General features: G+C 59.0%; 55 protein-coding genes (2 of these 55 cut by a window edge). 33 read left to right on the forward strand and 22 right to left on the reverse strand.

Annotation, left to right across the window (positions count from 1 at the left end; translation table 11 throughout):
- From J7400_RS01015 to J7400_RS01030, 4 genes are all read right to left on the reverse strand, one after another.
- Nucleotides 1-370, reverse strand: the beginning of a protein-coding gene (locus J7400_RS01015) for an ABC transporter ATP-binding protein (protein ID WP_209058020.1). Its footprint begins 1472 nt before the window's first position; 370 of the gene's 1842 nt are visible here — the first part of the coding sequence; it begins with the start codon at nucleotides 368-370; its stop codon lies off the left edge, out of view.
- Nucleotides 371-656: 286 nt separating this feature from the next.
- Complete coding sequence (locus J7400_RS01020) at nucleotides 657-1814, reverse strand: CCA tRNA nucleotidyltransferase (protein WP_209058022.1); 1158 nt, start codon at nucleotides 1812-1814, stop codon at nucleotides 657-659.
- Nucleotides 1811-2419: a CoA pyrophosphatase gene (locus J7400_RS01025; protein ID WP_209058024.1), complete on the reverse strand. Its 609-nt coding sequence runs from the start codon at nucleotides 2417-2419 to the stop codon at nucleotides 1811-1813. Before J7400_RS01025 ends, J7400_RS01020 begins: the two co-directional genes overlap by 4 nt.
- A complete protein-coding gene (locus J7400_RS01030) occupies nucleotides 2403-3419 on the reverse strand; it encodes an Hsp33 family molecular chaperone HslO (protein WP_209058026.1) in 1017 nt (338 codons plus the stop codon). The genes J7400_RS01025 and J7400_RS01030 overlap by 17 nt, the downstream gene beginning before the upstream one ends.
- 78 nt (nucleotides 3420-3497) lie before the next feature.
- On the opposite strand from J7400_RS01030, the gene J7400_RS01035 reads away from it, so the two are divergent.
- Nucleotides 3498-3935 carry an NUDIX hydrolase gene (locus tag J7400_RS01035; RefSeq protein WP_209058028.1) on the forward strand — a complete coding sequence of 146 codons (438 nt, stop codon included), beginning with the start codon at nucleotides 3498-3500 and terminating at the stop codon, nucleotides 3933-3935.
- Nucleotides 3936-3998: 63 nt separating this feature from the next.
- On the opposite strand, the gene J7400_RS01040 is transcribed toward J7400_RS01035, so the two are convergent.
- The gene (locus J7400_RS01040; protein WP_247738561.1) at nucleotides 3999-5267 is read right to left on the reverse strand and encodes a SpoIIE family protein phosphatase; all 1269 of its coding nucleotides are present in this window, start codon (nucleotides 5265-5267) and stop codon (nucleotides 3999-4001) included.
- 167 nt (nucleotides 5268-5434) lie between these two features.
- On the opposite strand from J7400_RS01040, the gene J7400_RS01045 reads away from it, so the two are divergent.
- Nucleotides 5435-5758: an Hpt domain-containing protein gene (locus J7400_RS01045; protein WP_209058030.1), complete on the forward strand. Its 324-nt coding sequence runs from the start codon at nucleotides 5435-5437 to the stop codon at nucleotides 5756-5758.
- A gap of 163 nt (nucleotides 5759-5921) precedes the next feature.
- Here the strand turns inward: J7400_RS01045 and ilvA are convergent, their stop codons facing one another.
- The 5 genes from ilvA to J7400_RS01070 form a co-directional block, all read right to left on the reverse strand.
- The gene (ilvA, locus tag J7400_RS01050; protein ID WP_209058032.1) at nucleotides 5922-7160 is read right to left on the reverse strand and encodes a threonine ammonia-lyase IlvA; all 1239 of its coding nucleotides are present in this window, start codon (nucleotides 7158-7160) and stop codon (nucleotides 5922-5924) included.
- Nucleotides 7161-7198: 38 nt separating this feature from the next.
- Nucleotides 7199-7948: a hypothetical protein gene (locus tag J7400_RS01055; protein WP_209058034.1), complete on the reverse strand. Its 750-nt coding sequence runs from the start codon at nucleotides 7946-7948 to the stop codon at nucleotides 7199-7201.
- Nucleotides 7949-8108: 160 nt separating this feature from the next.
- Entirely contained in the window at nucleotides 8109-8735 is a 627-nt protein-coding gene (locus J7400_RS01060) for a hypothetical protein (protein WP_209058036.1), read from the reverse strand.
- Nucleotides 8736-8853: 118 nt separating this feature from the next.
- A complete protein-coding gene (locus J7400_RS01065; RefSeq protein WP_209058038.1) occupies nucleotides 8854-10650 on the reverse strand; it encodes a beta-N-acetylhexosaminidase in 1797 nt (598 codons plus the stop codon).
- A gap of 1 nt (nucleotide 10651) precedes the next feature.
- Nucleotides 10652-11407: a GntR family transcriptional regulator gene (locus tag J7400_RS01070; RefSeq protein ID WP_209058040.1), complete on the reverse strand. Its 756-nt coding sequence runs from the start codon at nucleotides 11405-11407 to the stop codon at nucleotides 10652-10654.
- Nucleotides 11408-11624: 217 nt separating this feature from the next.
- Here J7400_RS01070 and J7400_RS01075 point away from each other — a divergent pair, with 217 nt between their 5' ends.
- The 11 genes from J7400_RS01075 to J7400_RS01125 all read left to right on the forward strand — a co-directional run bounded on the left by J7400_RS01075 (nucleotide 11625) and on the right by J7400_RS01125 (nucleotide 22995).
- On the forward strand, nucleotides 11625-12557 hold the full coding sequence (locus J7400_RS01075; RefSeq protein WP_209058048.1) for a sugar ABC transporter permease: 933 nt from the start codon (nucleotides 11625-11627) through the stop codon (nucleotides 12555-12557).
- A gap of 1 nt (nucleotide 12558) precedes the next feature.
- The gene (locus J7400_RS01080; protein ID WP_209058050.1) at nucleotides 12559-13401 is read left to right on the forward strand and encodes a carbohydrate ABC transporter permease; all 843 of its coding nucleotides are present in this window, start codon (nucleotides 12559-12561) and stop codon (nucleotides 13399-13401) included.
- Between the two features lie 20 nt (nucleotides 13402-13421).
- A complete protein-coding gene (locus J7400_RS01085) occupies nucleotides 13422-14627 on the forward strand; it encodes a sugar ABC transporter substrate-binding protein (RefSeq protein WP_209058052.1) in 1206 nt (401 codons plus the stop codon).
- Nucleotides 14628-14720: 93 nt separating this feature from the next.
- Entirely contained in the window at nucleotides 14721-15818 is a 1098-nt protein-coding gene (gene ugpC, locus J7400_RS01090; RefSeq protein WP_209058054.1) for a sn-glycerol-3-phosphate ABC transporter ATP-binding protein UgpC, read from the forward strand.
- 9 nt (nucleotides 15819-15827) lie between these two features.
- Nucleotides 15828-16964, forward strand: coding sequence for a Gfo/Idh/MocA family oxidoreductase (locus J7400_RS01095; RefSeq protein WP_209058061.1), 1137 nt, complete (start codon nucleotides 15828-15830; stop codon nucleotides 16962-16964).
- Nucleotides 16961-17959, forward strand: coding sequence for an SIS domain-containing protein (locus J7400_RS01100; RefSeq protein WP_247738562.1), 999 nt, complete (start codon nucleotides 16961-16963; stop codon nucleotides 17957-17959). Before J7400_RS01095 ends, J7400_RS01100 begins: the two co-directional genes overlap by 4 nt.
- Nucleotides 17956-19017, forward strand: coding sequence for an SIS domain-containing protein (locus J7400_RS01105; protein WP_209058063.1), 1062 nt, complete (start codon nucleotides 17956-17958; stop codon nucleotides 19015-19017). The genes J7400_RS01100 and J7400_RS01105 overlap by 4 nt, the downstream gene beginning before the upstream one ends.
- A complete protein-coding gene (locus J7400_RS01110; protein ID WP_209058065.1) occupies nucleotides 19014-19919 on the forward strand; it encodes an ROK family protein in 906 nt (301 codons plus the stop codon). The genes J7400_RS01105 and J7400_RS01110 overlap by 4 nt, the downstream gene beginning before the upstream one ends.
- The gene (locus J7400_RS01115) at nucleotides 19912-21141 is read left to right on the forward strand and encodes a class II D-tagatose-bisphosphate aldolase, non-catalytic subunit (protein WP_209058067.1); all 1230 of its coding nucleotides are present in this window, start codon (nucleotides 19912-19914) and stop codon (nucleotides 21139-21141) included. The genes J7400_RS01110 and J7400_RS01115 overlap by 8 nt, the downstream gene beginning before the upstream one ends.
- Nucleotides 21138-22277 carry an N-acetylglucosamine-6-phosphate deacetylase gene (locus tag J7400_RS01120; protein WP_209058069.1) on the forward strand — a complete coding sequence of 380 codons (1140 nt, stop codon included), beginning with the start codon at nucleotides 21138-21140 and terminating at the stop codon, nucleotides 22275-22277. The genes J7400_RS01115 and J7400_RS01120 overlap by 4 nt, the downstream gene beginning before the upstream one ends.
- Nucleotides 22264-22995, forward strand: coding sequence for a copper homeostasis protein CutC (locus tag J7400_RS01125; protein ID WP_209058071.1), 732 nt, complete (start codon nucleotides 22264-22266; stop codon nucleotides 22993-22995). The genes J7400_RS01120 and J7400_RS01125 overlap by 14 nt, the downstream gene beginning before the upstream one ends.
- Here J7400_RS01125 and J7400_RS01130 read toward each other — a convergent pair.
- Entirely contained in the window at nucleotides 22992-24320 is a 1329-nt protein-coding gene (locus J7400_RS01130; protein ID WP_209058073.1) for a GH1 family beta-glucosidase, read from the reverse strand. The two genes, J7400_RS01125 and J7400_RS01130, sit on opposite strands and share 4 nt — an antisense overlap.
- A gap of 1 nt (nucleotide 24321) precedes the next feature.
- Nucleotides 24322-25374: a substrate-binding domain-containing protein gene (locus tag J7400_RS01135; RefSeq protein ID WP_209058075.1), complete on the reverse strand. Its 1053-nt coding sequence runs from the start codon at nucleotides 25372-25374 to the stop codon at nucleotides 24322-24324.
- A gap of 204 nt (nucleotides 25375-25578) precedes the next feature.
- On the opposite strand from J7400_RS01135, the gene J7400_RS01140 reads away from it, so the two are divergent.
- From J7400_RS01140 to J7400_RS01175, 8 genes are all read left to right on the forward strand, one after another.
- Nucleotides 25579-26943: an ABC transporter substrate-binding protein gene (locus J7400_RS01140; RefSeq protein WP_209058077.1), complete on the forward strand. Its 1365-nt coding sequence runs from the start codon at nucleotides 25579-25581 to the stop codon at nucleotides 26941-26943.
- Between the two features lie 68 nt (nucleotides 26944-27011).
- Nucleotides 27012-28238: a sugar ABC transporter permease gene (locus tag J7400_RS01145; protein WP_209058079.1), complete on the forward strand. Its 1227-nt coding sequence runs from the start codon at nucleotides 27012-27014 to the stop codon at nucleotides 28236-28238.
- Nucleotides 28239-28249: 11 nt separating this feature from the next.
- Nucleotides 28250-29413 (forward strand): carbohydrate ABC transporter permease, encoded by a 1164-nt coding sequence (locus J7400_RS01150; RefSeq protein ID WP_209058081.1) that lies wholly within the window; start codon nucleotides 28250-28252, stop codon nucleotides 29411-29413.
- A gap of 70 nt (nucleotides 29414-29483) precedes the next feature.
- The gene (locus J7400_RS01155) at nucleotides 29484-31160 is read left to right on the forward strand and encodes an alpha-glucosidase family protein (RefSeq protein ID WP_209058083.1); all 1677 of its coding nucleotides are present in this window, start codon (nucleotides 29484-29486) and stop codon (nucleotides 31158-31160) included.
- Entirely contained in the window at nucleotides 31153-32274 is a 1122-nt protein-coding gene (gene ugpC, locus J7400_RS01160; protein ID WP_209058085.1) for a sn-glycerol-3-phosphate ABC transporter ATP-binding protein UgpC, read from the forward strand. The genes J7400_RS01155 and ugpC (J7400_RS01160) overlap by 8 nt, the downstream gene beginning before the upstream one ends.
- Before the next feature lie 302 nt (nucleotides 32275-32576).
- Nucleotides 32577-33482: a phosphate/phosphite/phosphonate ABC transporter substrate-binding protein gene (locus J7400_RS01165; RefSeq protein ID WP_209058087.1), complete on the forward strand. Its 906-nt coding sequence runs from the start codon at nucleotides 32577-32579 to the stop codon at nucleotides 33480-33482.
- Nucleotides 33483-33507: 25 nt separating this feature from the next.
- A complete protein-coding gene (locus J7400_RS01170; RefSeq protein WP_209058096.1) occupies nucleotides 33508-35922 on the forward strand; it encodes a response regulator in 2415 nt (804 codons plus the stop codon).
- Nucleotides 35923-36006: 84 nt separating this feature from the next.
- Nucleotides 36007-37254 (forward strand): FAD-binding oxidoreductase, encoded by a 1248-nt coding sequence (locus tag J7400_RS01175; RefSeq protein WP_209058098.1) that lies wholly within the window; start codon nucleotides 36007-36009, stop codon nucleotides 37252-37254.
- A 47-nt stretch (nucleotides 37255-37301) separates the two neighbouring features.
- On the opposite strand, the gene J7400_RS01180 is transcribed toward J7400_RS01175, so the two are convergent.
- The 3 genes from J7400_RS01180 to J7400_RS01190 all read right to left on the reverse strand — a co-directional run bounded on the left by J7400_RS01180 (nucleotide 37302) and on the right by J7400_RS01190 (nucleotide 40960).
- A complete protein-coding gene (locus J7400_RS01180) occupies nucleotides 37302-38807 on the reverse strand; it encodes a heme biosynthesis HemY N-terminal domain-containing protein (protein ID WP_209058100.1) in 1506 nt (501 codons plus the stop codon).
- 10 nt (nucleotides 38808-38817) lie between these two features.
- Entirely contained in the window at nucleotides 38818-40179 is a 1362-nt protein-coding gene (locus tag J7400_RS21380; protein WP_209058102.1) for a mitofilin family membrane protein, read from the reverse strand.
- Between the two features lie 73 nt (nucleotides 40180-40252).
- Nucleotides 40253-40960: a uroporphyrinogen-III synthase gene (locus tag J7400_RS01190; protein WP_209058104.1), complete on the reverse strand. Its 708-nt coding sequence runs from the start codon at nucleotides 40958-40960 to the stop codon at nucleotides 40253-40255.
- A gap of 82 nt (nucleotides 40961-41042) precedes the next feature.
- Between J7400_RS01190 and tsaD the strand changes: the two genes are divergently transcribed.
- The 5 genes from tsaD to J7400_RS01215 are packed head-to-tail and all read left to right on the forward strand — an operon-like array spanning nucleotide 41043 to nucleotide 44231.
- Nucleotides 41043-42140: a tRNA (adenosine(37)-N6)-threonylcarbamoyltransferase complex transferase subunit TsaD gene (tsaD, locus tag J7400_RS01195; RefSeq protein WP_209058106.1), complete on the forward strand. Its 1098-nt coding sequence runs from the start codon at nucleotides 41043-41045 to the stop codon at nucleotides 42138-42140.
- Nucleotides 42137-43090: an NAD(P)H-dependent glycerol-3-phosphate dehydrogenase gene (locus tag J7400_RS01200; protein WP_209058108.1), complete on the forward strand. Its 954-nt coding sequence runs from the start codon at nucleotides 42137-42139 to the stop codon at nucleotides 43088-43090. The genes tsaD and J7400_RS01200 overlap by 4 nt, the downstream gene beginning before the upstream one ends.
- 2 nt (nucleotides 43091-43092) lie before the next feature.
- Nucleotides 43093-43368, forward strand: coding sequence for a YciI family protein (locus J7400_RS01205; protein ID WP_209058110.1), 276 nt, complete (start codon nucleotides 43093-43095; stop codon nucleotides 43366-43368).
- Nucleotides 43368-43787, forward strand: a complete 420-nt coding sequence (locus J7400_RS01210; protein ID WP_209058112.1) for an EVE domain-containing protein — start codon at nucleotides 43368-43370, stop codon at nucleotides 43785-43787. Before J7400_RS01205 ends, J7400_RS01210 begins: the two co-directional genes overlap by 1 nt.
- Before the next feature lie 48 nt (nucleotides 43788-43835).
- Nucleotides 43836-44231 carry a DUF1761 domain-containing protein gene (locus J7400_RS01215; RefSeq protein ID WP_209058114.1) on the forward strand — a complete coding sequence of 132 codons (396 nt, stop codon included), beginning with the start codon at nucleotides 43836-43838 and terminating at the stop codon, nucleotides 44229-44231.
- Nucleotides 44232-44562: 331 nt separating this feature from the next.
- On the opposite strand, the gene J7400_RS01220 is transcribed toward J7400_RS01215, so the two are convergent.
- Nucleotides 44563-44904: a DUF2853 family protein gene (locus J7400_RS01220; protein ID WP_209058117.1), complete on the reverse strand. Its 342-nt coding sequence runs from the start codon at nucleotides 44902-44904 to the stop codon at nucleotides 44563-44565.
- Nucleotides 44905-45116: 212 nt separating this feature from the next.
- On the opposite strand from J7400_RS01220, the gene J7400_RS01225 reads away from it, so the two are divergent.
- Nucleotides 45117-46100 (forward strand): Gfo/Idh/MocA family oxidoreductase, encoded by a 984-nt coding sequence (locus J7400_RS01225; RefSeq protein WP_209058119.1) that lies wholly within the window; start codon nucleotides 45117-45119, stop codon nucleotides 46098-46100.
- Nucleotides 46101-46107: 7 nt separating this feature from the next.
- Here J7400_RS01225 and rfbA read toward each other — a convergent pair whose 3' ends face one another.
- The 6 genes from rfbA to J7400_RS01255 all read right to left on the reverse strand — a co-directional run bounded on the left by rfbA (nucleotide 46108) and on the right by J7400_RS01255 (nucleotide 51856).
- Nucleotides 46108-46986, reverse strand: coding sequence for a glucose-1-phosphate thymidylyltransferase RfbA (gene rfbA, locus J7400_RS01230; RefSeq protein ID WP_209058121.1), 879 nt, complete (start codon nucleotides 46984-46986; stop codon nucleotides 46108-46110).
- A 2-nt stretch (nucleotides 46987-46988) separates the two neighbouring features.
- Nucleotides 46989-47852, reverse strand: coding sequence for a dTDP-4-dehydrorhamnose reductase (rfbD, locus tag J7400_RS01235; RefSeq protein WP_209058122.1), 864 nt, complete (start codon nucleotides 47850-47852; stop codon nucleotides 46989-46991).
- Complete coding sequence (gene rfbB, locus J7400_RS01240; protein ID WP_209058124.1) at nucleotides 47849-48931, reverse strand: dTDP-glucose 4,6-dehydratase; 1083 nt, start codon at nucleotides 48929-48931, stop codon at nucleotides 47849-47851. Before rfbB ends, rfbD begins: the two co-directional genes overlap by 4 nt.
- Before the next feature lie 4 nt (nucleotides 48932-48935).
- On the reverse strand, nucleotides 48936-49490 hold the full coding sequence (gene rfbC / locus J7400_RS01245) for a dTDP-4-dehydrorhamnose 3,5-epimerase (RefSeq protein WP_209058126.1): 555 nt from the start codon (nucleotides 49488-49490) through the stop codon (nucleotides 48936-48938).
- 127 nt (nucleotides 49491-49617) lie between these two features.
- Nucleotides 49618-50784 (reverse strand): nucleotide sugar dehydrogenase, encoded by a 1167-nt coding sequence (locus J7400_RS01250; RefSeq protein WP_209058128.1) that lies wholly within the window; start codon nucleotides 50782-50784, stop codon nucleotides 49618-49620.
- 238 nt (nucleotides 50785-51022) lie between these two features.
- Nucleotides 51023-51856 carry a hypothetical protein gene (locus tag J7400_RS01255; RefSeq protein WP_209058129.1) on the reverse strand — a complete coding sequence of 278 codons (834 nt, stop codon included), beginning with the start codon at nucleotides 51854-51856 and terminating at the stop codon, nucleotides 51023-51025.
- A gap of 117 nt (nucleotides 51857-51973) precedes the next feature.
- Between J7400_RS01255 and J7400_RS01260 the strand changes: the two genes are divergently transcribed.
- The 6 genes in view from J7400_RS01260 to J7400_RS01285 are tightly spaced (at most 59 nt apart) and all read left to right on the forward strand, a layout consistent with a single transcriptional unit that may run on beyond the window.
- The gene (locus tag J7400_RS01260) at nucleotides 51974-53014 is read left to right on the forward strand and encodes a Gfo/Idh/MocA family oxidoreductase (protein WP_209058130.1); all 1041 of its coding nucleotides are present in this window, start codon (nucleotides 51974-51976) and stop codon (nucleotides 53012-53014) included.
- Nucleotides 53015-53018: 4 nt separating this feature from the next.
- The gene (locus tag J7400_RS01265; protein WP_209058131.1) at nucleotides 53019-53987 is read left to right on the forward strand and encodes a hypothetical protein; all 969 of its coding nucleotides are present in this window, start codon (nucleotides 53019-53021) and stop codon (nucleotides 53985-53987) included.
- Nucleotides 53988-54014: 27 nt separating this feature from the next.
- The gene (locus J7400_RS01270) at nucleotides 54015-54641 is read left to right on the forward strand and encodes an SIS domain-containing protein (RefSeq protein WP_209058132.1); all 627 of its coding nucleotides are present in this window, start codon (nucleotides 54015-54017) and stop codon (nucleotides 54639-54641) included.
- Nucleotides 54642-54700: 59 nt separating this feature from the next.
- Nucleotides 54701-55462, forward strand: coding sequence for an inositol monophosphatase family protein (locus J7400_RS01275; RefSeq protein ID WP_209058134.1), 762 nt, complete (start codon nucleotides 54701-54703; stop codon nucleotides 55460-55462).
- Complete coding sequence (locus J7400_RS01280; protein ID WP_209058136.1) at nucleotides 55459-56136, forward strand: NTP transferase domain-containing protein; 678 nt, start codon at nucleotides 55459-55461, stop codon at nucleotides 56134-56136. Before J7400_RS01275 ends, J7400_RS01280 begins: the two co-directional genes overlap by 4 nt.
- Nucleotides 56137-56146: 10 nt before the next feature.
- A protein-coding gene (locus J7400_RS01285; protein ID WP_209058139.1) for a phosphoglycerate dehydrogenase crosses the window boundary here: on the forward strand, nucleotides 56147-56500 show its 5' portion. 567 nt of this gene lie beyond the right edge of the window; the window shows 354 of its 921 coding nt (coding positions 1-354); the start codon lies at nucleotides 56147-56149; its stop codon lies off the right edge, out of view.

The raw sequence follows: 56500 nt of genomic DNA on the forward strand, positions 1-56500 counted from the left end.
GTTTATGGGCTCGCCACCGGATCAAAGCCCCGAAGTTTGGCAGCACGGTATTGTTCAGCAGGAGCACATCGAGCGCCTGCAGCGCGGGGCGCAGGAAGAGCACAAACAGCACCACCAAGATGAACTCGGTGCCGTGGTCTGCCCAAACCGTCGACGGATCACCGGTAAGCAGGTCCACCACGCGGCCCATATAGGCGATCAGGCCGACCTCCACCGCCGCCACGATGATGGACATTATCGTAGCAAAAACAAAGACTTTGCGGAACGGCAGCGCATAGTCGCGCATGAAGGGCCACAGCTTGGTGGGCGGCGTATCTACTTCGTCGTAGTCGCAATAGGGGTCAACAAGGGTCTCGAAAAACTTGAACATGAGAAAGCCTGAAAGAACAGAAAGTTAAGTGCATAAATGAAGTGACACGCCACAATCGGCCGCCACTGCGGTCCGATGTGGTTATGAAAACCAAATCCCGCGATACATTTTGCACTCCTTCTCATGGTTGAGTGAGGGGATGCTGCGCTACCGTTGCGTCAAAGTCAACGGGCATTAACCAGCTTTTTGGCATGTCGGTATCGCGTCGGTAAGGCGGCTGTATCGCGGAGGTGCGAAATTTGTGGTCGGGCAAAGTGTAAGCACAAGGTGCGTTGGCCGTTGCCGATCACTCCGGTGTGTCAAGCAATGCCGCTGCGGTGAGCGTGAACTGTGACTCGATCCAGCGGGCCTCAAGTTGTTTCAGCCGTTGGCCAAGCGCGGCCCCTTGAAAGCGATCCATCAAATCGGCGGGGCGGATCGGGAAGGTCGCGGCCGCACCGCGCGCCACCTCAGAGAGCGCATCCGGCATCAAGGGCATCTCCAGCAGAGCCGCGCGCAGCAGCACGATGGGCTGCCCAAGATCGACGCCATGGTAATAGCCAAGCGCGCCGGGGCTATCGGGGCTTTCCACGCCGTTGCGCAGGGTTTCCAGCTGACGGGCGCGTTTCTTGGAGAGGCGCAACGCTTCGGCCACCTGTTGCCCGCCCAAGGCCGCAAGGCGGCGCATGGGTTCAGGGGCTAGACCGGCAAGCCCTTCCAGATGCACCAGCGGCGCAAGGGCACGGTCGTCCGTACCTTGGATTACGGCGGTGAGCGCGCCAGTGCTGCGCATGGCGGCCACGGCAGGCGCCGGGTCCGGCGCGCCCATGAGTTTGACCATCTCCGCGCCTATGCGCTCTTTGGAGAGGCTGGCAATGCCCTCGATATTGGCAGCAATGGCGGCCAAGGCCTCCGGGTCCATGCCCTCAGCCGGATCGCCGTAAAAGGCGTGAAAGCGGAAGTAGCGCAGGATGCGCAGGTAATCTTCGCGAATGCGGTCTTCGGCCACATCAATGAAGCGCAGGCGACGCGCCTTTAGATCGGCGAGGCCGCCAAGCGGGTCGACCACGGTGCCGTCAGAGCGGGCATAAAGCGCGTTCATGGTGAAGTCACGGCGGTGGGCGTCATCCTCAACATGATCGGAAAAAGCCACCACGGCGCGGCGGCCGTCGGTTTCCACATCGCGCCGGAAGGTGGTGATCTCATGGGGGATGCCACCGGAGACCACGGTGATGGTGCCGTGCTCAATCCCGGTGGGGATCGCGTTCAGCCCCGCCGCTTTGGCCAGAGCCATAACCTTTTCAGGGCGGGCATCGGTGGAGATGTCGATGTCATTGACCGGCGCGCCCAAAAGCGCGTTGCGCACGCAGCCGCCCACAAAGAGTGCCTGATGTTTATCAGTCTCTAACATGGCGCAAACCGCCTGAGTGGCGGGTGCGGTCAGCCAGTCTCCGGTGACTTTCATAGGCGCTCTACCCGTTCGGCCAGACCGCGCAGAATGCGCGCGGTGGCGCCCCAGATATAATAGGGGCCAAAGGGCACAGTGAAGTAGTGGCGGCGCTTGCCCTGCCAGCGGCGGTATTGCACGGAAAACCGCGCCGGATCGGTGACATGAGAGAGCGGAACAGAGAAGACCTCATCCACTTCGCCAGGCTCGGGGATCACGTCAAAAGCGTCTCTAACATGGCCCAAAACCGGAGTGACCGTGAAGCTTGTCACGGTCTCATGGGTGGGAAGCGTACCCAGCACCTCGACATTTTCAGAGGGCAGGCCGATCTCTTCGCGCGCCTCTCGAAGGGCGGCAGCGATCACATCCGCATCGGCCTCGTCCTGTTTACCCCCGGGAAAGGCAATCTGCCCGGGATGGTGCTTCAGATGACTGGCGCGTTTGGTGAGGATGACATGGGGAATGCCGGATTTGATCTCGATCGGGACCAGCACGCCGGCGGGGCGCAGCTTGCGGCCGGGCGGCAGGATCACATCAGGGTTGAGATCAAAATCAGAAGAGGCCGCACTGTCCAGCGACAGCGCGGCCTTGATGTGGTGGAGCGGATCAGACGCCTGCGGCATCGGCACCGCTGTCTTTGCTGCGGTCCTTGGGGGGCATGCCCACGGAGGCCGGATCCATGTCGTAATGCGCGCCGCAGAACTGGCAATCCGCAGTCACGCGGCCTTCCGGTGTGGTCATCTTTTCGATGTCACGGGCGGAGTAGATCGACAACGACTGGCGCACGCGCTCCTCGGAACATGTGCAGCCAAATTTCACCGACTGCGCAGCATAGACGCGCGGCTCTTCCTCATGAAACAGGCGCACCAGCAGGTCGGATGGCGGCACGGAAGGGCCGATCATTTCCAGGTCTTCGACCGAATCCAGCAGGATATTGGCGCGGCTCCAGTTCTCGGCGTCGTCTTCGTTGACCACATCTTTGGCCAGAAGATAGCCGCTTTCGCCGCTGCCGCCTTCGCCGGAGACTTCGGGGCTGGCCTTTGGCATGTGCTGCAACATGATGCCGCCTGCGCGCCAATGTTCGCCCACGCCCGGCTCGATGGATTTGCCGAATTTCAGCGAAAAGCGCGTGGCAAGCTGTTCAGACTGCGCGAAATAGGCTTCTGCGGAGGCCTGCAGAGAGCCGCCAACCAGACCGGAGATGCCCTGATAGGGCTTCATGCCTTCGCCCTGATCGATCAGAACCGCGAAATAGCCATTGCCGAGCTGCTCAAACGGAGTGCCTTCGGTCAGGCGCTCTTCATCAAAGCTGGCGTAAGCGCGGATGCGGGCGATCTCGCCCTCGTTTTGCGGCGCGTAGTAATCGGTGGCGATCATGCGCACGGGGCCGTTGGTCTGCACCTGCAGCGACAGCTTCCAGCGCAAGCTGATGGTCTGGCCGATCAGCGCGGTCAGCAGGGCCATTTCGGCCACCAGCGCCTCGACCGTTTCCGGATAGGCATGTTGTTTCAGCACGCCCGAGAGCACGCCATCCAGACGCGCCACACGTCCGCGAATATCAGATTTGTCCAGCTGGAACGGCAACACTGTGTCGTCCCAGGCAATTTTACTTGCAGCTTTCATGGGGTTTCCTTATCGGCCTTCCCTTGCCATACCGCGACTATATAGGGCCAGCAAGGGCCGGAAAAAGGGGTTTCACGGATGATTCCACGATTTGGCACACCACCGCGCGCGGACAAACGGTATCGGATGCGTCCCGGGGCCTATGCGGTTCTGCTCAAGGGAGAGCAGATGCTGGTGACCTATCAGAGCGCACCACATGATGAATTTCAGCTGCCCGGCGGCGGGATTGATCCCGGTGAAAGCCCTACGGTCGCGCTCTATCGTGAGGTTTTTGAAGAGACCGGCTACCGGATTGCCAAGCCACGCCGGCTGGGCGCGTTTCGCCGTTTCACCTTTATGCCGGAATATGACCTCTGGGCGGAAAAGCTCTGCACGATCTATGTGGCAACACCAACGCTGCGGATCGGCCCGCCAAGCGAGCCGGGGCATACGGCGGTGTGGATGGATATTGAGGATGCGGTGGCGCAGCTGGCCAATGACGGCGACCGCCATTTCACGGCGCAATTTCTGCGCTAAGCGGTCCGGCGGCGGGCCAATGTGCGCTCTATCGCAGGGAGCACATCAGGCGTGCTGACGCGGTCAGCCGCCTTGATATTCCAGAAGAATACCGGACACATCGTCCGGGAAGCCTTTGCCACCGGAGAATTCATCGAGCTTCCAGACCAGCGCCTGAAGGGTGTTTTCCAGATCGTGATCTTTGAGATCCGCCATCATCGTCTCAAGCCCCTCTTCGCCCAGCATGCCAGTGCCTGTGTCCGGACATTCGGTCACCCCATCTGACAGGAGGAACAGGCGGTCGCCGGGGGCAAGCTGGATGTCAAACTGCGAGAACTCGGCACCGGGGATGAGGCCGACCGGAAGGCCGCCGGGGCCATCCTGCTCAATCGTGCCATCGGCGCGCTGCACGAGCGGATGCGGATGCCCCGCCTGCGCCATGATCACCTTGCCGGTTTTCAGATCCACATCGGCCAGCAGCATGGTGAAGTAATGCTCGGTCTCCATCTCATCTAGAATGATCTCGTTAAGACGCGCCACCACTTCTGCGGGCGGCAGTGGCTGGTGGGTGCCGTCGGGCAACACCTGCATCGCCACATTATGCTCCGGCGAGGTCGCGGAAAGATGGCCCGCGAGACGGGCGGTGATCAGGGCAGAGCTGATTCCATGGCCTGAGACGTCAATCGCATAAAGGCCAATCCGCGTGTCGCTGATCTTGTAGTGGCCAACAAGATCGCCCCCCACATGGCCGGAGGATTGCAGCAACAGCGACACCGCCGCGCCATCAAAGGTGCGATAGCGTTCTGGCACCAGAGATTGCTGGAGTTTCTTGGCGGCCAGAAGGTCATTATCAAGGCTGTCATAAAGCCGCTGCAGCTCGTCCAGCGTGTCGGTTATGACCTTGTTCTTGTCTTTCAGCTCGCGCTGCATGCGCAGGATACGCTCTGCCGCAGAGATCCGGGCGCGCAGCTCATAACCGTTCACAGGTTTGGTCAGGAAATCATCGGCACCGGCGTCAAACCCCTGTGCAACCTCGGTTTTTTCGCTCTTAGAGGTCAAGAGGATGAAGTAGCCGTAGGTTTCTGTTTGCAGCTGACGGAAGGCGACGCAGAATTCGATCCCGGTCATGCCCGGCATCATCCAGTCAGACAGGATCAGATCCGGCGGATCCTCGCGGCAAATCTCCAGCGCTTCCATGCCAGAGGCAGCCTCGATCACATCATAACCGTCCCGCTTGAGAGACAGGCTGAGAATGCGCCTTTGCACACGGCTGTCATCCACCAGCAACACACGCTTGATCACGCCGGTTTCAGGCGCATCATCTTCAGCAGATTGAACAGAGGTGCTCGACAAAACTCTGGGGCCTTTGCACAAATTTCGAATTTGGTTACACAGACATCTAGGAACGTGCGCCTTAACATGCCGTCAAAAGTAAAAATGAGATAGTTCAAATTTTACGGGTTAGGAATTGTTAATACTTTTTTGTCATTGTTAGGTGAGGAACTGATGAGGAAATGCCCATGATTGACTGGGAACGCGTTGACGAACTGCGTGAAGAGATCGGCGCAGAGGACTTTGATGAAGTTGTGGACCTCTTTCTCGACGAAGTTGAGGAAGTCATCGGCCGTCTTCAGGACGGTCCGGATCTGGCCAACCTTGAGGCTGACCTGCACTTCCTGAAAGGTGGCGCGCTGAACCTTGGTTTTCGGGCGTTTTCGCAACTTTGCCAAGCTGGCGAGGCCGCTGCAGCGGCTGGGAAAGCGGACTCCGTCGATCTTGAGGCGATTCTCACGGCCTTTTCCGAGAGCAAAAACGTCTTTGCTCAAACTCTGGCTGCGGCCTAATCGCATACTGAACCTGCGCCTCTGGCGCAAAAACTCAGACGTCCCTCCTCCAAAAAGCGCTGCGCCCACTGATGTGGTGCAGCGCTTTTGCCTTTGTCCCGCTCACAGGTTTGTGACGCCTCTATCGGCATAGACCTGCCGACAGATCCGCCAAAGCCAAGGGTCAGAGCACGTATTGGGCCAGGGTTTCATCATTGGTGATGTCGGTGAAGGTCATCCCCGCGGCCTTGATTCGCTCAAACAGCGCGTCGAAATTCTCAGACCTTGTGGTTTCAATGCCAATCAGAACCGAGCCGAAGTTGCGCGCGGATTTCTTCAGATATTCAAAACGCGCGATGTCATCTTCCGGCCCAAGGGTCTCCAGAAAGTCGCGCAGCGCACCGGGGCGCTGCGGCATGCGCAGAATGAAATACTTCTTCACACCGGAGAACCGCTGCGCCCGCTCTTTCACTTCGGGGAGACGCTCAAAATCAAAATTGCCGCCGGATGTCACGCAGACCACGGTTTTGCCGCGGATTTCGTCGGCCACATCGGTCAGCGCATCCACCGCCAGCGCGCCTGCGGGTTCCAGCACAATGCCTTCCACATTGAGCATCTCGATCATCGTGGCGCAGATCCGGTCTTCGGGCGCGGCCAGCACATCCTCATGGGAGAGGCTCGCGAGACGGGCAAAGGTCTTGTCGCCAATCCGGGCCACCGCCGCGCCGTCGACAAAGCCATCAAGATTGGCCAACGTCACCGGGTGCCCGGCATCCAGAGCCGCGGCCAAGCTCATGCCGCCTTCAGGCTCCACCAGCGTGTAGCGGGTCTGATCGCCAAAATAGCTGTAAACGCCCGACGACAGGCCGCCCCCACCCACCGGCAGAATGATGTGATCCGGCACGCGGCCCAATTGGGATTCAATTTCGGCTGCGACCGTGGCCTGCCCCTCAATCACGTCTTCATCATCAAAGGGCGACAGGAAGGCAGCACCAGCCTCGGTGCAATAGGCCTGCGCCGCGGCCAGCGTGTCGTCAAAATAATCCCCGACAAGGCGGATCTCGACATTGTCGCCGCCAAACACCTGCGTCTTGAAAATCTTTTGCTGCGGCGTGGTCACCGGCATGAAGATCACGCCCTGCACGTCAAAATGCTTGCACATGAAGGCCAAACCTTGAGCGTGGTTGCCCGCGCTGGCGCAGACAAAAATCCGCTGATCGGGCGTGTTCACACGCCGCTTGCGCATGGCGTTGAACGCGCCGCGCAGCTTGTAGGAGCGCACGGGCGTGAGATCTTCGCGCTTGAGCCAGATATCGGCGTCAAAGCGGGCAGAGAGGTGGGCATTCAGCTGCAGAGGCGTGGCGGGGAAAACGCTGCGCATGGCGGCTTCGGCAGTGCGGGCACAGGTACGAAAATCGCTCATGCGCCTTCAGTGACTTAAGCCGCCCCGTTTGGCAAGGGTCAGTCGATGCTGCGGCCTTCGATGTAGTGCCCATAAAGCGTTGTCAGGATGCTGACATTGAGCAGGGACAGGAAAACGGTTGTGGCTATGGAAACCGGGACACCCAGTATTGGCGTGATCGCGCCCAGAGTAAACACGGCCGACTGGGTCGCCACCTGACAGCCAACCAAGACCAGAAGCAGCAGAAGGAGCGATCCCCAGGAGCCCGCGGTGGCGGCAAACGCTTCGCCAAGTGTCGCCGGTTTGCCAATGGCGGCTGCGGGGAGTGTTGTGGAGAGGCGCATGAAGGCCAGCACGGCAAAAATATAGGCGGCAATGCCAAGCACAATCCCAGGGATGGGCGCCGTACGCAGCAGCATCGTCACGACAAATACCGCCGGAGCGCCGACCACCAAACCCACCAGAGACAGCTTCAGGATTTGCCCCCAGTAGGCCAGGATCTGACCGCCGTTGAAGGTGGGTAGCCAACCCTGTGGCATCTCCTCAAGGATCACAAAGCGGTGCCACGCCACAACGCACCAGGTTGCCAGCGTCGCAGAAACCACAAACATGCCCAGAAAACCCAGGATAGCGGCGGCTTCAGGAAAGTCTTCAGAGGTGGATTGGGGCAGAATGGCAAACATCAGCCTGACAATCAGGCCAAGGGCAACAATGCCAAGCAGCGCCGGCACCAGAAAGATGCGCAGCGCCTCGCGCCAGTTGCGCATGACCATGCCAAAAGCATGTTTGAACAGTTTCCAACCCTGCATCTCATCACCTCTAAGTAGCTGCGCAGACGCTATGGTCGCGTTAGAGGTATCTCAAGTCAGAAGCGGGGCCGTCGGCGCAAAGCCGCCCGCGTGATGTATAACATCCACACGCGCGGCTTTGGGTGCATTGCCCAGTTCTCAGATAGAGGTGCGTTCAGGCTCAGGCCAGAAGCGCGTCGACCTGTGCGCTGCTGGGAATGCCCATGGCGATCAAGGTCGGCTCATTGAGGCGCGCAGGGTTCACGCCGGTGAGGGTAATGCCTTCTCCGCCGGGGAAAATCAGCACCGCATTGCCGTAACGGTCTGCCCGCACGGCCACATCCTGAACGCTGACCGGCTTGCCACGGGCATCGGTCAACAAAGAGACATCCAGCTGGTCGCGATCGGCCCCTTCGATGCGGAAATCCGGCACCACGTCAAAGTCATACTCTCCGGCAAAAGCGAAGGTTTCGGAATCACACATCCATTGCACCAGCGTTTCGGTCAGCTCGGCCTGCGGCGGGTGAAGATGGCCAGCAGCGGCCTCCTGCTCCCACGGTTCTTCAAAGCTGAGCACCCGACTACGGGCCAAGGTCGGAAAGCCGGTGTGATCGTCGGGCACAAAATAGGTTGCGCCGTGATGTTCAAAAAACGCGCCGTCCACCACGCCCAGCGCCGAGCGGTATTCCACACTGCCCCGGCCAAGCGGCGGATTTTCCTCTGGAAAAATCTGCACTTCCAAAGCCGCGTTTGCAGGTTTGCCAGCTGTCATTGTGTCAAACAGCCAATAGCCTTTTACATATGCCATCGGTCTTCCCCAAAATAATCCCAGGGACCAGTACGACGCATCAAGGTTAAGAAAGGTTAAACCGAGACCTGCTAAATCCTTAAATTTTTACAATCACTTGCGCAGATTTATCCGCAGATCACAGCTGTTCCGCCTGCTGTGACCAGACCTGCGGGCCAAGGCCGGATTGATACACATGGGCCAGCTGCGTGAGCGCTTCAGTGGTGATATCGGCGGTTTGCCAGGCCTTGGCGCTGACGCCAAGCATGCGCGGCATCAGCATCGGCCAGATTTGTGCGTCTTCGGTGGTGAACTCTGACCAGAAGGTGCCCTGCACCCCTTTGATACGCGCCGCAAGTTCGGGCTCCGGCACAGGCTCCCAGGCGATGGTGTCCGCGAGAGAGACATAGGCGGCCCAATTGGCACCCCAATCGTCCGGATCATCGGTGTGCGCCATATCGAGATAGACATGCTGCGCCGGGCTCATCACCACATCATAGCCTGCGCGGGCCGCAGCGAGGCCGGGCCCCTGCCCTGTCCAGCTGAACAGAAGCGCACCGCTGCCGATGCCGCCGTTGTTGCCCTTTGCGGCCTCTTCCCACGCGCAGGGGCGAAAGCCGTGCGCGGTGGTTTTGGCGGCGAGCCGCGCGATGGTCCAGCCTTGCAGATCATCGGTGGTCTCCAACCCTTCGCGCGCCATCAAATCTCGGGCCAGCGGGCTGCCCATCCAAGTGCCTTCCGGCAGTTCATCGCAGCCAAGATGCACATGACCAAAGGGGAAGAGCGCGCCCACCTCGGCCATGATCGTCTCCAGCACCTCCCATGTGCGCTCCAGCGCCGGGTTCACCACATTGCCTCTGTAGCCCTGCACACTGGTTTCCGTGCCGGTGTCCTCAGGATCGCGCAGGTCAGGAAACACATGGGTGAGGGCGATGGCGTGGGCAGGCACCTCGATTTCCGGCATCACCTCGATATTGAGCGCCTTGGCATGGGCGATGATCGCGCGGGCGGTATCTTTGGAGTAGCTGCCGCCGGAGGTCAGCGCGCCGGAGAACAGCCCGGGCAGCAGATGGCCTTCGCCACAGAAGGCGGTTTTCTGCCAGAGCTCGGGGAAACTGTCGATTTCCAAACGGAAGGCCTCATCATCGGCAAAATGCCAGTGAAAGCGGTTCATCTTGAGCAGGGCCATCAGATCGAGCAGCTCACAGATGGTTTCCGGCGCATAATAGTGGCGCGCGGTGTCAAGATGTTGCCCACGCCAGCCAAAACGCGGGGCGTCTTTGAGGGTGCCACAGGGCAGCGGCCCTTGCTGCAGGAGCGTCAGAAGCGTGATGCCCGCATAAAACACCCCGCCATAATCTCCGGCGCGGATGGTAATGCCCTGCTGTGTGATCTCGATTTCATAGGCATCTTCGGCAAAGTCTGCGAGCGCAATACTAGTCTCTATTTTACCTTGAAAGCGCCAGTTTTTGCGCTTTGCCAGCGCGGCAACCGCCTCCAGCGCGGGATGGGTGCATTGGATGCCGTCCAGCGCCAGCGTGCCGCCGGACGGCACCCAGCTTTGCGGCTGCGGCACCAACGGCAGGCCGGGGAACGGGCCAAGATCCGGCAGCGGTTGCGGGCGGCATCCCGAAGGCGGTTTGGGCAAAGGGATCGCCTCTCCAGCCACTCGCAGAAAAGGGCCCAAAGGCAGCCACGCGCGGTTGGCGGGGTGAAAACCTTTGGCGTAGCGGATGGTCAGTTCGTAAGGCGTATCGGCCGCCAGGTCGGGCAGCTGGATTTCCGTGTAGCTGCCAAGCTCCTTGGTCACTGTGCCACCGGACACCACCTCAAACGGCGCCATGCCTGAAAAACAAAACACCGGAGCCGTCAATGCGCGATCCGGTGTGAAGGTGCAGAGGATTTCCTTGCCAATGAGGCGACTTTCATACTGCATATCAATCCAACCTGAGCTCTGAAACGAAGTCATAAATGTCTGAACGGTACAGTCCGCGCGTCAGCTCGATCGGGCGGCCCGAGGCGAGGTAGCCGGTGCGCACGATCTGCAAGACCGCGCAGCCCTCAGGCAGCTTCATCAGATCGGCATCAGAGGGCGACAGATTGAGCGCGGTCACCCGCTGAATGGCGCGGGTTGGGGCGCTGCCGTCCTTGCGCAGGAGCGTATACAGCGAGGTGTCGATCTGCTCCGGGTCGCGCAGAATGTCACGCGGCAGAGAGGAATATTCGAGCGCGATGGGCGTGCCGCCAGCACTGCGCAAGCGGTTGATGCGTGCGACCTTTTCATGCGCCGCCAGCCCCAGCGTGACCATTTCATCGGGGTTGGGCGAAAACAGCCCGCGCGAAAGCACTTCGCTTGTGGCCTGCATCCCGCGGGCACGCATGGTTTCGGTGAATGACACCAGTGACGACAGCGACTGCTCCAGACGGGGCGAGGGGATGGCCACAAAGGAGCCTGCGCCGCGCCGCTGTTCAATCAACCCCTCCTCAACCAGCAATGACACCGCCTTGCGCACGGTCACGCGGCTGATGTCTGCGGTGTCCGCCAGATCGCGCTCCGGCGGGAGCTGATCACCGGGTTGCAAGCCACCACTGCGGATCTCTGCGGCGATGTGACGATAGAGCTGCTGATACCGTGGCCCACGTCCGGCGCGGTGCCAGACACTGGGATCATAAAGAGATGTCTCGGTTTCCATCACGGGCCCTCATGTGGTTTCAAAAACAATACCAATTTGCAAAATATACGCAATGAGGCAGACTGAACTCCTTACGAAATGCCTGTTTTTCATAGGTTATTCAAGGTAATTCTTTTTTGGTATTGTATTGGTAGCATTTTGGTTTGATTGGGTTAACATATTTGTCATGAATTGATTCGGCTCCCGTAAGAGCCGATGAAAACCATGGGGGATATGGATGGCCGAACTCTCCGCTCAGGCACCACAAGACAGCGCCAGCCTGCGCAGCCGCACTTTGCCAGAGGGGCTCTTTGGCTGGCTGCTGGTTGGGCCCGCGATGCTTTTCATCGCCGTGATCGTGGCCTGGCCATTGGCGGAAACCATCCGTCTGTCCTTCATGGAGGCCGGACTTGGCGGCGAAAGCTATGTCGGCCTTGAGAACTATCAGGATCTCGCCGACAGCCGCCGCTTTCACCAAACGATTGTGCGGACGTTCTACTGGATGTTCCTGAGTGTCGGGCTGAAGCTGGTGCTGGGCCTGATCGGAGCGGTGCTGCTCAATGCGGCCATTCCGGGCCGTGCGCTCTTCCGGGTGCTGGTGATGCCGCCCTGGGTGATCCCGATTGCGATTGGCTGTATCGGCTGGATGTGGCTCTATAACGGCTACTTTGGCGTGTTGTCCGGCACTTTGATGAAGCTCGGCATCACCGATGGGCCGTTTGAATTCCTCGCCTATAAGACGTCGGCTTTCTACTCGGCCATTGTGACCGACGTCTGGGTGGGCACGCCGATGGTGACGCTGTTCTTCCTTGCCGCGATGCAGGGTGTGAGCCGCGATCTTTATGAGGCCGCCTGGGTGGATGGCGCCGGGCGCTGGTATCGCTTCCGCCGCATCACCATCCCGCAAATCCTGCCGGTGATTGTCTCCATGGCGCTGTTGTCCGCGATTTTCACCTTCAACAGCTTTGAGATCATCTGGATTTTGACCGAAGGCGGGCCACGCGGCGCGACGACTACAATGATCGTGGACACCTACAAGGTGGCGATTGGCAACTACAAGTTTGGTGAAGGTGCCGCGCGTGCTGTCATCATCGTCCTGCTGCTCGGTATTTTCTCTCTCATCTACTTGTTCTTCCTGAACAAAGTGAACAAACGCTACGGGGTGAAGTGACATGATGGATCGCTACACAAAGCTGCAACTGGTCGGCATCTACGCCGCGCTTGCTGTCTTCCTCACCTTCATGCTGCTGCCGTTTTTTGAGATGTTCATGGCCAGCCTGCGCCCGCTGGAGCATCTGTTCCGCAGCCCCTATCAGTTCTGGTCTGATGATTTCAGCCTGCGGGCCTATAGCGACATGTGGGTCACCGTGCCTCTGCTCGGCCGCTATATCTTCAACTCGATTTTCATCGCCAGCGCGGTGACGGCGATTACCATGGTGTTTGTGGTGCCTGCGGCCTATGCCTATGCGCGGCTGGAGTTTCCCTTCAAAAACATCAGCCTTGGCATCTTCCTCGGCGTGAACATGTTCACCGGCGCGGTGCTGCTCATTCCGCTTTACCGCGTGCTGCGCACCATGGGGCTGCTCAACACCTATTGGGCAATGATCATTCCCGGTGTCGCCTTCCTTATTCCGACCGGCATCTGGCTGCTGCGCTCCTATCTGGAAAAAATCCCGCGCGAGCTGGAGGAAGCCGCTTTTGTGGATGGTGCCAGCCGTCTTTACACCCTGCGCCGTGTGGTGCTGCCGCTGGCGGTGCCCGGGCTGATCGTGGTGGGCGTTGCGGTCTTTATCGGCGCCTATGCACAGCAATTTTTGTTCGCAATCACATTCAACCAGACCCGCGAGCTGCAGCCGCTGCCTGCCGGTCTTTATGAATTCATCGGATACCAAACGGTGACCTGGAATGAGATGATGGCCGCTGCCTTGGTGGGCGTTCTGCCCGTCATGGTCATCTTCCTGTTCCTGCAAAAGTATCTCGTCGCCGGCCTCACCGCTGGCGCCGTGAAAGAATAATCAAACAAGGGAGACTATTTATGAAAAGCGTAAAACTGACATTGGGCGCGGCCCTTTTGTCCGGCGTGGCAAGCACGGCCATGGCGGCGGACAAAGAAGTTCATTTCATCATGTGCGGCGGCGAAGTGCGCGCGGCAGACCAAGCGGTGGTCGATCAATTTGAAGCCGACTACGAAGGCGTAAAGGTGAACCTGGAAGCGGTGCCATGGGGCACATGCCAGGACAAATCCCTGACTCTCGCCGCAGCCGGTGATCCGCCCTCCATCGCCTATATGGGCAGCCGTACCCTGCGCCAGCTGGCCAAGAATGATCTGATCGTACCGGCAGAAATCGACCCGAGCACACCTTATCAGCCCGGTGTTCTGAACACTGTGACCGTGGAAGGGACCGCCTGGGGCTATCCGCATGCGTTCTCCACCAAGGCGCTGTATCTGAACTGTGACATCATCGAAGCCTCCGGTCAGGCCTGTGAAGCGCCAGCGACCTGGGACGCGATGTATGATCTGGCCAAAGGCGTGGTGGACAACACCGATGCGGCGGGCGTGGGCCTCGCGGGCAAAGACTTTGACAACACCATGCACCAGTTCCTGAACTACCTCTATTCCAACGGTGGTGCGGTGATCGACAGCGCGTCGGGCGAAAACATGCTCGACAGCAAAGAGACCCGCGAGACGCTGGAATTCTACGGTAAGCTCGTGGATGTGGCGCAGGACGGCCCAACCGCATGGGAACGTGACCAGCTGCGTGACCTGTTCAACGACGGCCAGATCGCGATGTATGTCTCCGGCCCATGGGGTCACAACCAGCACAACGAAGACATCAACCAGAAGGTTGTGCCTGTGCCTGCTGGCCCTTCCGGCACCTCCGGTTCGATCCTGATCACCGACTCCATCGTGGTGTTCAAAGGTTCAGGTCACGAAGATCTGGCGCAGGAGCTGGCCAAGCGCATCACCTCCGGTGACAGCCAGTATGATCTGGACAGCAGCTGGGGTCTGACCCCGATCCTGGACTATTCCAAGCTCGGCAAAGAAGATCTCTACTACGCGGATGGCATCTGGCCGACCTTCACAGCCTCCATCGCGACCGGTGGTCCGGAGCCGCTTGTGGAAGATTTCAAATCGCTGCAGTCGGTATTCACCAACATGGTGCAGGGCATCATCCTGAAGGATGACACCGTGGACAACCTTGTCACCATCGCCGCTGAAGAGCTCGACGACGCGCTCTAAGCGGTCTCCCTGCTCCGGGCGTGCCTTCTGCGGTGCGCCCGGGGTGAAATTCCTCCTCTCTATCAATCCCTTCTCAGACAGACGGACAGTGCCATGGCGACGCTCAACCTCAATGCAATCAACAAGTCTTTTGGCACCGCCAAAGTGTTGCATGACATCAGCCTCGCAATTGAGGACAAGGAGTTTGTGGTCTTTGTCGGCCCATCCGGCTGCGGCAAATCCACCTTGCTGCGCATCATTGCCGGGCTGGAAGAAGCCACGTCAGGCTCCATCGTGATTGGCGGCAACGACGTCAGCCACGCCGCACCAGTGGACCGCGGCATCTCGATGGTGTTTCAGTCCTACGCGCTTTATCCGCATCTGAGTGTTTATGAGAATATCGCCTTCCCGCTGCGTGTGCAGAAGATGGCGAAAGCCGAATTGGACGCACGTGTGCAGCGTGCCGCCAAAGTTTTGCAACTCACGGAAAAACTGCAGCTCAAGCCAGGACAGCTTTCGGGTGGTCAGCGCCAGCGCGTGGCCATTGGCCGCTCGATTGTGCGCGAACCCAAAGTGTTCCTGTTTGATGAGCCGCTCTCCAACCTTGACGCCGCACTTCGTGGGGATATGCGCGTCGAGCTGAGCCAGCTGCACCGCGAATTGGACGCCACCATGGTCTATGTGACCCATGATCAGGTCGAAGCGATGACCATGGCAGACCGGATTGTGGTGCTGAACGGCGGGCAGGTGGAGCAATTCGGCTCACCGATGGAACTCTACCACCACCCCGCCACAAAATTTGTGGCAAGCTTCATTGGCCAGCCAAACATGAACTTTGTACCGGCCAAGGTGCTCGACGCCGCAGGCGCGCTGACTGTGGAGCTTGAGGGCGGCCACAAGATGTCGCTGCCGGTGGAGACCGAGGGCGTCAGCGTTGGTGACACTGTGGAGGTCGGCATTCGCCCCGAACATGTGGCTTTGGGCCAGAATGGTCTCGATATTTCGGTGAATGTGCTGGAACGTCTGGGCGGTGTGGCGATCACCTATGGCACCATTGGCAATGGCACACGGTTCTGCGCCTCCCTGCCCGGAGATGCGCCGGTGCGCGAGGGTGAAATCCTGAACCTCACGGTCGCGCCAGAGGACTGCCATGTGTTCCAAAGCAACGGTCAGGTGCTGCGCCGCAAATCCGCGCCTGCGCTGGTGGCCTGAGGATTAGCCATGCGTGTTGTGACAGCAGGGATCGGGCTTCGGGCGGGGCATGTGCTCTCCATCCTGAAAGAGGCCATGCCCGAGGTCGAGTTTGTCGGCTTCTATGATCCCCAGCCCACCCATCTGGAGATGATCGGCACCGATGTGCCGCGGTTTGACGACGTGGAGACCATGCTCACTGAGGCGTCGCCAGACCTCTTCTTTGTCGGCTCGCCCAACAGCTTCCATCTGGAGCATATCAAGGCGGGACTGGCCGCCGGGGTGCGGATTTTCACCGAAAAGCCCGTGGTCACCACCAAAGAGGAGACCATGGAACTGGCCGCTCTCTTGGCAGAACATGGCACAGACAGTGTGATGGTCGGGCTGGTGCTGCGCTATTCGCAACATATGGTGGATCTGCGCCGTGTGCTGGATCAGATCGGGCCGATCACCTCAATTGAGGCGAGCGAACATATCGCGCCGTATCACGGAGCATTTTTCATGCGGGACTGGCGGCGGATGGTGCGCTGGTCTGGCGGCTTCATGCTGGAAAAATGCTGCCATGATCTGGACATTTACAACATGGTGACGGCCTCTCGCCCGAACCGGGTGGCGAGCTTTGGGGGCCGGCGCTCCTTTGTGCCGGAGTTCGCCCCCACATCTAATGCTGAAAACGAGATCATGCACCGCAAGAAAAGCGTGTGGCAAAGCGTGGAGGATCCATTTCACAGCGACGGGGATATCATCGACCACCAGACCGCGATCCTGCACTATGAAAGCGGCGCTTCGATGAGTTTTCACACCAATATCAACGTGCCCGATGAGCACCGCCGCTTCTGTGTGATGGGTGCGCTTGGCATGGTTGAGGGCGATTTTATGCGCGGCTTTGTCAGGGCCACGGCTCGGGATGGCACCGTGATTGCCGATCACGATTACACCCAGATGGAAGCCGCGCGCGCCTCTGCCCATTACGGCGCGGATCACATGATGGTGGATGACATCGTGGCCTTTTTGAAAGGCGACAGCGACAGCCTGCCGGTGGGCGTGGTGGACGCGCTTGAGGCCGGGCTTGTGGCCATGGCGCTGGATGAGGCGCGCATCAACGGCAGCATGATTGATATGGCCCCGACCTGGGCCGAGTTTGACACATTTGGATTGCGGACATGACCATGAAAGCGGATGTTCCCGGCGCCTGGATGGCGCAGGAAAGCGCCCAAGCCCTCAGCGTATTTGCACGCGCGGCCACCCAAGAGGTGACCTTGCCCGACATGGGCGATGTGCGGGCGTTCTACACGATTGCACGCGGCTCCTCGGATGCGGCGGCCAATATTCTCTCCTATGAGTTCATGCGGGTGCTGGGCGTGCCGGTGACCTCGCTGCCGCCGTCGGTCTTCTCGATTGGCGCGGGCGTACAGCTGGAGGACGCCGCCGCATTGGTGGTGAGCCAATCCGGCGCGAGCGAAGACCTTGTGCGCAGCGCCAAAGGTGCGCGGGCGCGGGGGGCCAAGGTGCTGGCACTGACCAATCAGCCCGACAGCCCGGTGGAGCAGGTTTCCGAGGTCACCGTGCCGATTGGTGCCGGGCCGGAAAACGCGGTGCCAGCGACCAAAACCGTGGTGGGCTCGATCGCGGCAGGGATCGCACTTTTGGCTGGAATAGAGCCTAAATATGATGCGAAAAGCGCCGCAACAGCGCTGCAGGCTGCGCCCACGGCATTGCCAAACGGAAACAGCATCCGCGCGGCCTTTCTGCGCGCGCGCAATGTCTATGTGATTGGCCGCGACACCGGCTTTGGGGCGGCCCATGAGGTGGCGCTCAAACTCAAGGAATGCTGCGCGCTGCATGCTGAAGCTTATTCCGCCTCCGAGGTGCTGCATGGCCCGCTGCAACTGGCGACCAATCCTTTGATGGTGCTGATCCTTGATACCGGACAGGCCGACATTCAGGACAGTCTGGATCAGGCAGAGGCACGCTTTGGCGCGGTGGGCTGTGATGTGCATCGGCTGCGGGTTTCCGAGTTGATCGACGCGCCCCTGACACCCGCCGCCGCAGCCGCCTATCTGCTGGCGCTGATCTATCCCGTGATCCTTGAAACCGCGCTGGCTTTGGGGTTGAACCCCGATGCGCCGGAAACGCTTTCGAAAGTGACCCAAACCACATGACCGACTCTCTGAACACCTGGGCCACCTGGCGCGAAATTCACCAACAACCCGCTGTCTGGCGCGCCTGGGGGGCCGCTCTGGATGTCGCTGGCCTGCGCGCATGGATTGCGGAGCAGGCAGCCGATGAAATCTGGTTCTGCGGCGCAGGCACCAGCGCTTATATCGGCGACATCATCGCCGCCGCCGTGCCGGGCACGCGCTCTGTGCCCTCCACCGATCTGGTGGCCAACCCGCGCGCCTTTCTGTCTGGCAACCGCCCGCTGGTGGTGAGCTTTGGCCGCTCCGGCAATTCCACCGAAAGCCTCGGCACGCTAGATGCACTGGACGCTTTGGCACCGGATGCGCCGCGTTTGCACATCACCTGTAACCCCGACGGCGCGCTGGCAACCCGCGAAGCGCCCGGACCATTGAAGGTGATCAACCTGCCCGAAGTGACCCATGACGCGGGCTTTGCCATGACCAGCAGCTTTTCCACCATGCTGCTCACCGCGCTCGCCCTGTTTGATGCGCCCTGCGATGTGCCTGCGCGATTTGATGCGCTGGCCGATCAGCTCGACGCCCTGTTGCCACAGTTTGGCACACCGCGCCCGGAGCGCGCGGTCTATGTGGGCTCTGGCCCCCTCACTTACGCGGCACGTGAAGCGGCGCTGAAGGTGATGGAGCTGACCGCTGGACAGACGCCTGCGCTGTGGGACAGCAGCCTTGGGTTCCGCCACGGGCCAAAGTCCTTTGTGCGCGGGGAGACCACGATCACCGTCTTCTCCAGCCCGCACTCGCCAACCCGCGCCTATGACACCGATCTGGTGGCCGAGCTGCGCGCGCAGTTTCCTGAAGCGCGGGTGACAGAGATTGGCCCGGGGGGTGACATCGACATCCCCATGCCCTTTGGCACCGCCTGGGCCGCACCGCTGTGCATCGCCGCCGCCCAGATCGACGGGGTCAAATGGGCGGCAGACCTGAGCCTCAATGTGGATGATCCCTTCACGGGCCAAGGCACGCTCAGCCGGGTGGTGGCCGGGGTGACCCTACACGGGGTTGGCGAGGGAGCAGACGCATGACCGTCGCCGGCATCGATCTGGGTGGCACCAAATGTGAGGTGCGCCTGTTTGATGAAGACTGGAGCGAGGTCGCACGCCATCGCGCCCCCACGCCCAAGTCTTACAAAGATCTGGTGGCAACCGTGGTGGATCAGGCCCGCTGGGCCGAAGCGGAGGCAGGCATGGCCGTACCCGTCGGCGTCGGGGCGGCAGGGTTGATCAACCCCAAGACCGGCCTTGCGCTGACCGCCAATCTGCCCGCCACGGACCATCCGTTTCCCACCCATCTGAACACCGCGCTGGGACGCCCGATCACCTATGTGAATGACTGCCGTGCGCTGGGACTTTCTGAAGCAATTTTTGGCGCGGGTCGGGGCCATGACACGGTGATGTCGCTGATCATTGGCACAGGCATTGGCGGCGGAATTGTGGTGAAACAGTCTCTATTGCAGGGGCCAACCCTCACCGGCGGCGAGTTTGGCCATATCGCCGCGCCCGCACATATCGTGAGCCGTTACCGGCTGCCGATCCATCGCTGTGGCTGCGGCCGTCAGGGCTGTATTGAAACCTATGTTGCGGGCCCCGGCCTGAGCCTGCTGGCGGAGCATCTGACCGGACAAAACCTTTCCCCCCCCGAGATCGCTGCGCGGCGCATGGGCGATATGGCGCGGGTCTGGAAAGTCTGGACCAGCCTTGCCGCCGAGATGATCCACGGACTGACTCTGACAGTGGATCCTGACGTGATTGTGCTGGGCGGTGGCTTGAGCCGGATCGACGGCGTGATCGAAGACATCACAGCCACCGCGCAGGATGCGCAGATCGGCGATTTTCTCGCCGCAAAACTGGTACTGGCGCAAGGCGGAGACGCCAGCGGCGCGCGCGGCGCAGCCTATGCGGCCTGGCAGGAGACACAAAATGACTGATGTGCTGCGCAAAATCATCGCCCAAAACCGCGGCGGCGCGCCGGTGGCCATCCCCTCGGTCTGCTCTGCGCATCCGGATGTGCTGCGGGCCTCGCTCGCGTTGGCGGAGCGCAAGGATCAGCAGGTGGTGATTGAAGCCACCTCCAATCAGGTCAATCAGGATGGCGGCTATACCGGGATCACACCGGAGGGCTTCATCCGCTATGTGCACGACATTGCCGACGGCGCAGGTGTGGACCGCAACCGCATCATCTTTGGCGGCGACCACCTCGGCCCGCAGGCCTGGCGCGCCATGCCAGCCGAGGCGGCGATGGAAAAGGCGCGCGTATTGGTGCGCGACTATGTGAAAGCCGGCTTTGGCAAAATCCATCTGGATTGCTCGGAAGGCTGCGCGGGCGAAGCGGCGCAGCTTAATGACGATCAAACCGCCAGCCGCTCTGCCGATCTGGCGCGGGTCTGCGCAGAGGCGGGTGAGGATCTGCTCTTTGTGGTTGGCACCGAAGTGCCCCCGCCCGGCGGCGCGCGCATGGATGAGGACGGAGACATTCCGCCCACCAATGCCGCAGACGCCGCAAAGACGCTGGCGATGCATATCGAAACCTTCGGCGATCTGGCCCCAGCTATCGGCGGGCTGGTGGTGCAGCCCGGCGTGGAGTTCAGCCCGACCGAGGTGCATCACATGCCGCTGGCGCGCGATCCGGGCTTTGTTGCGGCTCTCGCAGACGCGCCAAATGTCTGCCTTGAGGCGCATTCCACGGATTATCAGCACCCGGAGGTGTTTCACCGGCTTGCAGAGCTGGGCTTTGCGTTCCAAAAGGTCGGCCCGGCGCTGACCTTCGCATACCGCGAAGCGCTTTACGCGCTGGACAGTCTGCGCGGCACCAAAGGCGCGCTGCAGGCCGCAATGGAAGAAGTGATGTTGGAAACGCCAAAACACTGGCAGGGGCACTATCATGGGGCCGAGGAGGCGCTTTATCAGCAGCGCCATTTCGGGCTGGCGGATCGCATCCGCTACTACTGGCCCCAACCCAAAGCAGTTGCCGCTGTAAATGCGTTGTTTGACAATCTCCCCGCCGCATTGCCGGACGCCACGCTGCGCACGGCCTTTGACGAGACCACGCTGGCCCGCGCCGAGATGCTCAGCGGTTCTCAGGCGCAGCGGCTGGTGGATGCACAGATCGAGCTGGCGCTGGATCCCTATTTTCTTGAGGTGACATCATGAGCACGCAATGGCTGGCCCCCGATCACCTGTTTGACGGCAAAGACCTGCGCTCAGGCATGGCCCTGCGTGTGGAAAACGGCGTTGTGACAGAGATCGCCAAGGCGCCAGCGGGGGCCACGCCACTGTGCGGGACGCTGACACCGGGCTATGTGGATTTGCAGGTCAACGGCGGCGGCGGCGTGTTGTTAAACGCCACACCAACGCGCGAAGCCATTGCCACCATCGCCGCCGCGCATCGGCGTTTTGGCACGGTTGCGATCCTGCCCACGGTGATCACCGACCGCCCCGAAGTGCTTGAGAATGCCGCCAATGCCATTGTCGCGGCCAAAGATCTGCCCGGCGTTGCGGGGCTGCACATCGAAGGGCCGCATATTGCCGAGCCGCGCAAAGGCACCCATGAGGGCAGCTTTATCCGCCCGCTTGATACCCGCACGATGAATGTGGTGCGCCATCTGCGCGAGATCGGCATTCCGGTGATGATGACGCTGGCGCCAGAGGCCGCGACGCTTGAGCAGATTTCCGAGCTGGCGGGGATCGGCGTTGTTGTGTCGCTGGGCCACACCGACGCCACGGCGGCGCAGGTTGAGGCGGCGATTGCGGCGGGCGCAAGCTGCGCGACGCATCTCTATAACGCCATGTCCCCGATGACGAGCCGGGAACCCGGCGTGGTGGGCGCGGTGATCAATTCATCGCTGTATGCCGGGATCATTTGTGACGGCTTCCATGTGGCTGACAGCATGGTCGGGCTTGCCCTGCGCGCACGTCCGGTGCCGGACCGTATGATGCTGGTCTCAGATTCCATGGCCACGGTTGGCGGGCCGGACCGGTTTGATCTTTATGGCCATGAGGTTGTGCTGCGCGACGGGCGTTTGATCAACCGTCAGGGCGGCTTGGCCGGGGCGCATATCACTCAGGCCGAGGGTGTGCAGCGCCTGATTTCAAAGATCGGGCTGACACCGGAAGCGGCCCTGCGCATGGCGATCACCACCCCTGCGGCCTGCATGTGGCTGGAGGCGCTCGCCAGCCCGCTCAACCGCCCTGTCGAAGATCTGATCTTGCTGGATGAAGACCACGCTGTGACCGGCACGCTTGCCACAGCTCTCACCGCGCCAAAAGCCCCAGATGCGGCGGAATAGGCTCACATTTGAGGTCTGTATCGACAGCCCTGCCGGGTTAAATGCCTGCGCCGGTCTGGTGGACCGGATCGAGCTGTGCAGCGCGCTGGAGCTGGGAGGGCTGACGCCCGATCCGGGGCTGATAGCGCTGGCGGCGCAGAGCGATTTGCCAAGCCATGTGATGATCCGGCCCCGTGCCGGAGATTTCCATTATGACGCAGCAGAAACACAGGCGATGTGCGCCAGCATTCATGCGGTGAAGGAGGCCGGTCTGGCCGGGGTGGTCATCGGCGCTCGCCAAGGGGACGTGCTTGATCTGGACACGCTCAGCACCCTGATGCGCGCCGCCGACGGGTTGGAGGTCACATTGCATCGTGTGATCGACCTGCTGCCGGATCCCATCGCGGCCATGGAGCAGGCGATCTCACTGGGCATAGACCGCATCCTGACCTCCGGCGGAGCGCCCAAGGCGATTGACGGGTTGGCGCAGATTGCACGCCTCCACAGCGCGGCAAACGGGCGGATCGAGATCATGGCGGGTAGCGGCGTATCAGTTTCTAACTTGGCTGAAATCGCAGAAAAGACCGGCATCACATCCTTTCACAGCTCCTGCGCAAAAGGCATGCCCGTGGCCGCAGACTTGCATCAATTTGGCTTTGCCAAGACGCAGCGTGTAACAGACCGCGCCGCCGTTTCTGCTTTCAGGAGCAAGCTCGATCAGCTTGCAACGCGGGGCTAGCTGCGCAGCGCCTGTGCCAAAGCGTGATAAGATGCCTTTGGTGTGCGCGCAAAGCTGTCAAAATCCACATGGATCAGGCCGAAACGCTTCTCATAGCCCAGCGCCCATTCGTAATTGTCCATCAGCGACCAGATGTAATAGCCCTTCAGCGGCACATCTGCGGCCAGCGCGTCCTGCACCGCTGAAAGATGGCTATTGAGGTAAGACATGCGGTGCGGATCCTCCACCACGCCGCGATCTGTGAGGTGATCTGGCGCAGACATGCCGTTTTCGGTCACGTAGATCGGCAAATCGCCAGTGTATTCGCGCGCCATGCGGATCAGGAAATCGCGCAGCCCGTCGGGATAGATCTCCCAGCCCATTGAGGTCAGCGGCAGATCCCCGGTGTGCTCGCTGTAACGCGGCCACGGGCCATCCTGCGGACCAATGAGCTTGCGGGTGTAGTAGTTCAGCCCGCTCCAATCCACGGGTGTGGTGATCACCTCAAAATCATCCTGCCAGCCCTTTGGCAAATGCGGCTCCAAACCCTCCAGCGCCAGCGCGGGATATTCGCCTTTGAACAGCCCGCCGAGGAAGAACCGGTTGTAGATCGCATCATAGCGCGCGGCGGCGGCGGCGGCCTCTGCACTGTCATCCAGCGGCGTGGCCCATTCAAAATTGCACACCGCGCCGAGGTTTTTCATGCCATGGCCGCGCATGACCTGAATGGCCGTGCCATGGGCCAGAAGCACATGATGCATGGCGCGTGCGGTGGCGCGGATGTCGCGCAGCCCCGGCGCATGGGCGCCGACAAAATGGCTCAGCCAGCCGACACACCAGGGCTCGTTGATCGGCGCAACCGACCAGACGCGATCCCCGATCCGGCGCATGAGCGTGTCGGTATAGTCGCCAAACCAGCCCGCGATATCGCGATTGCGCCAGCCACCCAGATCGGCAAGGGCGGAGGGCAGCTCCCAATGATAAAGCGTCAGCGCCGGATTGATGCCGCGCGCCAAAAGCCCGTCCACCAGTCGGTCATAAAAATCGAGCCCCTGCTGATTGGGTGTGCCACGCCCCTCGGGCAGTACCCGCGCCCAGCTGGTGGAAAAGCGGTAGGTGTCCACCCCCAACCCGGCGATGAGATCGAGATCTTCTTCCAATCGGTTGTAGTGATCACAGCCCAACGCGCCGTTTTCAGCGCGCACCACATTGCCAGGCGTGGCGGCAAAATCATCCCAATGCGTGCGCCCCGCGCCGCCAAAGCTGTGGCCCTCGATCTGATAGCTCGATGTGGCCACACCAAATTGAAACCCTTCGGGAAAGTCGGAGCGCTTGTAGGTGATCATCTCAATCCTCCTGTGCCAAAACCTGTCGCACCGCCGGGGCTGGCCCGGTGGATTGGCCCACGGTCAGGGTTGCTTCGAGCATCTCCTGACGCAGCTCGCTGCCGGGTTTGGAAATCATATCAATCAGAGTGCCAGCCACCTTGCGCCCGGCTTCGCGCACCGAAGAGCGCACGGCGGTGAAGGCCGGCACATCGCCTTCGTTGCCGAAGTAACTCAGCGCATCGTCATGGATCACCACGGAGACATCGCGGCCCATCTTCAGCCCAGCTTCGGAAAGCGCGCGGCGCAGACCAATGGCCGGAATGATCGAGGACACCACAAAGGCGGTTGGCGGCTTCTCCATCGCCAGCGCTGTGCGGCAGGTTTCATAGCCGTAGTTCTCGGTCATTTCGTCATGAAAGATCAACTCCTGGCGCACAGGCACCTCGCGCCCGTCCAGCGCCGCCACATAGCCCGCCCCGCGGCGGGTGGCAAAATCCATATCCGCCAATCCGTTCAGCAAGGCGATGCGGCGGTGGCCCAGATCCAGCAGAAATTCGGTGGCCCGCTGAAAGGCCCGCTTGTTGTTCACATCCACCCAGCTGTAGCGCTCTGCCACCTCGGTGGAGCGGCCATGCACCACAAAGGGCACACCCAGTTCCTGCAACAGCGCGATGCGGCGATCATTCACCTTGGGGCCGTGCACGATGACCCCGTCCACTGCTCCACGTGAAACAAGTTTGCGGTAACTGGCCTCTTCGTCCTCGTCATTCACCACCGACAGCAACAGATCATAGCCATTGTCAGAATAGATCTCCCCCGCCCCGGCGATGAAATCGGCAAAGATCGGGTTCACCATCTCATGCTTCTTGGACACCGGCAGCACGTGACCGATGGTCATCGCCCGCCCGGTCGCCAGTGTTTTGGCGCGGGTGTTGGGCGCATAGTTGTGGGCCCGCGCCGCCTCCAGCACCTTTTGCCGCGTTGATTCGCGCACTTCGGGGTAGCCGTTTAACGCACGCGACACTGTGGTCTGCGACAGACCCAGTTTCTCTGAGAGCTCTTTCAGGTTCATGATTTTTGACGTTTATTCCTCAAAGCGCTTTGATAATGGATGCTTTATCGGTGTGACCAACAGCATCGACATCAAAGAATTCCTCCTGAAAACAGTCATAAATCATATATTTCTTTGGTACAAGCGCCGCAATTTCAAGCGCATTGCAAAATTCAAAGCGCTTTGGTAATCTATCCACAGATTATGGAAACTGGGAGGAAATCCATGACACCGAAACTCTATGCGAGCGCCGCCGCGCTGGCGCTGATGGCGGGCACCGCAATGGCGGACGGCCACGGCCACATGAAGTTCAAGCCGGGTGAGGGAGCATTCAGCTGGGACAGCTACAACGCATGGGCCGAGAGCGCGCCGGATCTGAGCGGTCAGACCGTGACCGTCGCTGGCCCCTGGCTGCAGCCGGAAGATGACGTGTTCCGCTCCGTGCTGGCCTATTTCACCGAAGCCACCGGCGCTGAGGCCATCTACACCGGCTCTGACAGCTTTGAGCAGCAGATCGTGATCGACGCCGAAGCGGGCTCCGCCCCCAATATCGCTGTGTTCCCGCAGCCGGGCCTCGCAGCAGACATGGCCGCGCGCGGCCTGCTTTCGCCGCTGCCTGCAAGCATGGCACCCTGGACCGTCGAGAACTACGGCGCAGGCCAGAGCTGGGTGGATCTTGGCACCTACGCGGACAAAGACGGTGCCGATCAGCACTATGGTTTCTTCTACAATGTGAACGTGAAATCGCTGGTCTGGTATGTGCCGGAGAACTTTGAGGACGCCGAGTATGAGGTGCCCGAGACCATGGAGGAGCTGCGCGCGCTGACCGAGCAGATCGTGGCCGATGGCGAAACCCCTTGGTGCATCGGTCTGGGATCGGGCGCGGCAACCGGCTGGCCTGCTACCGACTGGGTGGAAGACATCATGCTGCGCACCCAGCCAGCCGATGTTTATGACGCCTGGACCACCAACGACATTCCGTTCAACGACGAACGTGTGGTTGCGGCCATCGAAGAGTTCGGCTGGTTTGTGGGCGATGACGCCAAAGTCTCCGGCGGTGCGGGTGCCGTGGCCACCACCGACTTCCGCGACAGCCCGAAAGGCATGTTTGCCGCCCCGGCAGAGTGCTACATGCACCGTCAGGCCTCGTTTGTGCCGGCCTTCTTCCCGGAAGGCATTGAGTTTGGCGAAGATGTCGATTTCTTCTACTTCCCGTCTTATGAGGGCAAAGACCTCGGCAATCCGGTTCTGGGCGGCGGCACATTGATGGCGATCACCGATCCGTCTGATGCCACCACCGCGCTGATGGAATTCTTCCAGCTGCCGCTGGCGCATGAAGTTTTTGGCGCGCAGTCGGGCTTCCTGACACCGCTGAAAAGCGTGAATCCGGAGACCTACCTGAACGACGCGCTGCGCGGTCAGGCGGATATTCTGGTGAATGCGACCACCTTCCGCTTTGACGGCTCTGACCTGATGCCAGGTGGCGTGGGCGCAGGCTCCTTCTGGACCGGCATGGTCGATTTCACCGGCGGCAAGGATGCGGCCACGGTGGCGGCCGAAATTCAGGACAGCTGGGACGCGCTGAAATAAGCGCGCTCTGACGCCAAACCCGTGTCGCCCCACATTCGGGGCGGCACAGTTCAAAAAAGGGGTGCGCCATGTCTCCGGCCCTGCTTGGTCTTGTGACCATTGCGATTGGTGTGAGTGGCTGTCTTGGCTATTTCTACCTGTCCAATCTCTTTCTGGATAAAGTCCTGTTTCCGCCGGTGGGCCCCAATGCGGGGCGCAATATCAACCGCGCAAACATGATCCGCCCGTGGCTGTTTCTCGGCCCTGCAATCCTCGCGCTGGGGCTATACCTCGGCTATCCGGTGATTGAGACGCTGCGGCTGTCTCTCACGGACCGCACGCAGGATGAGGCCTTTGTCGGCTTCGCCAATTACAGCCAGATGTTTGCCGAACCCAAATTCTGGGAGGCAATGCGCAACAACATGCTGTGGCTGATTGTGGTGCCTGCCGCCTCCACCGCCTTTGGCCTGTTGGCAGCACAGCTGACCGACCGCATCAAATGGGGCAACATCGCCAAATCCCTGATCTTCATGCCGATGGCGATCTCTTTTGTGGGCGCGTCGGTGATCTTCAAGCTGGTCTATGATGCGCGCCCTGCGGGCAATGAACAGATTGGCATCTTAAATGCGGTCTGGTTGCAGTTTGAAGGTGGAATAGGCTCTTTTCTGATCCTGAAACTGATGCCTGCGGTGCTTCTGGTAAGCTTTGCCGCAATCGTGGCCTATGTCGCCTATCTGCTGCTGCGCCCCCTGCTGGAAAGCGCGGGTACCGTGCTGATCAAAGCACTGCGTGTGTTTGGCGCGGCGCTTGGCCTATGGTTTGCCTATACCGCGCTCAGCAATGCGGTGACGGTCTTTGTCACCGAGCTTGAATATGGCGCGCCGCAGACCTGGTTGACCCTGCCGTTTTACAACAACTTCTTCCTGATGGTGGTGCTGATCTGGATCCAGACCGGTTTTGCCATGGTGATCCTCTCCGCCGCGCTGCGCGGCATCCCGGAGGAAACCATCGAGGCCGCCATTCTGGATGGGGCAAATCCGTTTCAGATCTTCTTCAAGATCAAAGTCCCGCAGATCATGCCCACGATTGTCGTGGTCTGGACCACCATCACGCTGGTCGTGCTCAAAGTCTTTGACATCGTTTTTGCCATGACCAACGGGCAGTGGGAAACACAGGTCTTGGCCAACTACATGTATGACAAGCTGTTCCGCGCCAATGACTGGGGCGTGGGCTCTGCCAGTGCCATCATCATCATGCTGCTCGTCTCCCCGATCCTGATCTGGAACGTGGTGCAGGCCCGCAAAGAACTGCGCTGAGGAGAGAGACCATGGACAATATCGCAGGACGTAAATCCGGTCTCAGCTGGGCAGTGAATATCTCTGTGGCGCTGCTTGTGGCGCTGTGGCTCTTCCCCACCGTTGGTTTGTTGGTGTCCTCCTTCCGCACCGCAGATCAGATCTCTGCTTCGGGATGGTGGAAATCCCTGTTTTCGGCAGAGCAGGTCGTGCAGCTGCGCACCGGTGGGGCGGAGGCCGCAACACAGGAGGGCGACCTCTGGGTGGTTGAGGGCAATCTGCTGGACGAGGCTGAGGATGGCCCCGCGCCGGGCATCACAATCACGCGGTTTGGCGTATCCTCCAAAGCGGTGGACGCCTTTGCGGTGGGCGACACAGCAACGTTTTCCAAAGATGAGAAGACCTTCACCATGGACGCGGCGGGGAACTATCGCTTCACCTCCACCGAGAAGTTGCGCAAACGTGGCCAGCGGGTGTTCATCACCGCAACCCTGCCGCCGGACTTTACGCTTGAGAACTATGATCAGGTGCTCTTTTCCGGCAACAGCAATGACAGCATGGCCAAAGCCTTTTTCAACACGCTGACAGTCACGATTCCGGCCACAATCATCCCAATTCTGATCGCCGCTTTCGCCGCCTATGCACTGGCATGGATGGAGTTCCCCGGCCGCGTGCTTTTGATTGCGACGGTGGTGGGCCTCTTGGTGGTGCCCTTGCAGCTGGCGTTGATCCCGCTTCTGAAGCTGCATCTCAATATCGGCATCGGCAAAGGCTATCTTGGCGTCTGGCTGGCCCACACAGGCTTTGGCCTGCCGCTCGCGATCTACCTCTTGCGCAACTACATGGCGGGGCTGCCCAAAGACATCATCGAGAACGCCAAAGTGGATGGCGCTACGGATTTTCAGATCTTCACCAAGATCATCCTGCCCTTGTCTTTCCCTGCGCTGGCCTCTTTCGCAATCCTGCAGTTCCTCTGGACATGGAATGACCTGCTGGTGGCCAAAGTCTTCCTGATTGATGCCACCGGCAACACGACGGTGATGACCAATCAGATTGTCGAACTGCTGGGCACCCGTGGCGGCAATTGGGAGATCCTCGCCACCGCGGCCTTTGTCTCCATCGTGGCGCCGCTCTGCGTGTTTTTTGCCATGCAACGCTATCTCGTGCGCGGCCTGCTGGCCGGCTCCGTGAAATAAAAACAGACCCTAACACGGCAGAAATGCCGCCAAGACCTAGGACGACCCGATGACATATCAGGACCCGAACATGACCCAAGACTCCGCTCTCATCACAGACCCAGACTGGTGGCGCGGTGCGGTGATCTATCAGATTTATCCGCGCTCCTATCAGGACAGCAACGGCGACGGCATTGGCGATCTGGCCGGCATCATCCAGCGCCTGCCCCATGTGGCCAGCCTTGGCGTGGATGCCATCTGGCTCTCGCCGTTCTTCACCTCACCCATGCTGGATTTTGGCTATGACGTCTCTGACTATCGCGATGTCGATCCGATGTTTGGCACGCTCGCGGATTTTGACGCGCTGATCGCCAAGGCCCATGAGCTGGGCATCAAGATCATCATCGATCTTGTGCTCAGCCACACCTCTGATCAGCACCCGTGGTTTGTGGAAAGCCGCGCCGATCGCACCAATGGCAAAGCCGACTGGTATGTCTGGGCTGACGCCAAGCCGGATGGCACGCCGCCCAACAACTGGCTGTCGATCTTTGGCGGTCCGGCCTGGCAGTGGGACACCGCGCGGATGCAGTATTATCTGCACAATTTCTTGGCCGAGCAGCCGGACCTCAACTTCCACAACGCTGAGGTGCGTCAGGAGCTGCTGGATGTGGCCCGCTTCTGGCTGGAGCGTGGGGTGGATGGTTTCCGGCTGGATACGGTGAACTTCTACTATTGTGACGCAGAGCTGCGCGACAACCCGCCCCTGCCCGAGGATCAGCGCAACGACAATATCGCGCCAGCGGTGAACCCCTATAACCATCAGGATCACCTGCACGACAAAAACCAGCCGGAAAACCTCGGCTTCCTGCGCGATCTGCGGGATTTGCTGAATGAATATGACGCGATCACCACTGTGGGTGAGGTGGGGGATTCCCATCGTGGCAGTGAAATTCAGGCGGAATACACCGGCGGCGGGGACAAGCTGCATATGGCCTATGATTTTGCCCTGCTTGGCCATGTGCATCCCACCGGCACACGCATCGCCGAAGTGATGGCAAAGGCGGAAAGCTTCTCTCAGGACAGCTGGGGCTGCTGGGCCTATTCCAACCACGACGTGGAACGTCATGGTTCCCGTTGGGCACTGTCAGATGCCGCCCAGCGCACCTATGCGGCGCTTTTGATGTCGCTGCGCGGTTCTGCCTGCATCTATCAGGGCGAAGAGCTGGGCCTGCCGGAGGCCGATGTGGCGTTTGACGATCTGCAAGACCCCTATGGCATCCGTTTCTGGCCAAAGTTCAAAGGGCGTGACGGATGTCGCACGCCCATGGTGTGGAAGTCTGACAATCAGAATGGCGGGTTTTCGGACAGCAAGCCCTGGCTGCCCGTGGCCTCTGAGCACCTGGCGCTGTCGGTTGAAGCGCAAGAGGACGCCTCCGGCTCCATGCTGAACTTCTACCGCCGTCTGATCGCCTTCCGCAAAACCGTGCCTGCGCTGGCCAAGGGGGACTTCACCCTGATCCACGCCGATGACACCCACATCCGGTTTGAACGCAGCCACAATGGCACCCGCGCAATCTGTGCCTTCAACCTGTCTGACAAAGACCAAAGTTTTGATCTGCCGAGCGGCGCCTGGAAAGTGGAGGCCAAAGCCCCCTTCACCGTCAGCCGCGATGGCAACAACGTCACCTTGCCCGGATGGCAGGCGGTCTTTGCGGTCACATCAGGCTCTAACACAGCGCAAAACAGCGAGGAAAGCGGACATGGCTGATCTGGTTCTCAAAGATGTGGCCAAGTCCTATGGCCAGGTGAACGTTCTGAGCAACATCGATCTGGAGATCGAGAAAGGCGAATTGATTGTCTTTGTCGGCCCGTCGGGCTGTGGCAAATCCACCTTGCTGCGGATGATTGCGGGGCTCGAACATATCACCGGCGGCACGCTGGAAATTGACGGCACATTGGTCAACGATGTGCCGCCCAGCCAGCGCGGCATCGCCATGGTGTTCCAATCCTACGCGCTCTACCCGCATCTCACCGTGCGCGAAAATATGTCCTTTGCGCTCAAGATCGCGAAAATGAGCACGGCGGAGATCAACGAGCGTGTGGAGAAGGCCGCCAAAACCCTGCAGCTGCACAATCTGCTGGACCGCCTGCCCAAAGAGCTCTCCGGCGGGCAACGCCAGCGTGTCGCCATTGGCCGTTCGATTGTGCGCGATCCAAAGGTCTATCTGTTTGATGAGCCGCTCTCCAACCTTGATGCGGCGCTGCGCGTGGCCACCCGCATCGAGATTGCGCAGCTTAAGGAAAGCATGCCGGACAGCACCATGGTTTATGTGACCCACGATCAGGTGGAAGCGATGACGCTTGCCTCGCGCATTGTGGTGCTGGCCGGTGGCGGCATTGCACAGGTTGGCACGCCGCTGGAGCTCTATGAGCGCCCGGAAAATGAGTTTGTCGCGCAGTTCATCGGCTCTCCGGCCATGAACCTGCTGCCCGGCAAAATCACCGGCACGGGCGAGACAACCACCGTGGCATTGGATGCAGGCGGCACCGCCACATCGACCGTGCCATCACGCGCTGAGGATATGGGGCGTGCCGTGAACATCGGCGTGCGCCCCGAAGATCTGGTGACCACCGATGGCCCCGCGATCTTCACCGGCACGGTCAATATCACCGAAGCTCTGGGAGAGGTCACCCTGCTCTATTTTCAGCCGCAAGGCGACGCGGATCCGGTGATCGGCAAGCTTCAGGGCATTCACCGCGACCTCAAAGGCCAGCAGGTGTCCATGACCGCAGACCCGGCCAAAGTGCATATTTTTGCCGACACGCAATCGCTTCTCTATCGCGACCGCCCGATCAAATCGATCGCAACCAAGGCGCATTAAACCGCGCCTAGGTGCATAGCCCTCATTTAGGGTTGCTCTCTGCCCCCGCAGCACCCGCCGCAAAACAGTGGTGCGGTGCGCAAAATCGTTGCAAACTAGGGGGATGCAACGCACCCAGCAAGAATCGCGCCGCCGGATTTCAGTGGGCCGAAGCCAGAGCCGCACAGGCTCTGCGCAAACTTACGAAAAATTTTTAACGAATTTGGGAGACCGCCCAAATTTCAACAGTTTTTTTACCTCTGTTAAATAGTCGTCAAGACGTTCCATCTGTCGGCTTATCTAAGTCATTGGGGTTTATCGCAATGCTGCGTCTTATGAGGTTGTTCGTCACATTGGCTGTCGCCGGTGTTCACTGCGCCCCGCATATGTCGGTGGCGGAGACGTTGACCATTGGCACCATGAACCAGGGCATCCGCGCGCAGATGAAGATATATGAGCCTTTCGCGGCTTATGTTGAGGAAGAAATGCGCGGCACCGGGGTGACCAGTGTGCGACTGATGGTGGTGTCCAGCGCCGACCAAATGGCGGATGCGATCAAACGCAACGAGGTCGACATCTTCATCGACAGCCCGCTTGTGGCAGGCAAAGTGGCCAAAATGTCCGGCGCACAGCCGTTTCTGCGCCGCCATCAGGAAACCGCAGGCCCCTATTTTTCGGTGATCATCGCCCATGTGAACAGCGGGATCACCACGCTGGACGATCTCGAAGGCAAGACCATTGCCTTCAGCGAGCCGGAATCCTCCGCCGGCTTTCTGCTGCCCGCCCACATCATCGTGCAACACGGCCTGCGTCTGCGTGAGAAGCTGAACCAGACGCAGATTGCCGAAGAGGGTGAAGTGAACTTCGTGTTCTCCTCACACGATAAAAACACCATTTTTCTGATCGCCAGCCAGCGTGTGGACGCGGCGGCCACCAATCTGGATGCGTTTCAGGCCTTGCGCGCAGCGCGTCCGGGTGAGTATCGCGTCATCGCCAGTTCCGCAAAGTTTCCGCGTCAGGTGTTGTTGCATCGGGAGAGTTTGAACCCCGAGACGCTCTCAGACGTACGCTCTGTGTTGCTGGGCATGCAAGAGTCAGAAGAAGGTCGCAACGTGCTTAAAAAACTGCAGAACACCAGCGCGTTTGATGATTTTCCAGATGGTCGCAATCGGCTTTTTGAAAGGATCAACAAAATACTGAGCGACCTCGAAAAGGCGGGGATACAGTAGCGTGTCCGCAGAGAAGAAACGACCTTTGAGCTATTTTTCCCAGACATGGCAATCGATGACCTACGGCCTTGGCCGTCGCATGACGCTGTACTTCGGCCTCATGATCGGTGCCTTTGTGACCACGCTGATCTATCTCAACACCCTGACCCAGCTGGAGCTGGTGCGCACACGTTTCTCGGAGCGTTCGGACGCGCTGGGGATCCTGATTCAGGAAGTGACGCTGCCTTACCTCTTTGAGGGGCGTCCGGCGGAGCTCGACATCATCTATCAGGAGCTGATGCGCCAGCCCGACATCCTGAGCCTGAAGTTTGTCGACCCAAACAGCTATCTGCTGGTGAACGGCGAGGAGGATTCCAATGCGCTCTTTCTCAGCCGGGTCGAAGATCCGCTGATCACGCTGGCCATCGAGACCCAAACAACCAATATCATCTCTGAGGACAACCGCATTCAGGTGGCGGTGCCGGTGATCTATGGCAATGTGAACTACGGCACGATCCGTTTTGATCTGGATGGGGAACCCGCCAGCCGCGAGGTGAACCTTGTGCTGCGCCGGAACCTGCTTTTCGGGGTGTTTTTCACCCTCACCGGCGTCTTACTGAGCATCTGGGTCTCGCGCCGCCTGACCGAGCCGCTGGCGCGTCTGAACAGCGCCACAAAACGCGCCGCCAAAGGCAATCTCAATCAGTCCATTGTCATCCGCACCAATGACGAGGTCGAAAGCCTCGCCAACAGCTTCAACCTGATGCTGGGCAACCTGCGCGCCTGGGTGCAATCGCTGGAGGACACCCAGACCAAGCTTGAGGTGTCGGGTCGCGATCTGAACCTCAAAAACCAGGAGCTGCAAATCGCAGCGGAACAGGCCACAGCCGCCGAAAAGGCCAAGTCCCAGTTCCTTGCGCGCATGAGCCACGAGATCCGCACGCCGATGAACGGGGTGCTTGGCATGGCGGAGCTGCTGGCGGACACCGATCTGTCGGTGGATCAGCAAAACCTGCTGGAATCGATCCACAGTTCCGGCTCCACCCTGCTGAGGATCATCAACGACATTCTGGATTTCTCCAAGATCGACAGCGATCACATGACCCTGCGCGAAGAGGCCTACCGCCCCAGCGACGTGATTGAAAACACCGCGCAGATGCTCTCCTTTCAGGCCGCGCAGGCGGGCGTTGATCTGATCACGCGGGTTGCGCCGGAGTTGCCCAAATCCCTGATGGGCGACGACTCGCGCCTGCAGCAGATCATCATCAACCTTGTGGGCAACGCGCTGAAGTTCACCGAAGAAGGCTATGTGCTGATCAACGCCACGCTCAAAAAGGATGACGGGCAAGATGTAATGCAGGTGGATGTCTGCGACACCGGCATCGGCATCCCAAAAGACAAGCTTGAAACCGTGTTTGACCAGTTCACGCAGGTGGATGGCTCCTACAGCCGCCGCCATCAGGGCACCGGTCTGGGCCTCGCCATTGCCAAAGGCTTCACCGAACTCATGGGCGGGCGCATCTGGGTCACCTCTGAACTGGGCAAAGGCACCACGTTCAAATTCACCATTCCGATCAAAAAGCCTGACACGCCGCCGCCGCTGCATTCCGAGGACAGCGTCGATCTGGAAGGTCTGAGGGTTCTGGTTCTGCAATCCGAACCCACAGCGCTGTTTGTGACCAAGGAGATCCTGAACCAATGGGGGGCTGAGGCGCAGACCTTTGAGACCGCCGCCGCCGCGCTCAGCAGCCTACGCGCCGCCACGGAGGCCAAAGAACCTTACGAGGTGATCATCACGGAAACCTCCCTGCCCGATATGGAGCAGGCCAAGCTCTTTGCAGAGCTCAAGGCGGCGCAGGGCCGCAAGAAGGCGCGTCTGATTGTGGTCAAACCGATCAGCGAGGCGCTGCAGACCGACAAGGTGAAAACGCCGCAGGCGGATGCCGAACTGCTGAAACCTGTGCTGACACCCAAGCTGTTGGCCGCCCTCGTGCCGGATGAAATCGACGCAGAAGAAGCCGCCGCACCCAAGGCCTTCTTTGCGGCCAATGGCGCGCCCAAACCCATCGCGCAGGAGCTTTCAGAGCTGCCTGAGGACAAAACCATCCTGATTGTGGATGACAACAAAACCAATCGCAAACTCATCGAGGTCTTTCTGACCCGGCTTGGGATCAACCATTACTCCGCCAACGACGGGGAACAGGCGATCAACCGCTTCCGCACCCACCGCCCCGATCTGGTTCTGATGGATGTGAGCATGCCGGTGATGAACGGGCTGGACGCAACCCGCGAAATCCGCGCACTTGAGGCGCTTGGAGGTGCGGCCCGCAGCCAGATTGTCGGGCTGACAGCCCATTCCGCTCCTGAAGATCGGGAGGCCTGTCTGGAAAGCGGGATGGACGCGCATATGGCCAAACCGATCAAACTTCAGCAGCTCAAAAAGATCATCGCCGAACTTTGAGAATGATCGCCACTTGAGACGCGCAAGCTATTGAAATTCCGCTCTTTGCCCTGCAACACTCGGCGAAGTTGCAAGGAGCGGAACATGGCGAAGACAACACAGCATGTTGTGGTGGTGGGCGCGGGCATCAATGGCGCGGCCACGGCGCTTTGGCTGCGGCGCACAGGCTGTGAGGTGACGCTGATTGACAAGGGCGCGCCGGGCATGGGCGCCTCTTTTGGCAATGCCTGCCTCCTGGCCAGCTGCGCGATCCTGCCCAATGCAACACCGGGTCTGGCCAAAAGGGCGCCGGGTTACCTGCTCAACCCTGATTTCCCGCTCTTCATGCAATGGGGCCACCTGCCCCGGCTGGTGCCTTGGTTGCTGAAGTTCATGGGATATTCCAGCGACACCCATGTGCGCCGTATCACTCAGGCTCTGACAGATCTGATCGGCGACAGCGTCGAGCAACACAAGGCGCTGGCCGCGGGCACCGCAGCGGAGCGCTGGATCAAAGACACCGATTATCTCTTTGCCTATAAAGACCGCGCCGCATTTGACGCCGACAGCTACGTCTGGGACATGCGCGCCGAGATGGGCTTTGTGCCCGACCTCGTCGAAGGGCAGGCGATACGGGAGATGGAGCCCATTCTGGGCGGGGACATCGGCCTGCTCGCGGTCAACAAGGCTCATGGCTATATCCTCAACCCCGCGTCTTACGTGAAAGCGCTGGTGGAGACATTAACCGGCATGGGCGGCCGCTTTGTGCAGGCGGAGGTGCGGGATTTTGATCTTTCAGGGGGCGAAATCTCCGCCGTTCTGACCGATCAGGGCCGCATCGACTGTGACCGCGCGGTGCTTTCGTCGGGGATCTGGTCCAAGGATCTGGCGCGCAAACTGGGCCTCACTGTGCCGCTGGAGGTCGAACGCGGCTACCATGTCACCTACCGCAACCCGTCGGTGCAGCCCAACAATCCGATGATGATCGCGGACGCCAAATTTGTCGCCACGCCCATGGATCAGGGGCTGCGCTGTGCCGGAATTGTCGAGTTTGGCGGCCTGTCAGAGCAGAAATCCAAAGCCCCGCTCAAGCTGCTGCGCCGCAAGGTGGCAGAAGTGTTCCCTGATCTGCGCGCTGTTAGCGAAGAGGAATGGCTCGGCTTCCGCCCGACGCTGCCAGACAGCCTACCGATGTTGGGAGAAATTGGCACAAGCGGTGTGTATGCGGCCTTTGGCCATCAGCACATCGGCCTCACAGGTGGTGCAAAAACCGGACGTCTGGTGGCGGATCTGATCACCGGAAAAACGCCCAACATGGACCTCGCGCCCTATCACCCGCAACGTTTCACATGAAACATCGCCCGCAACGTGGCGGGCGATTTTCTAAGTTTTATTGAGGATCAGGCGGATTTGCGTTCCGCTTCCGGTGTGGCCACCTCAGCTTCCACTGCTGAGCCTTCCACCACCTGATCATCCGCGTCCGATACCTCTTCGGCATCTTCGACGGAGGATTTTTCGGAGTGATCCTCCAGCGCGCCGATGATCAGCGGCAGCATGGCTGCGCTGGCCTGGCTCTGGCCTTCGACTTCCGGCGGAGCCACCCAGCTCAGCGTGTCAAAGCTGTGGCAGGTCTCACAGGTTGGCGCCCACTCCGCATGGATGTGGCCACAGTTGTCGCACACCCACTGCGGACCGCGCGGCGCGCTCAGTGCTTTGGCAAGGAAACCCTTCACCACCGCGTCGCTTGAGCCTTCGCCACGTTCCACGGCCGCCATGATGGTCAGCACCCGCTGGGTGGCCGCGCCCTCAACCAGATCGCCCAGCGCACGGCGTGCCGCCGGGAAATCTTCCGCCGCAATATAGAGCTCCGCCATGAGCATCTTGCTCTCGTCATGCTCCGCCGTGGTCTTGATCAACGCGCTAAAACGTTTGATGCGCGCCTCAGGCGTTTCATCAGGGGCGATCTCGGCAAAGGCAGCGGCAAGATCCGGATGCGGCTGCGTATCCCAGGCTTTCTTGAGCAGGCGCGTCGCATAGCGCGCTTTGCCTTTCTCAATATAACCGCGCGCCGCCAGAACCGCCGCAGGGATCAGATCCGGTGACAGACGGTTGGCCTCAATCGCCTGCTCCTGCGCCTCGATCGTGGTGTCCTCAGCCATCACATCCTTGGCTTCCGACAGCGCCAGAACCGCATCGCGGCGGCGGTGCACATCGCGCGGCAGATTGCCGTGACGCAGCTTTGCGTTCAGCGTGCCACGCGCGCCTTTCCAGTCTTTGCTTTCGGTCTGAAGCCGCAGCAGCGTGTCCTGCACCTCTTCATGGCGCGGCTTGAGCGCAAAGGCGTTTTCCGCCAGCTTCAACGCCACATCGGTGTCGCCCGCCGCCAGCTTCTGCTTCATCAGGCCGCGTACACCGACAAACCGCGTGCTCTCGTCATTGAGCAGCTTTTTGTAGGTTTCCTCGGCCTTTTTGGCATCGCCATGCATCTCAGCAGCCTGCGCCACGATGAGGTTGGTCAGCTGCGGCTTCATCAACAGCCGTTCTGCACGGCGCGCCTTGTCCATCGCGATGCGCCCTTCGCCGGAGGCCAGCGCCATGACGCTGTCAGACAGCGCCTGATAGCCCTTTTGCTCGCGATTGCGGTCAAAATAGCGGCTGATCGCGGTTTCATCCCCGTTGAGGAATTTCAGCACCGCCACGAGAAAACCGAGAAGCTTGATGCCCACCCAGACAGTGGCCACCAGAGCGGCCAGCGCCAGCGCGGTCTGGAACGGGCCGAGGCTGTATTCCACCCCGCCCACGGTCAGCATCACACCGCCTTCGCTTTCAAGCAGGTAAATCGAGCCAAAGGTCAGCCCGGTGACAATGGCAACAAACGCAATAATTTTGATCAGGGACCAGAGCATGAAATGACCTTCAGTTACTGTTTAGGGTTTGTGCCAGATCTTCGGCAGCTTGCGTGGCGTCAGCCCGGGTTTGCGCCTGCGCAACCCACTCTGCCATCACGGATTTCGGCCCCTCGGCCAATGTGTCGATCTCGCCCAGCGCCGCCGCCAGATCACCCGCCTTCAGGGCCGCTTCGGCCCGGCTAAGGATCGCATCTGTGTCGCTGCCTTCGCGGGCTTCAACAGAGCGTGCGCCAAACTGGGTTTTGAAGAAATTGCCAAGGGTGCTGCCTTGGGCATCATCCACCTTATCCGCCCGCGCCTTGGCCAAGGCCGCGCGTGCCGCATCCGGATAGCTCTCGATCAGTGCAGAGAGCGGGATGATCCCGTCATCGGCAAACTGCTCCAGAACCGGCGCAACCTCCTGCCCGGTGGCAGACCGCAGATCAACCACCGCAGCCCGATACGGCGCGCCGCTCTCAAGCGCGGCAACGATGCGCGTCACAGAAGAGCGCGCCAAAGCCGTCTTGGCCGACAAATCCGCGCGGTCTTTCAGCTCCGCCGCTTCCGCTTTCTGGGCTGCAACCAGATCTTTGAGGTCTTTCACCTCGCGCTCATAGGCAGCCACCGCCGCCGCGCCCAACCCTTCGGTCAGCGGGCGCTTTTCGATATCCATCAAGCGGGCTTCAAAAGTGGCCACCGTCTCAAACAGGCTGCCCACATCCGCGCGCAACGTCTCAAGCGCGCTTGCTGCCGTATCCGCTGCGCCTTGCGCGCCGGTTGCCGCTGCAGAGCTTGCGCTCACACCGCCCTGAAGCTCAGCCAGCGTGGCATTCTGTGCCTCGAGCTGCGCAGTGAGCTCGGCAAGCGCCGCCTTGGTGTCGCCCCCAAGACCAAGCTGATCGCCAAAATAGATCGCCCCGCCAAATCCGATGACAGCCGCGATGACACCGCCAAACACCATCGGCACAAAGCCGCCGCGACGGGCTTCCTGTGGTGCAGGCGCTGGTGCCACCGGCTCAGGCTTTTCAGAGGCCACGCGCTCAAACTCCGGCTCTTGCGCGGATGCCTCGTCTGCACTTTCCAGCGCATCTTCAGAGGCGTCCTCTGCCTCTGATGCATCAGCGGCTATGCCGTCCGCCTCATCCGCCGCCTCGGCGACGTCCTCAGGATCTTCGTCTGAAATTTGCTCAGCGGTCTCCGCTGTCTCCTCCAGGGTTGTCTCCTCAGCGGCCTCTCCATCGGCCTCTTCAGTGGCCTCCGCTTCGATTTCCTCGGAAACCTCCTCCGCGGCGCTCTCCTCCACTATTTCGGCATCTTCGATCGTGTCCGCGGCCTCCACCGCCTCCACCTGATCCTTGTTCGGCTTGTCCGACTTGTCCGTGGTCCCCACCGGTCACCCTTTCGAATCCGTTTTTGCAAATGCAGCACCAATTCTAGGCGAGCGTGGCGACTCGCTCAATGCGTCACCCTGCGTCCAACAGTCTCGTGATCGCATCCGCCATGGCCCCCGCCTCTTTTTTGGCCGACAAAACAACCTGTTCACAGGGCAAATCCCCCAAGGCTTCTTGTGTCGCGCCACTGATCGCCACCAAATGCAAAGCGGCCTTGATCGGGGCAAGCTCTTGCAACTGATGCGCAAATTGTTCTGCGGCATTGGGCGAAAAAAGCGGCACTAAGACGGGCTTTTCCTGCATAAGTCGCGATTTTGCGGCCTCTGACAGCGCAGAAGGAACCTGCCGGTACACCACCGTTGCGCGCGTCTCGATGCCCAGAGAGGTGAGCCGAGCGACCAAATCGCCCCGCGACAAAACCCCGCGCAGATGCAACAGCGGCCCCTTGGGCGCATCGGCTGAAATTCGCGCATAAAGCGTATCCGCGTCGCCTTCCGCTGCAATGGCACGCCAGCCCTTGGCCGCTGCCATCTCTGCCGTGGCCTTGCCAACACACCAGGCGGGCAGATCCTGCCCATCCACCGCCGCCACCGCATTGCGCGAGGTGAACACAACGCCGGTGACATCTGAAAGGTCGACCTCTGCGCCGGTGGGCACAATCTCCACAATCGGGGAAATCTCAATCGGCACCGCCACACCGCGCGAACGCAACACCGCCGCAAACCGCTCCGCATCCGCCAAAGGCCGGGTCAGCAAAATCGAAGCGGGTGTTTGCGGCATTCAGGCCACCGGGATTGTTTGAACGATAGGGAGGTGTTACCTGCCACAGAACCCACGCGCAACGGCAAGGACACCCGCCGCCATGACTGAAACGCTCACCATTCTTGGCATTGAGAGCAGCTGTGATGACACCGCTGCCGCGATCTTGCGCCAACCTGCGGGCGCTGAGGCCGATATCCTCGCCTCCGTTGTGCACGGGCAAACCGATCTGCACGCCCCCTACGGCGGCGTGGTGCCCGAGATCGCCGCCCGCGCCCATGCCGAGAAATTGGACATCTGTATTCAGCAGGCGCTTGAAGCCTCCGGCGTGACGCTGAAGGATCTGGACGCCATTGCGGTCACCGCCGGGCCCGGTCTGATTGGCGGGGTGATTTCCGGCGTGATGTGCGCCAAAGGGCTGTCGGCCAGCCTTGGCATTCCGCTCATTGGGGTGAACCATCTCGCCGGCCACGCCCTGACCCCGCGCCTCACCGATCAGGTGGCCTTCCCCTATCTGATGCTGCTGGTGTCGGGCGGGCATTGCCAGTTCCTAATCGCCCATGGCCCGGAAAAATTCTCCCGTCTTGGCGGCACCATTGATGATGCCCCCGGCGAAGCCTTTGACAAAACCGCGCGTCTTCTGGGCCTGCCGCAGCCGGGTGGGCCTTCGGTTCAGGCCGAGGCAGAAAAGGGCGATGCCAAGCGGTTCCGCTTCCCCCGCCCACTGCTGGATCGGCCCGGATGTGACATGTCTTTCTCCGGCCTGAAAACCGCGCTGTTGCGCCAGCGTGATGCCATTATTGCTGAAAAAGACGGGCTGACCGTGCAGGACCGCGCCGACCTCTGCGCCGGATTTCAGGCCGCTGTGGTGGACGTGCTGGCGGAAAAGACCCGCCGCGCGCTGGAGAGCTATCTCGCGGAAAACCCCTCTGAGCCGCTTCTGGCTGTGGCCGGTGGCGTGGCAGCAAACACCGCCATTCGAGCCCTATTAGAGACTATTTGTGCCGATCTTGGCGTGACTTTCACCGCCCCGCCACTGGCGCTTTGCACCGATAACGCGGCGATGATCGCCTATGCCGGGCTGGAGCGGTTTCGTGCAGGGGAGCAGGACGACATGTCGCTTGTAGCGCGCCCACGATGGCCACTGGACCAATCAGCGCCTGCGCTTCTTGGCTCCGGCAAGAAAGGGGCCAAAGCATGATCTCCGTTCTGGGCGCAGGCGCCTTTGGCACCGCACTGGCCGTGGCCTTTGCCAAAGGCGGCACCGAGGTGACACTTTGGGCGCGTGACGCCGAGGCTGTCGAGGTGATGCGCAACACAAGGGAAAACCCGCGCCTGCCCGGTGTGACCCTGCCCGAAACCCTGACCATCACCGCCGATTTTACCGACGCCCTGACAGATGTCATCCTGCTGGCGGTGCCCATGCAGCGGTTGCGCGGCGTACTGGAAGCCCATCCAGAGCTGTCCGCCCGCACCCTTGTGGCCTGCTGCAAAGGGGTGGAGCTGGGCACCGAGCTTGGCCCTGTGGCAGTGATCCGCGATGTGCTGCCGGATGCCACGCCCGCGATCCTCACCGGCCCCAGTTTTGCCGCCGATATTGCCCGTGGCCTGCCCACGGCGCTAACGCTGGCAACACCGGATGAAGGCACTGGAAAAGCGCTGCAACGGAGACTGATATCGCCCAATCTGCGGATCTACCGCACCACAGACACCGTCGGTGCAGAGCTGGGCGGCGCACTGAAGAACGTGATTGCCATTGCCTGCGGCATCGCCATGGGCGCAGGGCTGGGTGACAGCGCCCGCGCCGCGCTAATGACCCGAGGCTATGCGGAAATGGTACGCATGGCACGTGCGCTTGGCGCGCAGGGCGACACGCTGGCCGGGCTCTCCGGCTTTGGTGACCTCACCCTGACATGTTCATCGGAGCAATCGCGTAATTACAGCTTTGGTCTGTCGCTGGGCCGCGGCGACAGCTTTGACGCCTCGGTGACGGTGGAAGGCGCCGCCACGGCCCGTGCCGCCCTTGCGCGCGCCAAAACCCTGAACACTGACATGCCCATCACCGCTGCGGTGGTTGCAATCCTCGATGGGGGCTTGCAAATCCACGACGCCATGGAAATGTTGCTCTCAAGACCACCCAAGGAGGAATAAACATGCTGATCGCCCTCATCGCCAAAGACAAAGCCGGCGCATTGGACATCCGCAAGGCCAACCGTGACGACCACGTGGCCTATCTGAAAAGCTCTGGCGAGACTGTCATGATGGCAGGTCCGTTTCTGGACGAGGCCGGTGACATGTGCGGCTCGCTGATCATCCTGAACGTCGCGGATATGGCGGAAGCCGAGGCCTGGGCCGCTGCGGACCCATATAAGGCCGCTGGCCTGTTTGAGAGCGTGGAGCTGACCGCCTGGAACAAGGTTCTGGGTTGATGCGCTATTGGCTGTTCAAATCGGAGCCTTCCACCTGGAGCTGGGATCAGCAAGTCGCCAAAGGCGAGGTTGGCGAAGAGTGGGACGGCGTGCGCAACTATCAGGCGCGCAATTTCATGCGGGAAATGGCCGTGGGGGACCGCGGCTTTTTCTATCACTCCCAGAAAGAGAAATCCGTGGTCGGGATCATCGAGGTCTGCGCTGCAGCCCACCCGGACAGCACTACAGATGACGACCGCTGGGAATGCGTGGACATCAAGGCCATTGCGCCTGTGCCCAAGCCGGTGACGCTTGCCATGATCAAGGACGATCCGCGCCTCACCGAAATGGCGCTTGTGAAAAGCTCCCGCCTGTCGGTGCAGCCCGTCACCGCTGAGGAATGGGCCATCGTCTGTGATCTGGGCGGTGTCAAACCCTGAGTTTTCAGGCATACTCTCCCCAGTCCAAATGTGAACGGGGAGGGTTCCATGGGATTTCTAGCCGTATGTGTCGCCGCTGTGGCGACTTATGTCTTTGGGTCGGTCTGGTACATGGTGCTGGCCAAACCCTGGATGGCCGCCGCCGAAGTCAAGCTGGGCGACAACGGCCGCCCCCTCAACGCCAGCAATCCGGCCCCTTATGTCGCCGCCTTTGTCTGCACGCTGATTGTGGCGGGCATGATGCGCCACATCTTTGCGCTCTCAGGCATCACCAGTCCCGGCGCAGGGCTGATCGGCGGGTTGGGTATTGGCCTATTTCTGGCAACACCCTGGATCATCACCAACTACAGCTTCGCCGGCCGCCCCCGTGTTCTGATGATGATCGACGGCGGCTACGCCACCATCGGCTGCGGGATTATTGGTGTGGTGCTGACTTTGTTTTGAGGTCGTTAAAAAAGAAAAACGCGGGCCCAAATGGGGCCAAGCCTATTTGCTTAGGTATCGAAAAACAGAATGACAATAAAACATAGGGGGCCTGCTTCCACTCGGTCAGACCCCCTATGCCCCCCGCGTGCTCCCATACCACCACACGCGTCTGTTATATCTTAGGGTCCGGCCGTCCTAGCCCGACACATTATGCCTAGCGCAGACCCCCGCGCCGGTTCAATTATCAAGTACCGACAATATGAGGGGATCCATCAGGGTTTTGGAAAGACTTAAGGCGCGCGCTTGGCCAGATCGCCAAAACACGCGCCTTTCGTGAGTGGTGTTTTCTTTAGCCGTAGTGGGCTTCTTTGCCAAAATGCTTGGTCAGCATGTAGTAGACAACCGCGCGGTATTTGTTGCGCTCGGATTTGCCGTAGGTCTCAAACACCGCGTCAATCGCCTGCATCAGTTCCGGCCCGTCTGAAAGGCCCAACTTCTTGATGAGAAAGTTGTTTTTCACGATTTCGATCTCTTCCGGCTGAGAGCTCGCCACCGTTGAGGCGTCATCATTGTAGATTGCCGGGCCACATCCAATCGTGACCTTCGTCAGCAGATCCATATCCGGTGTCATGCCACATTTGTTTTGCAGATCATCTGCATATTTGGCGATCAAATCGTCGCGTTTTCCCATGATACTCCCCTTATATTTTAGTCAATTTTTATGAACGAAAGCGGCCTATCTGCCGCTCTTGCGCGTCAAATTAGCTCTCAGGCCCCAAAGCGCAAAGGGAAAACCGCCCGGTCTTTCCCCTTCAAGCCGGTGCGCTGGCCATTTGCGGGCCCGCTCTCTAGGTTCAGGTCTTAGGGCATCTGGCCGCCACTCAAGCCAACAGGAGACACGCCATGCTGCGATGGGGGATCATCGGAACCGGGTTTATTTCGCATGCCATGCTCGGCGCGATCCGCGCCAATGAGCGCTCTTCTGTCGCCATGATCTGCGGCCGCAACGAGACGGCGCTGGATGCGCTTGCCGCGCAGTATGACATCCCGGCCAGCACCACCGATCAGGCAACCCTGCTCGCCAACGCGGATGTGGATGTGGTCTATATCGCGCTGCCCAACCATCTGCACCGGGCCGCCACCGAAGCCGCCATGGCCGCAGGCAAACCCGTGCTATGTGAGAAATCCCTGACCACAACCATGGACGACGCCACCGCCCTTGCCGCCTCGGTACGAAAGGCAGAGACCTTCTTTGTGGAAGGTCTGATGTATCTCGCCCACCCCCTGATGGAGCAGCTTGTGACCGTGCTGCGCGATCCATCTGTGGGGGAGTTGCGGTCTGTGTCGGGGTTTTATGCCGCCGATATCTGGCAGGTGGTCAATCCGGCGGGAGGCGGCACGCTTTATAATCTCGGCTGTTATCCGGCCTCACTGCTGCATCTGGTGGTGCAAACCATGTGCGGAGAGGAGGCCTTTGCCGCCCGGCAACTCACAGGCTTTGGCAACCTTGGCAAGGACGCCACCTTGCAGGATACAAGTGTCTCTGTGCGGTTTGACAATGGTGTTCTGGCCAATCTGCACAGCACGGATGGCCATGGTCTGGCACATGAATTCGTGATCGTGACCACCAAAGGCACGCTGCGGTTTGTCACCAATCCCTGGCTGCCTGAACCGGGCGAAAGCCGCATGATCTGGCAGCCTTACGACGGCCCTGCGCGCGACATCGTGGTGCGTTCTGAGCAGGATGCCTTCAATCATCAGACCCGCATGGTAGAGCGCGCGCTGCGCAGCGGAGCCAAAGCCGCAGACCGGCCCAGTCCACGGCTCTCAGACAGTCTGGAAATCATGCAGTTTCTGACAGAATGGGAGGCGGCCTGCCGCCCCTAGGCCGCGTTCAGGTCTCTGCCAGGATCTTCGCCAGATAGGCACCATAGGCGCTTTTCTCAAAGAGCTTGGCGCGCTCGGCAAGCTGCTCCACCGAAATCCAGCCGCGATCAAAGGCGATCTCTTCCAGACAGCCGGTCTGCAGCCCTTGCCGGTTTTCCAGCGTGCGCACAAAATTGCTCGCGTCCAGCAGCGAAGCGTGCGTGCCGGTATCAAGCCAGGCATAACCCCGCCCCATGGTCTCGACATGGAGTTTGCCCTCGGTCAGATAGGTCTGCAGCAGATCGGTGATCTCAAGCTCCCCGCGCGGGGAAGGTTTGACACTGCGCGCCCGCTCCGGCGCTTCCTGATCAAGGAAATACAGCCCAGTCACCGCATAGTTGGAAGGGGGCACCGCCGGCTTTTCCACGATCTCACGCGCCTGCCCATCCGCATCAAAAGACACCACGCCATAACGCTCCGGATCCAGCACATGATAGCCAAAAACTGTGCCGCCAACCACGCGCTGATCCGCTGCTGCCAGCACCTCAGGGAGGCCGTGACCAAAGAAGATATTGTCGCCAAGCACCAATGTGGAGGGCGCCCCATCCAGAAACTCTTCTGCAAGAATAAAGGCCTGCGCCAGCCCATCCGGTGACGGCTGAACCACATAGGTGAGCGAGATCCCCCACTGACTACCATCCCCGAGGAGCCGCTTGAACTGCTCCTGATCCTGCGGCGTCGTGATGATGCAGATCTCGCGAATGCCTGCCAGCATCAGCACCGAAACCGGATAGTAGATCATCGGTTTGTCATAGATCGGCAAAAGCTGTTTTGAGACAGCCATGGTGACCGGATGCAGGCGTGAACCCGTCCCGCCCGCCAGAATGATGCCTTTGCGCTGTGTCATATCTATCTGTCCAATTTCTTCAAAACGTCCGCCAACTCAATGCGCCAATCAGACCGCTCGATGCCCAAGCTGGCAAGCGTCTGACTGTTATCCAGACGGGAATTTTTGGGCCGCGCGGCCGGGGTTGGATAGGCGCTGCTTGGAATGTTTTCGACCGCGCAGCTCAGCCCCGCCTGCGCAAAGATCTCTCGGGCAAAATCTGCCCAGCTCACATCCGGTCCGCCCGAAAGGTGATAGGTGCCGCTTTGCTCCGGTTGCGCTGTGAGAGTGCGCGCAACGGTCAGACAGCTCTGCGCGATATGGGCCGCGCTGGTCGGTCCGCCGATCTGATCAGCCACAATGGTGAGACCGTCGCGCTCGCCCCCAAGCCGCAGCATGGTTTTGACAAAGTTATTGCCATGCTCGGAAAACACCCAGGAGGTGCGCAGGATCGCATGGGTGCCACCCGCTGCACGCACCGCCTCTTCGCCCGCCAGTTTGGAGCGGCCATAAGCCCCCAACGGCGCGGTGGGATGGTCTGTTGCAAGGGGCGTATCGCCCGCGCCGTCAAAGACGTAATCGGTTGAAATATGCACAAACGGCAGACCCCGATCGGCACAGGCCGCAGCAATCCCCCCCGGAGTGGTGCCGTTTATTGCGGTCGCAACCGCCTCATCACTCTCCGCCTGATCCACTGCCGTATATGCCACCGCATTGATCACAACATCCGCATCTGTCGTCCTGACCAGCGCGGCGCAGGCATCGGGCTGGGTAAAATCGGCTTGGCTGCGATCCACCGCTTCAATGGTCAGATCAGCCTCCGCTTCATCACAGGCGATCAACGCCCTCGCCACCTGGCCGGACTTGCCAAAAACCAGTGCCTTCATGACGCATCAGCCGCATCTTTGGCACTGCGGTCCGCATCTTCGCCAATGCGTTCTCCCACGCGATGCCGATTGAGCAGCGGCTGCCACCAGGTCTCATTGTCCAGATACCAGGCCACGGTTTTGCGCAGCCCTTCCTCCACGGTGACCGATGGACGCCAGCCCAGCTCTTCGCGAATGCGGGCCGGGTCAATCGCATAGCGCGCATCATGGCCCGGGCGATCGGTCACAAAGGTGATCAGATCGGCATAGGCCCCGCTCTCCCGCGGACGCAGGTCATCAAGGATCGCACAGAGCGTCTGCACCAGTTGCAGGTTGGTGCGCTCATTCTCGCCGCCAATGTTGTAGGTCCGCCCAACAACGCCCTGTTTCACCACCGTCAGCAACGCATCGGCGTGGTCTTCCACATAAAGCCAGTCCCGCACATTGGACCCGTCCCCGTAGATCGGCAGGGGCTTTCCTGCGAGGGCGTTCAGGATCACAACGGGAATGAGCTTTTCCGGGAAGTGATACGGCCCATAGTTGTTAGAACAATTGGTCAGCAGAACCGGCAGCCCGTAGGTCTCCGCCCAGGCCCGCACCAGATGGTCTGAGGCCGCTTTTGAGGCGGAATAGGGACTGCGCGGATCATAGGCGGTGTCCTCAGTAAACTGCACTTCCGGATCCGCTGGCAGGCTGCCATAAACCTCATCCGTTGAGATGTGGTGGAAGCGAAACCCCTCCGGTTTGCCTTTCTCAATCCAATACTGGCGCGCCGCCTCCAGCATGTTGAATGTGCCGGTGATATTGGTCTCGATAAAATCACCGGGGCCATCAATGGAGCGGTCCACATGGGATTCCGCCGCCAGATGCATCACCACATCCGGCTGATGCGTTGTGAAGACCTGATTGAGCGCCTTGCGGTCGCGGATGTCCACCTGCGCAAAGCTGTAGTTCGGGCTGTCCGCAACCGATGCCACATTCTCCAGACAGGCCGCATAGGTCAGCGCATCCACGTTCACCACGCGATGTCCAGCGGCAATCGCCTGACGCACCACAGCAGAGCCAATGAACCCTGCGCCACCGGTCACAAGAATCTTCATCGCGTCATCCTTCCCACGTAAACGGGCTGTCAAAGTCTTTCAGTGCTGGCGCAGCTTTGTCTTTGTCAGACAGAATCACCGCACCGTCGTGGCCCCAGTCCACGCCGCAGCTGTCCCAATGCACCGCCCCATCGCAATCCGGCGCATAGTAATCGGTGCATTTGTAGATGATTTCAGTCATCGGCGCGCGGGTGATGAACCCGTGCAGAAACCCTTTGGGCGCCAGAAGCTGTTTGCCGTTTTCCGCGCTCAGCTCCACAGCCACATGTTGCCCGTAGGTGGGCGAACCCCTGCGCACATCCACGACAACGTCGAGCAATGCGCCCTGTCCGCAGCGCACCAATTTGTCCTGCGCATGTGGCGGAGACTGAAAATGCAAACCACGAACCGTACCCACCTCCGCAGACATCGAATGGTTGTCCTGCACAAACTCCAGATCAATACCGTGCTCAAGCATGCGCTGCTTGTTCCAGCTCTCCGAAAAGAACCCCCGCGCATCCCCGAAGCGTGCTGGTGTCAGGATAAGCACCCCGTCCAGCGCTGTTGTTTCTACCTGCATCGTCATTCCCATCGCAAAAGCGGTCACAAACAATCGCTTTATAAACGCATAGTTAGCGTCAGTGGCATTGGCAACTCAGACGAGCGCTCAGGGAGATCTCTACATCAAGACGCGGTCAAGCCCGCGCTCAATCCGCGCCAAACAGATCCCGCGTGAAGACTTTGCTTTCCACATCCAGAAGATCGTCTGTCATACGGTTGGCCACAATCACATCGGCCTCCGCCTTGAAGGCATCAATGTCACGCACCACCCGCGAGCGGAAGAAGTCCTCTTCCTCAAGCACCGGCTCATAGACAATCACCTCAACGCCCTTGGCTTTCAGACGCTTCATGATGCCCTGCACAGAGCTTTGGCGGAAATTGTCCGAGCCCGCCTTCATCACCAGACGATAGATGCCCACAACCCGCGGCCCCTTCATCAGGATCTGATCGGAGAGATAATCTTTGCGCGTGCGGTTGGCGTCCACAATTGCGCGGATCAGGTTTTGCGGCACATGGTTGTAATTCGCCAGAAGCTGCTTTGTGTCCTTGGGCAGACAATAGCCGCCATAGCCAAAAGACGGGTTGTTGTAGTGATCCCCAATGCGCGGATCGAGGCTGATGCCCTCGATGATCTGGCGCGAGTCCATGCCACCAGCGATGGCATAGCTGTCGAGCTCATTGAAGAAGGCTACACGCATCGCCAGGTACGTGTTGGCAAAAAGCTTGATCGCCTCTGCCTCCTGCGGATCGGTGAAGCGCACTTCCACATCCTTGCGCACCGCGCCTTCCAACAGAAGATCCGCAAAGATCCGCGCCCGCTCCGACTGCTCCCCCACAATGATCCGGCTTGGATGCAGGTTGTCATAAAGCGCCCGGCCCTCACGCAGAAACTCAGGGGAGAAGATCACCTGATCCGTATCCAGCTGCGCCCGAATGTCAGTCACATAACCAACCGGAATGGTGGATTTGATCACGATCGTCGCGGAGGTGTTCACAGCGATCACCCGATTGATCACGGCCTCAACGCTGGAGGTGTCAAAATAGTTGGTTTTCGAATCATAATTTGTCGGCGTCGCGACAATCACAAAATCCGCATCTGTGTAAGCTGCCGCGGCATCGGTGGTTGCGGTCAAGCTCAGCTCCCGCGAGGTCAGAAACTCTTCCAGCTCCGCATCCACAATAGGACACTTGCGCTCATTGACCATCTGCACCCGCGCCTCAGACACGTCGACAGCGACAACCTCATTGCTCTGAGCCAACAAAACCGCATTTGACAGCCCAACATACCCCAAACCCGCAACAGCAATTTTCATTCAAATGGTCCCTTTTCGAATGTGTTACTTGGAGCATGCTTTGAAATAGGAGTCTAGTTTCTCGGTGGGGCAATTCGACCGGGTTCATTGGTTGTTTAGACCAACTGCTAATCGAGAGAATAAAATCTAAGAAATTGTCGGTTCAAATTTTGACTTTAAACTAGAGCTAGCTAAGAAGACGCCTTGGCTCTTTCAAGCTCAATGATTGCCACTTCTCATATCCTCAAACCAGTTTACCTTATGGCGAAAATCTAAGTGAAACGTCCCAACACAGCGCTTTCACACGAATTACGCTATTGCCGTTCACGGAAACCGCGGGACTAAGTCCTCCGGTAGCAATCCACTGCCCGTGGCTAAGCGGCGCATTGTAGCGTTCCGCTAGCGCTATGAAATCTCGTGCAGCCCCTAATGGCCCACCAATTACATTTTGCGCAAGCGCGTCGGTAGCGAGGGGCCGGCTATCTAACCAAGTCTCTACCTTAAAGTTTTGGGCCAACAAATCTTCACTGTATGCTTGGACCCCAGAAATCCAGAGGGCCCCTGCTCCCGCCCGGTCACAAACTTGGGCTCTCAGCTCCGGTTTAAGCCCCTCCGGCAAAACGGTCGCCGGGAGCTCAAACCCAATTCCCATCTGTGAAAAGCGCCAACCGCCCGTATTGTCTTTGGACAGCTGAAGCATGATCTCCGGTTCCGCAAGCGGGTTTCTCAACCCTTGAATTGAAATATTGTCCCGCCCCGAACACACTTCCTCCGAACTCAACGGGCCAAAAAACGCTTCATCGTTCTCGAATACTTTACGCGACCAAGCATTAACTCCACCAATTTTCCAGGCTGACGGCCTTGGAACCTGAGCGAAAGAAACACCATAGCATTGTTCTATATCTTCCGGCAGCATTTCGACCGACAGTTTCGCATCAGCTGAGGCACCTCGTGCGACCTCCAATGCATTCTTAACTTCCATGTGGCTGAGCATCGCCGTTTCCCACCAAATTTCCATCAGTCCTTTGTGTCTGTCTAACAACAAAAACACCGAATTTTTGCAAGCCTTCAATGTACAGTTTGGAAGTTCCAACTTGCACGTGCCGTAGGCTCTGAGTAATGTCCCGAAAAATTCGTCAGAAGTCGATATGCACAGCGTCATATCAACTTATAGTAGAATCCAAATCGAGCCGAAAACGAGTGAACCAATATGAAGTTGCGAACCGCGATTATCGGCTATGGGAAGATGGGAAAAATCCGCCACAAAGCGATGGAAAGCCATGGTGGCTTTGACGTCGTTGTTGCCTGCGATACAGCAATAGACCCAAGCGCCACTGTACCTATGGTCACTAGACCTTCAGATGTCTATGATTTCGCACCCGATGTTGTAGTTTGTAGCGTACCGAACATATTTATACCTGACTTGGTTTGCACTGCACTGAGTCATGGCAAACATGTGTTTTGCGAAAAACCTCCTGGTCGCAACTCGTCTGATGTCCAAAAAATGATCACCGCGGAGCGGGCAGCAGGCGGCTCAGTTCTTAAATTTGGCTTCAACCATAGAGTGCATGATGCGATTGAGGAAGCGCAAAAACTCCTTTCCGCAGGCACCATGGGAGACCTATACTTCATGCGCGGGGTGTATGGTAAAGCAGGTGGGCCGGACTATGCAAAAAACTGGCGTAACGACCCGGAGCAATCTGGGGGCGGTATCTTAATAGATCAAGGCATCCACATGCTTGATTTATTCCAAATGTTTGCAGGTAATTTCTGTGACATACAAAGCTTTGTACAGCGAAAATTTTGGACGGAGGTCCCTGTAGAAGACAATGCGTTTGCATTGATGAAAACCCCCCAAGGGGTTGTCGCATCATTGCATTCATCAGCGACACAATGGCAACACACCTTCCGACTAGAGCTATATCTTCGCAATGGTTTTATCTCTGTAGACGGCATTCTCTCCGCGTCTGGAAGCTACGGAGCGGAAGTCTTAAATATCGCTATCAATCGCTTAGATAGCTCCGGAAACCCATCTCCGAACCCAGAACTGCAAGAAATCCGGTTTACCCAAGACCTGTCTTGGAACAAAGAAGTTGCAGAGTTTTACGATGCCGTCGTGCACGGGAAACCCATAAAGTGTGGTACCTCACAACAAGCATTAGACGTTATGCAGCTTGTAGAAGCGATTTATCAAGCGGACCCTGAATGGAGCCAAACGCTGCGAACCTCCGCGACGGAAGTCACAGGATAAAGTCATGCAATCACCCGTTTTTCTAGATCACTTACCTGACTTTGAGAAGATTGGAGGAGATAAACCAGCAAGATATAGATGGCAACGCAACCAGTCGCTACTTCAACTCCTGCTAGACTCCGAGACCATATGGACAAAACGTTGCGCCTGCCCCGCTTGCGGAGAGCAGTCGACAAACTGTAAAAGCTTTTCAAAGGCCCTCCTCGACTTCCAACGCTGCACCAAGTGTAATTCAATTTTTGCGCAGCGCGTGCCTACACAAGAGAAACTAGATCAACTGCGTATCGAGTTCATAGAAGACGGTCCGCCTGAAAAAGACCGTGAGTTCGAGTTTATTTCTTTGCTCAATTGGGTGAGCATTACAGAAGCTAGAATTGAGCGTTCTCTCGATCATGTGGTCGACATCCGTTTCTCCAGTCAAATGGCAGGCTGGAAGGAAACAACCGAGCGCTTAAGCCACAACCGAACCTGGGACTTTATTGATTTGTCTCCGGACACTTGCGATTTCACTGACCTCAGCGCGGCACTTTCTCAGAGTTCTCCAAAAGCAGTTCTCTTGCCCGTAGAACTGGATAGGGTCGCAAACCCGGAAATGCTGCTCAACGCCATAAAGAAGAGTTGCCCAAAGCAAACAGTCCTGTTTATTGCCAGTTCATGCGCGGATGGCTTGGAGTACGAAATCCTTGGAGCGGACTCCCCAAGTTTTGTTCCGCTCGACCGGTTAACTGTTTTCTCGATTTCCGGTTTGCAAAGCCTCTGCAATAAAGTTGGACTTTCGGTGCTGGAATGCTCGACCCCAGGCAGATTAGACGCGGTGATTCTGGACACCCATTTCAAAAGCGAAGAAAACTCAAATATCCCCTTCTGGTCGGGCTTCTTCAAAGACGCGGACAACAACCGGCTGCGTGACCTTCAGATTCTCCTCCAGCGCAGCCTAAAGTCAGGCATATTGCGTTTCGTTGCAGAAACCTAGGCGCTTCAACCCAAAAGAGTATCACCCATGACCCCGCATTTCCCTACTTCCGCATATGGCAGCTGCGCGAAGTTCGCCGAAGATTACTTTAAAACACTCGCGAGAGCAGCTGAGCTGAGCGACTTGAGCAAGCTAGACGATGTTGCAGCAGTACTAACCAGAACGATAGAGAACGGTAATTTTGTATTCATCTGTGGCAATGGCGGTTCGGCGGGCATTGCAAATCACTCGCTTTGCGATTTTCTAAAGTGCGTACGAACTGACACTGATCTTAGGCCTCGATTTATGTCACTTTCAGCGCACACCGAAATGAACTCGGCGCTGGCTAATGACATTTCTTACGACGAAGTCTTTGCGTATCAACTTCAGTCAATGGCCAGGCCAGGTGATCTTCTGTGGACTGTATCTTCGTCAGGTGATAGCGAAAACGTGGTCCGCGCACTTCAAGTAGCAAAGGACATTGGCCTGAGTTCCATCTCTTTCACCGGTTTTTCAGGTGGGCGGTCGAAAGATCTGGCGGATGTAAACGCACACGTTGAAGCACAAAACTATGGCGTCGTCGAAGACATCCATATGGCCTTCATCCACATACTGACCCAGTATTTGAGAATGTCCAACATGGACGCCAATTTGATCGGGGCACGCAAGTTTTGAGCCTGTGGTCCGACGTTTCACTCCAAGAACTACATGATTCTGTATGTAAATTGATACCCTTGCTCGTTGATGAAGTGTTTGGTCAAGACGTGATGACCGAGGAAAAGGGCGACGACGGGCTAGATCTAGTCACGACTATAGACAGAAACATGCAGGCTCGTTTGACAATCGAGTTGGAGCGCATTCTCTCCGGGTCGGTGGCACTCGGTGAAGAAGAGTTCGCAAACTACGCGGGAGCGGCGCCAGTTTGGCTGGTTGACCCACTAGATGGGACAGTCAATTTTGTTGCCGGGCTGCCCGCCTTTAGCGTGTCCGTCGCACTGCTTAGAGATGGCCAACCTGTCCTATCCGCTGTCTACGATGTCCCAAACAACACGATGTACTCTGCCATAAAGGGTACGGGATCTTGGTGTGATGGAGCACTTATTAGACCTAAGAAACACGGCGCACGTCTGGCGATCGTTTCCTCAGGTTTGCTTGCAAACCTCACAAATGAAGCCCCAGAAACTCTCTCCAGCTTGTTAAATAGTTTCAAGCTCCGGAATTTTGGCAGCCAAGCTCTTCATCTTTGCTATGTAGCAATGGGCAGCGTGCGCCTCGTAGCAAGCCGCGAAGCAAAGGGTTGGGATGATATAGCTGGCGCTTTGATCGCTCAGGAAGCAGGTATGAAGTACGGGCACTATAAAGACTATTCAACAAAGCCTGCATTTGACGAAAACCAACATAGCATCTGCACTCACCCCGAAGCGTTTGAACAATTTCGCGCAGTCTTCGCTTGTAGTTTGCCAGATACCCTTCCTAACCTGAGGAGCGACCGATGAAGACCGTTGCAATGATACCCGCTCGCATGGGTAGTCAGCGCCTTAAGAAGAAGAATCTGGCGCCGCTAGCCGGACAACCATTGATCACCCACGCGATTGAAAAATGCAAATCTACGCAGTGTTTTGACGAGATTTACATCAACTCTGAAAACACTGAATTTGCTAAATTTGCAGATGAATATGGCGTTAACTTTTATCAACGCCCCGAACAGCTCGGAAATTCTGTCGCCACTTCAGAGGAGTTCGTTTATGACTTTCTTAAAAACGTTGAGTGTGACCTACTCATCCAGGTACACTCAATAGCTCCACTACTGACCGCTGAAGAGGTGAAATCCTTCGCCGAGACCTTCATCGCGTCGGATGCCGATGTAATGCTCTCCTGTATCGAAGATCAGATCGAAGTCGCCTACAAAGACAAACCGGTTAACTTCACATTTTCCGAAAAAACAAATTCACAAGACTTGCATCCAATCCAACGTGTTACTTGGTCAATCACCGGATGGCGCGCACAGTCTTATATTGATGCAGTCGAAAGCGGGAATATAGGAACCTACAATGGTAAGATTCAATTCTACCCGGTAGGCGCTGTGTCTGGGCACGTGATCAAAACGCAAGAAGATCTCGATATCGCCGAGGCTTTATTGAAAGCTCTTTCTAGTTCAAAAAACGCTTGAGGATGCCAAAGTGAAAATTCTCGTTTCCAACATCATGATGCTAAACGAACGTGAAAGGTTCGATACCTTACTTCGAAGCAAGAACTTCGAACCGCTTTGGCCCAGCGTAAACCAGTTCCTGTCAGAAGCTGAGTGTTTGGAGTATGCAGGTCAAATCGACGGTTGGCTTGCGGGTGATGACCAAATTACTTCAAAGGTTCTAACGGCCTCTGTGCCCCGCCTCAAAGTGATCTCGAAATGGGGTACTGGTGTAGACAGCATCGATTTGAGCGCTGCGGAAGCGCTTGGCGTGCCAGTTTGTAATTCCCCTGGCGCATTTCAAGACGCGGTAAGTGAGTATGCCATTGGTCTTCTTTTAGCCGCA

Source organism: Shimia sp. R9_2, assembly GCF_017743735.1.
In the GTDB taxonomy this organism is placed as follows: Bacteria; Pseudomonadota; Alphaproteobacteria; order Rhodobacterales; family Rhodobacteraceae; genus Shimia.

Excerpts from the sequence above, each read along its gene's own strand:
- J7400_RS01205 (WP_209058110.1), top strand. The coding sequence starts at position 43,093 with ATGCTGATCGCCCTCATCGCCAAAGACAAAGCCGGCGCATTGGACATC.
- ugpC (WP_209058085.1), top strand. The coding sequence starts at position 31,153 with ATGGCTGATCTGGTTCTCAAAGATGTGGCCAAGTCCTATGGCCAGGTG.
- rfbA (WP_209058121.1), bottom strand. The coding sequence starts at position 46,986 with ATGACACAGCGCAAAGGCATCATTCTGGCGGGCGGGACGGGTTCACGC.
- ugpC (WP_209058054.1), top strand. The coding sequence starts at position 14,721 with ATGGCGACGCTCAACCTCAATGCAATCAACAAGTCTTTTGGCACCGCC.
- J7400_RS01030 (WP_209058026.1), bottom strand. The coding sequence starts at position 3,419 with ATGAAAGCTGCAAGTAAAATTGCCTGGGACGACACAGTGTTGCCGTTC.
- J7400_RS01095 (WP_209058061.1), top strand. The coding sequence starts at position 15,828 with ATGCGTGTTGTGACAGCAGGGATCGGGCTTCGGGCGGGGCATGTGCTC.
- J7400_RS01150 (WP_209058081.1), top strand. The coding sequence starts at position 28,250 with ATGGACAATATCGCAGGACGTAAATCCGGTCTCAGCTGGGCAGTGAAT.
- J7400_RS01200 (WP_209058108.1), top strand. The coding sequence starts at position 42,137 with ATGATCTCCGTTCTGGGCGCAGGCGCCTTTGGCACCGCACTGGCCGTG.
- J7400_RS01215 (WP_209058114.1), top strand. The coding sequence starts at position 43,836 with ATGGGATTTCTAGCCGTATGTGTCGCCGCTGTGGCGACTTATGTCTTT.
- J7400_RS01130 (WP_209058073.1), bottom strand. The coding sequence starts at position 24,320 with ATGATCACCTACAAGCGCTCCGACTTTCCCGAAGGGTTTCAATTTGGT.
- J7400_RS01145 (WP_209058079.1), top strand. The coding sequence starts at position 27,012 with ATGTCTCCGGCCCTGCTTGGTCTTGTGACCATTGCGATTGGTGTGAGT.
- J7400_RS01180 (WP_209058100.1), bottom strand. The coding sequence starts at position 38,807 with ATGCTCTGGTCCCTGATCAAAATTATTGCGTTTGTTGCCATTGTCACC.
- rfbD (WP_209058122.1), bottom strand. The coding sequence starts at position 47,852 with ATGAAGGCACTGGTTTTTGGCAAGTCCGGCCAGGTGGCGAGGGCGTTG.
- J7400_RS01220 (WP_209058117.1), bottom strand. The coding sequence starts at position 44,904 with ATGGGAAAACGCGACGATTTGATCGCCAAATATGCAGATGATCTGCAA.
- J7400_RS01250 (WP_209058128.1), bottom strand. The coding sequence starts at position 50,784 with ATGAAAATTGCTGTTGCGGGTTTGGGGTATGTTGGGCTGTCAAATGCG.
- J7400_RS01190 (WP_209058104.1), bottom strand. The coding sequence starts at position 40,960 with ATGCCGCAAACACCCGCTTCGATTTTGCTGACCCGGCCTTTGGCGGAT.
- J7400_RS01020 (WP_209058022.1), bottom strand. The coding sequence starts at position 1,814 with ATGAAAGTCACCGGAGACTGGCTGACCGCACCCGCCACTCAGGCGGTT.
- J7400_RS01175 (WP_209058098.1), top strand. The coding sequence starts at position 36,007 with ATGGCGAAGACAACACAGCATGTTGTGGTGGTGGGCGCGGGCATCAAT.
- J7400_RS01035 (WP_209058028.1), top strand. The coding sequence starts at position 3,498 with ATGATTCCACGATTTGGCACACCACCGCGCGCGGACAAACGGTATCGG.
- J7400_RS01065 (WP_209058038.1), bottom strand. The coding sequence starts at position 10,650 with ATGCAGTATGAAAGTCGCCTCATTGGCAAGGAAATCCTCTGCACCTTC.
- J7400_RS01105 (WP_209058063.1), top strand. The coding sequence starts at position 17,956 with ATGACCGACTCTCTGAACACCTGGGCCACCTGGCGCGAAATTCACCAA.
- J7400_RS01280 (WP_209058136.1), top strand. The coding sequence starts at position 55,459 with ATGAAGACCGTTGCAATGATACCCGCTCGCATGGGTAGTCAGCGCCTT.
- J7400_RS01270 (WP_209058132.1), top strand. The coding sequence starts at position 54,015 with ATGACCCCGCATTTCCCTACTTCCGCATATGGCAGCTGCGCGAAGTTC.
- J7400_RS01225 (WP_209058119.1), top strand. The coding sequence starts at position 45,117 with ATGCTGCGATGGGGGATCATCGGAACCGGGTTTATTTCGCATGCCATG.
- J7400_RS01260 (WP_209058130.1), top strand. The coding sequence starts at position 51,974 with ATGAAGTTGCGAACCGCGATTATCGGCTATGGGAAGATGGGAAAAATC.
- J7400_RS01140 (WP_209058077.1), top strand. The coding sequence starts at position 25,579 with ATGACACCGAAACTCTATGCGAGCGCCGCCGCGCTGGCGCTGATGGCG.
- rfbB (WP_209058124.1), bottom strand. The coding sequence starts at position 48,931 with ATGAAGATTCTTGTGACCGGTGGCGCAGGGTTCATTGGCTCTGCTGTG.
- J7400_RS01135 (WP_209058075.1), bottom strand. The coding sequence starts at position 25,374 with ATGAACCTGAAAGAGCTCTCAGAGAAACTGGGTCTGTCGCAGACCACA.
- J7400_RS01120 (WP_209058069.1), top strand. The coding sequence starts at position 21,138 with ATGAGCACGCAATGGCTGGCCCCCGATCACCTGTTTGACGGCAAAGAC.
- J7400_RS01055 (WP_209058034.1), bottom strand. The coding sequence starts at position 7,948 with ATGCAGGGTTGGAAACTGTTCAAACATGCTTTTGGCATGGTCATGCGC.
- J7400_RS01115 (WP_209058067.1), top strand. The coding sequence starts at position 19,912 with ATGACTGATGTGCTGCGCAAAATCATCGCCCAAAACCGCGGCGGCGCG.
- J7400_RS01025 (WP_209058024.1), bottom strand. The coding sequence starts at position 2,419 with ATGCCGCAGGCGTCTGATCCGCTCCACCACATCAAGGCCGCGCTGTCG.
- J7400_RS01125 (WP_209058071.1), top strand. The coding sequence starts at position 22,264 with ATGCGGCGGAATAGGCTCACATTTGAGGTCTGTATCGACAGCCCTGCC.
- ilvA (WP_209058032.1), bottom strand. The coding sequence starts at position 7,160 with ATGAGCGATTTTCGTACCTGTGCCCGCACTGCCGAAGCCGCCATGCGC.
- J7400_RS01165 (WP_209058087.1), top strand. The coding sequence starts at position 32,577 with ATGCTGCGTCTTATGAGGTTGTTCGTCACATTGGCTGTCGCCGGTGTT.
- J7400_RS01080 (WP_209058050.1), top strand. The coding sequence starts at position 12,559 with ATGATGGATCGCTACACAAAGCTGCAACTGGTCGGCATCTACGCCGCG.
- J7400_RS01110 (WP_209058065.1), top strand. The coding sequence starts at position 19,014 with ATGACCGTCGCCGGCATCGATCTGGGTGGCACCAAATGTGAGGTGCGC.
- J7400_RS01045 (WP_209058030.1), top strand. The coding sequence starts at position 5,435 with ATGATTGACTGGGAACGCGTTGACGAACTGCGTGAAGAGATCGGCGCA.
- J7400_RS01210 (WP_209058112.1), top strand. The coding sequence starts at position 43,368 with ATGCGCTATTGGCTGTTCAAATCGGAGCCTTCCACCTGGAGCTGGGAT.
- J7400_RS01155 (WP_209058083.1), top strand. The coding sequence starts at position 29,484 with ATGACCCAAGACTCCGCTCTCATCACAGACCCAGACTGGTGGCGCGGT.
- J7400_RS01075 (WP_209058048.1), top strand. The coding sequence starts at position 11,625 with ATGGCCGAACTCTCCGCTCAGGCACCACAAGACAGCGCCAGCCTGCGC.
- tsaD (WP_209058106.1), top strand. The coding sequence starts at position 41,043 with ATGACTGAAACGCTCACCATTCTTGGCATTGAGAGCAGCTGTGATGAC.
- J7400_RS01070 (WP_209058040.1), bottom strand. The coding sequence starts at position 11,407 with ATGGAAACCGAGACATCTCTTTATGATCCCAGTGTCTGGCACCGCGCC.
- J7400_RS01085 (WP_209058052.1), top strand. The coding sequence starts at position 13,422 with ATGAAAAGCGTAAAACTGACATTGGGCGCGGCCCTTTTGTCCGGCGTG.
- J7400_RS01100 (WP_247738562.1), top strand. The coding sequence starts at position 16,961 with ATGACCATGAAAGCGGATGTTCCCGGCGCCTGGATGGCGCAGGAAAGC.
- J7400_RS01060 (WP_209058036.1), bottom strand. The coding sequence starts at position 8,735 with ATGGCATATGTAAAAGGCTATTGGCTGTTTGACACAATGACAGCTGGC.
- rfbC (WP_209058126.1), bottom strand. The coding sequence starts at position 49,490 with ATGCAGGTAGAAACAACAGCGCTGGACGGGGTGCTTATCCTGACACCA.
- J7400_RS01265 (WP_209058131.1), top strand. The coding sequence starts at position 53,019 with ATGCAATCACCCGTTTTTCTAGATCACTTACCTGACTTTGAGAAGATT.